At 61.1% G+C, this 56,721-nt stretch carries 55 protein-coding genes (1 of these 55 only partly in view); 42 read left to right on the plus strand and 13 right to left on the minus strand.

Features of this window, described 5'->3' with window-relative positions; all coding sequences use genetic code 11:
* Positions 1–12 precede the first annotated feature (12 nt).
* Complete coding sequence (locus ACQ4V8_RS01540) at positions 13–600, plus strand: O-methyltransferase (protein WP_010400461.1); 588 nt, start codon at positions 13–15, stop codon at positions 598–600.
* 4 nt (positions 601–604) lie between these two features.
* On the opposite strand, the gene ACQ4V8_RS01545 is transcribed toward ACQ4V8_RS01540, so the two are convergent.
* Positions 605–1,114, minus strand: a complete 510-nt coding sequence (locus ACQ4V8_RS01545) for a GAF domain-containing protein (protein ID WP_436570785.1) — start codon at positions 1,112–1,114, stop codon at positions 605–607.
* Positions 1,115–1,181: 67 nt separating this feature from the next.
* Positions 1,182–2,072, minus strand: a complete 891-nt coding sequence (locus ACQ4V8_RS01550) for a LysR family transcriptional regulator (protein ID WP_436570786.1) — start codon at positions 2,070–2,072, stop codon at positions 1,182–1,184.
* A gap of 85 nt (positions 2,073–2,157) precedes the next feature.
* On the opposite strand from ACQ4V8_RS01550, the gene ACQ4V8_RS01555 reads away from it, so the two are divergent.
* The 8 genes from ACQ4V8_RS01555 (at position 2,158) to ACQ4V8_RS01590 (ending at position 10,912) form a co-directional block, all read left to right on the plus strand.
* Positions 2,158–3,150: an aldo/keto reductase gene (locus ACQ4V8_RS01555; protein ID WP_010400458.1), complete on the plus strand. Its 993-nt coding sequence runs from the start codon at positions 2,158–2,160 to the stop codon at positions 3,148–3,150.
* Positions 3,151–3,280: 130 nt separating this feature from the next.
* Complete coding sequence (locus tag ACQ4V8_RS01560) at positions 3,281–4,126, plus strand: CheR family methyltransferase (RefSeq protein ID WP_050855944.1); 846 nt, start codon at positions 3,281–3,283, stop codon at positions 4,124–4,126.
* 1 nt (position 4,127) lies between these two features.
* Entirely contained in the window at positions 4,128–4,736 is a 609-nt protein-coding gene (locus ACQ4V8_RS01565; protein WP_010400453.1) for a chemotaxis protein CheB, read from the plus strand.
* A 105-nt stretch (positions 4,737–4,841) separates the two neighbouring features.
* Positions 4,842–5,966, plus strand: a complete 1,125-nt coding sequence (locus tag ACQ4V8_RS01570; RefSeq protein ID WP_043462512.1) for a hybrid sensor histidine kinase/response regulator — start codon at positions 4,842–4,844, stop codon at positions 5,964–5,966.
* Entirely contained in the window at positions 5,963–9,352 is a 3,390-nt protein-coding gene (locus ACQ4V8_RS01575; RefSeq protein WP_436570787.1) for a hybrid sensor histidine kinase/response regulator, read from the plus strand. Before ACQ4V8_RS01570 ends, ACQ4V8_RS01575 begins: the two co-directional genes overlap by 4 nt.
* A 48-nt stretch (positions 9,353–9,400) precedes the next feature.
* Positions 9,401–9,799, plus strand: a complete 399-nt coding sequence (locus ACQ4V8_RS01580; RefSeq protein WP_010400445.1) for an MAPEG family protein — start codon at positions 9,401–9,403, stop codon at positions 9,797–9,799.
* A gap of 352 nt (positions 9,800–10,151) precedes the next feature.
* Entirely contained in the window at positions 10,152–10,544 is a 393-nt protein-coding gene (locus tag ACQ4V8_RS01585) for a KGG domain-containing protein (RefSeq protein ID WP_043462510.1), read from the plus strand.
* Between the two features lie 107 nt (positions 10,545–10,651).
* Positions 10,652–10,912, plus strand: coding sequence for a hypothetical protein (locus tag ACQ4V8_RS01590; RefSeq protein ID WP_010400440.1), 261 nt, complete (start codon positions 10,652–10,654; stop codon positions 10,910–10,912).
* A gap of 9 nt (positions 10,913–10,921) precedes the next feature.
* On the opposite strand, the gene ACQ4V8_RS01595 is transcribed toward ACQ4V8_RS01590, so the two are convergent.
* Together ACQ4V8_RS01595 and ACQ4V8_RS01600 are read right to left on the minus strand one after the other, a co-directional pair.
* Entirely contained in the window at positions 10,922–11,527 is a 606-nt protein-coding gene (locus ACQ4V8_RS01595) for a DUF2239 family protein (RefSeq protein WP_070346457.1), read from the minus strand.
* Between the two features lie 88 nt (positions 11,528–11,615).
* Positions 11,616–12,113 (minus strand): pyridoxamine 5'-phosphate oxidase family protein, encoded by a 498-nt coding sequence (locus tag ACQ4V8_RS01600; RefSeq protein ID WP_010400436.1) that lies wholly within the window; start codon positions 12,111–12,113, stop codon positions 11,616–11,618.
* Between the two features lie 263 nt (positions 12,114–12,376).
* On the opposite strand from ACQ4V8_RS01600, the gene ACQ4V8_RS01605 reads away from it, so the two are divergent.
* The 5 genes from ACQ4V8_RS01605 to ACQ4V8_RS01625 are packed head-to-tail and all read left to right on the plus strand — an operon-like array spanning position 12,377 to position 16,882.
* The gene (locus tag ACQ4V8_RS01605; RefSeq protein ID WP_010400434.1) at positions 12,377–13,030 is read left to right on the plus strand and encodes a PepSY-associated TM helix domain-containing protein; all 654 of its coding nucleotides are present in this window, start codon (positions 12,377–12,379) and stop codon (positions 13,028–13,030) included.
* Between the two features lie 54 nt (positions 13,031–13,084).
* On the plus strand, positions 13,085–13,600 hold the full coding sequence (locus ACQ4V8_RS01610) for a DUF2271 domain-containing protein (protein ID WP_436570788.1): 516 nt from the start codon (positions 13,085–13,087) through the stop codon (positions 13,598–13,600).
* Between the two features lie 12 nt (positions 13,601–13,612).
* Positions 13,613–14,437 carry a DUF4198 domain-containing protein gene (locus ACQ4V8_RS01615; RefSeq protein ID WP_436570789.1) on the plus strand — a complete coding sequence of 275 codons (825 nt, stop codon included), beginning with the start codon at positions 13,613–13,615 and terminating at the stop codon, positions 14,435–14,437.
* Positions 14,438–14,463: 26 nt separating this feature from the next.
* On the plus strand, positions 14,464–15,504 hold the full coding sequence (locus ACQ4V8_RS01620) for an FAD:protein FMN transferase (RefSeq protein ID WP_010400429.1): 1,041 nt from the start codon (positions 14,464–14,466) through the stop codon (positions 15,502–15,504).
* A gap of 13 nt (positions 15,505–15,517) precedes the next feature.
* Positions 15,518–16,882, plus strand: coding sequence for a sulfite reductase subunit alpha (locus ACQ4V8_RS01625; protein ID WP_010400427.1), 1,365 nt, complete (start codon positions 15,518–15,520; stop codon positions 16,880–16,882).
* Between the two features lie 57 nt (positions 16,883–16,939).
* Here ACQ4V8_RS01625 and ACQ4V8_RS01630 read toward each other — a convergent pair whose 3' ends face one another.
* The 6 genes from ACQ4V8_RS01630 to ACQ4V8_RS01655 all read right to left on the minus strand — a co-directional run bounded on the left by ACQ4V8_RS01630 (position 16,940) and on the right by ACQ4V8_RS01655 (position 21,477).
* Positions 16,940–18,172 (minus strand): DUF2325 domain-containing protein, encoded by a 1,233-nt coding sequence (locus tag ACQ4V8_RS01630; RefSeq protein ID WP_436570790.1) that lies wholly within the window; start codon positions 18,170–18,172, stop codon positions 16,940–16,942.
* 30 nt (positions 18,173–18,202) lie between these two features.
* Positions 18,203–18,529 (minus strand): hypothetical protein, encoded by a 327-nt coding sequence (locus ACQ4V8_RS01635; RefSeq protein WP_070346461.1) that lies wholly within the window; start codon positions 18,527–18,529, stop codon positions 18,203–18,205.
* An 86-nt stretch (positions 18,530–18,615) separates the two neighbouring features.
* Positions 18,616–18,813, minus strand: coding sequence for a hemin uptake protein HemP (gene hemP / locus ACQ4V8_RS01640; protein ID WP_010400423.1), 198 nt, complete (start codon positions 18,811–18,813; stop codon positions 18,616–18,618).
* A gap of 256 nt (positions 18,814–19,069) precedes the next feature.
* On the minus strand, positions 19,070–19,876 hold the full coding sequence (locus ACQ4V8_RS01645) for a Crp/Fnr family transcriptional regulator (RefSeq protein WP_436570867.1): 807 nt from the start codon (positions 19,874–19,876) through the stop codon (positions 19,070–19,072).
* Between the two features lie 329 nt (positions 19,877–20,205).
* Positions 20,206–20,850: a response regulator gene (locus tag ACQ4V8_RS01650; RefSeq protein WP_010400418.1), complete on the minus strand. Its 645-nt coding sequence runs from the start codon at positions 20,848–20,850 to the stop codon at positions 20,206–20,208.
* Between the two features lie 159 nt (positions 20,851–21,009).
* Positions 21,010–21,477, minus strand: coding sequence for a universal stress protein (locus ACQ4V8_RS01655; RefSeq protein ID WP_010400416.1), 468 nt, complete (start codon positions 21,475–21,477; stop codon positions 21,010–21,012).
* A 467-nt stretch (positions 21,478–21,944) separates the two neighbouring features.
* On the opposite strand from ACQ4V8_RS01655, the gene ACQ4V8_RS01660 reads away from it, so the two are divergent.
* Together ACQ4V8_RS01660 and ACQ4V8_RS01665 are read left to right on the plus strand one after the other, a co-directional pair.
* On the plus strand, positions 21,945–22,802 hold the full coding sequence (locus tag ACQ4V8_RS01660; protein ID WP_070346462.1) for a protein phosphatase CheZ: 858 nt from the start codon (positions 21,945–21,947) through the stop codon (positions 22,800–22,802).
* Positions 22,802–24,679 carry a chemotaxis protein CheA gene (locus ACQ4V8_RS01665; protein ID WP_436570791.1) on the plus strand — a complete coding sequence of 626 codons (1,878 nt, stop codon included), beginning with the start codon at positions 22,802–22,804 and terminating at the stop codon, positions 24,677–24,679. Before ACQ4V8_RS01660 ends, ACQ4V8_RS01665 begins: the two co-directional genes overlap by 1 nt.
* Before the next feature lie 184 nt (positions 24,680–24,863).
* Here ACQ4V8_RS01665 and ACQ4V8_RS01670 read toward each other — a convergent pair whose 3' ends face one another.
* Complete coding sequence (locus ACQ4V8_RS01670; protein ID WP_436570792.1) at positions 24,864–26,003, minus strand: S41 family peptidase; 1,140 nt, start codon at positions 26,001–26,003, stop codon at positions 24,864–24,866.
* Positions 26,004–26,340: 337 nt separating this feature from the next.
* Between ACQ4V8_RS01670 and leuC the strand changes: the two genes are divergently transcribed.
* The 16 genes from leuC to ACQ4V8_RS01750 all read left to right on the plus strand — a co-directional run bounded on the left by leuC (position 26,341) and on the right by ACQ4V8_RS01750 (position 44,644).
* On the plus strand, positions 26,341–27,744 hold the full coding sequence (gene leuC / locus ACQ4V8_RS01675) for a 3-isopropylmalate dehydratase large subunit (protein WP_029496575.1): 1,404 nt from the start codon (positions 26,341–26,343) through the stop codon (positions 27,742–27,744).
* 68 nt (positions 27,745–27,812) lie between these two features.
* On the plus strand, positions 27,813–27,935 hold the full coding sequence (locus ACQ4V8_RS01680) for an entericidin A/B family lipoprotein (RefSeq protein ID WP_010400408.1): 123 nt from the start codon (positions 27,813–27,815) through the stop codon (positions 27,933–27,935).
* A gap of 51 nt (positions 27,936–27,986) precedes the next feature.
* Complete coding sequence (leuD, locus tag ACQ4V8_RS01685; protein ID WP_010400405.1) at positions 27,987–28,634, plus strand: 3-isopropylmalate dehydratase small subunit; 648 nt, start codon at positions 27,987–27,989, stop codon at positions 28,632–28,634.
* A 12-nt stretch (positions 28,635–28,646) separates the two neighbouring features.
* A complete protein-coding gene (gene leuB / locus ACQ4V8_RS01690; RefSeq protein ID WP_010400403.1) occupies positions 28,647–29,717 on the plus strand; it encodes a 3-isopropylmalate dehydrogenase in 1,071 nt (356 codons plus the stop codon).
* Between the two features lie 45 nt (positions 29,718–29,762).
* Entirely contained in the window at positions 29,763–30,890 is a 1,128-nt protein-coding gene (gene asd, locus ACQ4V8_RS01695; RefSeq protein WP_010400401.1) for an aspartate-semialdehyde dehydrogenase, read from the plus strand.
* 244 nt (positions 30,891–31,134) lie between these two features.
* Complete coding sequence (locus ACQ4V8_RS01700; protein ID WP_436570793.1) at positions 31,135–33,654, plus strand: motility hub landmark protein FimV; 2,520 nt, start codon at positions 31,135–31,137, stop codon at positions 33,652–33,654.
* 146 nt (positions 33,655–33,800) lie between these two features.
* Entirely contained in the window at positions 33,801–34,631 is an 831-nt protein-coding gene (truA, locus tag ACQ4V8_RS01705) for a tRNA pseudouridine(38-40) synthase TruA (protein WP_070346466.1), read from the plus strand.
* Positions 34,632–34,661: 30 nt separating this feature from the next.
* Positions 34,662–35,345: a phosphoribosylanthranilate isomerase gene (locus tag ACQ4V8_RS01710; protein WP_436570794.1), complete on the plus strand. Its 684-nt coding sequence runs from the start codon at positions 34,662–34,664 to the stop codon at positions 35,343–35,345.
* Positions 35,338–36,588, plus strand: a complete 1,251-nt coding sequence (trpB, locus tag ACQ4V8_RS01715; RefSeq protein ID WP_010400392.1) for a tryptophan synthase subunit beta — start codon at positions 35,338–35,340, stop codon at positions 36,586–36,588. Before ACQ4V8_RS01710 ends, trpB begins: the two co-directional genes overlap by 8 nt.
* Positions 36,589–36,704: 116 nt before the next feature.
* Positions 36,705–37,502 (plus strand): tryptophan synthase subunit alpha, encoded by a 798-nt coding sequence (gene trpA / locus ACQ4V8_RS01720; protein ID WP_070346467.1) that lies wholly within the window; start codon positions 36,705–36,707, stop codon positions 37,500–37,502.
* A gap of 197 nt (positions 37,503–37,699) precedes the next feature.
* Positions 37,700–38,572 (plus strand): acetyl-CoA carboxylase, carboxyltransferase subunit beta, encoded by an 873-nt coding sequence (gene accD / locus ACQ4V8_RS01725; RefSeq protein ID WP_010400390.1) that lies wholly within the window; start codon positions 37,700–37,702, stop codon positions 38,570–38,572.
* 154 nt (positions 38,573–38,726) lie between these two features.
* On the plus strand, positions 38,727–40,025 hold the full coding sequence (folC, locus tag ACQ4V8_RS01730; RefSeq protein ID WP_010400041.1) for a bifunctional tetrahydrofolate synthase/dihydrofolate synthase: 1,299 nt from the start codon (positions 38,727–38,729) through the stop codon (positions 40,023–40,025).
* 24 nt (positions 40,026–40,049) lie between these two features.
* Positions 40,050–41,087, plus strand: a complete 1,038-nt coding sequence (locus tag ACQ4V8_RS01735; RefSeq protein WP_436570795.1) for an SPOR domain-containing protein — start codon at positions 40,050–40,052, stop codon at positions 41,085–41,087.
* A 16-nt stretch (positions 41,088–41,103) separates the two neighbouring features.
* Positions 41,104–41,592: a CvpA family protein gene (locus tag ACQ4V8_RS01740; RefSeq protein ID WP_010400035.1), complete on the plus strand. Its 489-nt coding sequence runs from the start codon at positions 41,104–41,106 to the stop codon at positions 41,590–41,592.
* A gap of 39 nt (positions 41,593–41,631) precedes the next feature.
* Positions 41,632–43,155, plus strand: a complete 1,524-nt coding sequence (purF, locus tag ACQ4V8_RS01745) for an amidophosphoribosyltransferase (RefSeq protein WP_029496571.1) — start codon at positions 41,632–41,634, stop codon at positions 43,153–43,155.
* 247 nt (positions 43,156–43,402) lie between these two features.
* A complete protein-coding gene (locus ACQ4V8_RS01750; RefSeq protein WP_070346470.1) occupies positions 43,403–44,644 on the plus strand; it encodes a cystathionine gamma-synthase family protein in 1,242 nt (413 codons plus the stop codon).
* A gap of 226 nt (positions 44,645–44,870) precedes the next feature.
* On the opposite strand, the gene lexA is transcribed toward ACQ4V8_RS01750, so the two are convergent.
* Positions 44,871–45,518, minus strand: coding sequence for a transcriptional repressor LexA (gene lexA, locus ACQ4V8_RS01755; RefSeq protein ID WP_010400029.1), 648 nt, complete (start codon positions 45,516–45,518; stop codon positions 44,871–44,873).
* Between the two features lie 276 nt (positions 45,519–45,794).
* On the opposite strand from lexA, the gene rpsF reads away from it, so the two are divergent.
* The 7 genes from rpsF to ACQ4V8_RS01790 all read left to right on the plus strand — a co-directional run bounded on the left by rpsF (position 45,795) and on the right by ACQ4V8_RS01790 (position 50,591).
* The gene (rpsF, locus tag ACQ4V8_RS01760) at positions 45,795–46,181 is read left to right on the plus strand and encodes a 30S ribosomal protein S6 (RefSeq protein WP_010400028.1); all 387 of its coding nucleotides are present in this window, start codon (positions 45,795–45,797) and stop codon (positions 46,179–46,181) included.
* Between the two features lie 20 nt (positions 46,182–46,201).
* Positions 46,202–46,510 carry a primosomal replication protein N gene (gene priB / locus ACQ4V8_RS01765; RefSeq protein WP_029496570.1) on the plus strand — a complete coding sequence of 103 codons (309 nt, stop codon included), beginning with the start codon at positions 46,202–46,204 and terminating at the stop codon, positions 46,508–46,510.
* A gap of 15 nt (positions 46,511–46,525) precedes the next feature.
* A complete protein-coding gene (rpsR, locus tag ACQ4V8_RS01770) occupies positions 46,526–46,816 on the plus strand; it encodes a 30S ribosomal protein S18 (protein WP_010400024.1) in 291 nt (96 codons plus the stop codon).
* 27 nt (positions 46,817–46,843) lie between these two features.
* Complete coding sequence (gene rplI, locus ACQ4V8_RS01775) at positions 46,844–47,299, plus strand: 50S ribosomal protein L9 (protein WP_010400021.1); 456 nt, start codon at positions 46,844–46,846, stop codon at positions 47,297–47,299.
* A 134-nt stretch (positions 47,300–47,433) separates the two neighbouring features.
* Positions 47,434–48,819 carry a replicative DNA helicase gene (locus ACQ4V8_RS01780; protein ID WP_010400018.1) on the plus strand — a complete coding sequence of 462 codons (1,386 nt, stop codon included), beginning with the start codon at positions 47,434–47,436 and terminating at the stop codon, positions 48,817–48,819.
* Positions 48,820–48,911: 92 nt separating this feature from the next.
* Positions 48,912–49,538, plus strand: a complete 627-nt coding sequence (locus tag ACQ4V8_RS01785) for a DUF47 domain-containing protein (RefSeq protein WP_010400015.1) — start codon at positions 48,912–48,914, stop codon at positions 49,536–49,538.
* 42 nt (positions 49,539–49,580) lie between these two features.
* Positions 49,581–50,591, plus strand: a complete 1,011-nt coding sequence (locus ACQ4V8_RS01790; RefSeq protein ID WP_010400013.1) for an inorganic phosphate transporter — start codon at positions 49,581–49,583, stop codon at positions 50,589–50,591.
* A gap of 45 nt (positions 50,592–50,636) precedes the next feature.
* Here ACQ4V8_RS01790 and ACQ4V8_RS01795 read toward each other — a convergent pair whose 3' ends face one another.
* Positions 50,637–51,533, minus strand: coding sequence for an MBL fold metallo-hydrolase (locus tag ACQ4V8_RS01795; RefSeq protein WP_010400011.1), 897 nt, complete (start codon positions 51,531–51,533; stop codon positions 50,637–50,639).
* Positions 51,534–51,720: 187 nt separating this feature from the next.
* Between ACQ4V8_RS01795 and ACQ4V8_RS01800 the strand changes: the two genes are divergently transcribed.
* The 3 genes from ACQ4V8_RS01800 to ACQ4V8_RS01810 all read left to right on the plus strand — a co-directional run.
* Entirely contained in the window at positions 51,721–53,343 is a 1,623-nt protein-coding gene (locus ACQ4V8_RS01800; RefSeq protein ID WP_010400009.1) for a GAF and HD-GYP domain-containing protein, read from the plus strand.
* Complete coding sequence (locus ACQ4V8_RS01805; protein ID WP_436570796.1) at positions 53,340–55,613, plus strand: CHASE2 domain-containing protein; 2,274 nt, start codon at positions 53,340–53,342, stop codon at positions 55,611–55,613. Before ACQ4V8_RS01800 ends, ACQ4V8_RS01805 begins: the two co-directional genes overlap by 4 nt.
* Before the next feature lie 209 nt (positions 55,614–55,822).
* Positions 55,823–56,721: the 5' portion of a ShlB/FhaC/HecB family hemolysin secretion/activation protein gene (locus tag ACQ4V8_RS01810; RefSeq protein ID WP_070346471.1), read on the plus strand. The gene runs 712 nt beyond the window's last position; 899 of the gene's 1,611 nt are visible here — the first part of the coding sequence; it begins with the start codon at positions 55,823–55,825; the stop codon falls past the right edge of the window.

A 56,721-nucleotide genomic window follows, 5' to 3' on the forward strand; every position in this document is an offset into this window, starting at 1 on the left:
TAAGGAGGCAGCATGCCTAGCATCGACACTTTGTTGAGCGAGCTCGAAGCATTCGGTAGCAGCAACGATGCACTGCACACGCAGCGCGCCAGCCGCATGCTCAATATTACGCGCGACACGGGCCAATTGCTGGCCGTGCTGGTGCACGCGCGCGGTGCGCGCCGGGTGCTGGAGATCGGCACCTCGAACGGCTATTCCACCCTGTGGCTGGCGCGCGCGGCGCAGGCGCTCGGTGGCAGCGTGGTGACGGTGGAACAAGCCCAGGACAAGTTCGACATGGCGCATGCCAACTTTGCGCGCGCGCAATTGCAGGGCGTGATATGCCAGCTGCTGGCGGACGCGGGCGACGTGCTGCGCGATGCGGCGCACGGCGCCTACGATTTCATCTTTCTCGATTCCGCGCGCCAGCAGTATGCGCAATGGTGGCCGCAATTGGACCGCGCGCTGGCGCCCGGCGGCGTGCTGGTGGTCGACAACGCCGCTTCGCACTACGCGGACATGGCCGCTTTCCTTGACGCCATCCGCGCCGACAGCCGCTACACGACCTGCCTGGCCACTGTCGGCAAGGGCGAATTCATCGCCGTCAAGTCCGGCAACTGAGTCATTACTCGGCGACGATAGCCGCTTCCAGCACGCGCACCAGCGATTCGACGCCTTGTGCGTCGACTTCATCGAAGCGGCCCGTCAGGGGGCTGTCGAGGTCGAACACGCCGATGATATTGCCTTGCGCAAACACGGGTACCACCAGTTCCGAGCGTGAATTGACGTCGCAGGCGATGTGGCCGGGAAATGCATGGACATCTTGCACCACGATGGACTTGCCCTCGACGACGGTGGTGCCGCATACGCCGCGGCCCTTCTTGATGCGGATGCAGGCGGGCTTGCCCTGGAATGGCCCCAGCACCAGCTCCTCGCCCTTGAGGAAATAAAAGCCGGCCCAGTTCAAGCCCGGCATGGTGTTGAAGACCAGCGCGCTGAAGTTGGCCGTATTGGCGATGAAGTCGCTCTCGCCCGACAGCAAACCTTGCAACTGCGAGCGCAGGTCTGCGTACATGGCTTGCTTGGCGGCGGGGGTGTCGGTGTCGTAGGCGGTGTCGCTGGTGGTGAATGTCATGGTCGTGGTGGCGCGCAAAATGGTGAAGGCGTGATGGTAGCGCGTTTGGCGCCTCTGTGTGCAGCCCTCACCTATGCAGATGTTCTTGCGCCAGCTGGCGCAGCAGGGGCAGGGCCGCATGGTCGTGCCCATCGCGCCAGGCCAGGCCGATGCCGACCGCCAATGCTTCTCCCTCCGCCAATTGCCGGTAAGCCACGCCAGCGAGGCGCAGCGCGCGGAAGGAGTCGGCCAGCAGGGCCATGCCCTTGCCGGCGGCCACCTCGCTGAGCAGCACATGATGGTCCAGCGCCTCGCGCAAGAAAGTGGGGACGAAGCCGTGGCGCTGAAATACCTGCTGGCAATGGTCGAAAAAGGCTGGCTGGCGTGCTCGTTCGAACCAAAAAATCGGTTCTGTTGCGATGTCAGCGAGGCCCAGCTTGCGCTTTTTCGCCAGCCTGTGGCTAGCGGGCAGGGCCAGCATCATGGGCTGGCGCGCTAGCGGCTGGACGGCCAGCTCGAAGGTGGCGCTGGGCAGGGCCAGCAGGGCCGCATCGAGCTGGCCCTTGCGCACGGCTGTGACCAGGCGCGGCGAGGGCGCAGCCGTCAGTTCCAGGCGCAGCGTGCCTAATTGACTGCTCAATGCTGCCAGCAGGGGCTGGAACAGGCCCGCTTCCACCGAACTGGTCAGGCCCAGGCGCAGGCGCACGGGAGCGCTGTCTTGCCGTAGGGACGCTTGCGCCACCTCTAGCAAGTCGAGGATGTGCAGCGCCTGCGGCAGCAGGGTGCGGCCCGCCTGCGTCAGGGCCACGCCCTGGGTGTCGCGCTCGAACAATCGTGCGCCCAGCCGCTCTTCGAGCAGCCTGATGGCGCGCGACAGGGGCGGCTGCGTCATGTGCAATTGTTCCGCCGCCTGGCGAAAGTTCAGGCAGCGGGCGACGCCGCAAAACAGGCTCAACGCATGGGTGTCCAGGGCTCTCATACCAGAAAGGTATCACGAAATTGCACATTCCCTTGTCGGCCTGCGCGGTCCAGACTTGCCGCCTTGACACTTGAAGGAGATCAACATGCAACTGCCACAACGACGCATCGGCCACAGCGGCTTGAACAGTTCGGCACTGGGCCTGGGCTGTATGGGCATGTCGGAATTTTATGGCGCCACGGACGAGGCGCAATCGTTGGCCACCCTGGACGCGGCCCTGGCCGCTGGCGTGACCCTGTTCGACACGGCCGACGCCTACGGCTTTGGCCACAACGAGCAATTGCTGGGACGTTTCTTGAGCAAGCACCGCGGACAAGCCCTGGTCGCCACCAAGTGCGGCCTGGTGCGCGTAGCGGGCAGCTATGCGCGTCGCGTCGATAATGGCCCCGCTTACATCCGCCAGGCCTGCGATGCGTCGCTGGCGCGCCTGGGCGTCGATGCCATCGACTTGTTTTATCTGCACCGCTTGAACCTCGATACCCCGCTGGAAGCGTCGATGCAGGCGCTGGCACAACTGCTACAAGAGGGCAAGATCCGCGCCGTGGGCCTGTGCGAAGTGAGCGCCGCGACCTTGCGGCGCGCGGCGGCGCTGTGCCCGGTGGCGGCCGTGCAGAGCGAATACTCGCTGTGGACGCGCGAGCCGGAGCAGGGCGTGCTGGCCGCCTGTCGCGAAGTGGGCGCCAGTTTCTTTGCCTATAGCCCGCTGGGGCGCGGTTTCCTGACGGGCACCATAGCCGACCCGGCCAGCCTCGACGCCGGGGACTTCCGCCAGTTCAATCCGCGTTTCGCCGCCGGGAACCTGGCGCACAACCAGGCCATCGTTGCGCAAGTTCAGCAGTTGGCGCGCAGCAAGCGGTGTACGCCGGCCCAGCTGGCGCTGGCCTGGCTGCTGGCCCAGGGCGACGACATCATCCCGATTCCTGGCACCAGGCGCATCGCCTACCTGCACGACAACCTCGGTGCGCTGGCCGTGCAGCTGGACGCGGCGGAACTGGCGGCGATGAGCGCCGCCTTTCCTTTGGGCATGGCAGCGGGCGCGCGCTATACGGCGGAAGGGATGAAGGGCGTGGATGCCTGAGGAAAAGTGCGCCGAGTGTACGCTAACGTACATATGCGACACTTTAGCTGCGCGATAATCGTCGACGATCTGCCAGTATTTTGGCTAGTCCCAGGCACCCGGCCAGTGCAGCGGGGCCGGGGCATGCAGCATGTATAGAGGAGAGGATTTCGGATTGCTGGACGATGATATTTTCGATATCGAAATGAAGTTATTGCTTGAGGCAATATTGCTGAGGTATCAGCATGATTTCCGCGATTATTCCGTGGCGTCCTTGCGCCGGCGCATGCTCCAGGCCATGGAGCGTTTCGGCTGCACCAGCCTGTCGCAGCTGCAGGACCGCATCTTGCGCACACCGGCCATGTTCGCGCAACTATTGCAGTTTTTTACGGTCCAAGTGAGCGAGATGTTCCGTGACCCCGCCTATTTTCGCGCCGTGCGCGAAAAAGTCGTGCCCGTCTTGCACACGTATCCCTCCATCAAGATATGGGTGGCCGGTTGCAGCAGCGGCGAAGAGGTGTGGTCGCTGGCCATTTTGCTGGAAGAGGAAGGGTTGCTCGAGCGCAGCATGATTTATGCTACCGACATTAATGTCGAGGCGCTGGCTGCGGCCGAAGCGGGCATCTATTCGGTCGAGCGCATCGCCCAGTTCAGCGAAAATTATCAACGCGCCGGTGGCAAGCGTTCGCTGTCCGACTATTACACGGCCGCCTACAAGGGCGCCATCTTTGACCGGCGCCTGCGGCGCCAGTTCGTCTTCGCCGACCATAGCCTGGCGACGGACAGCGTGTTTTCGGAGGTACACATGGTTTCCTGTCGTAACGTCATGATTTACTTCAATAAAGACTTGCAAGACCGCTGTCTGGGCCTGTTCCACGAAGCGCTGGTACACCGGGGCTTCCTGGGCCTCGGCATGAAGGAAAGCCTGCATTTCAGCCGCCATGGGCGCAGCTTCAACGAGCTGAGCGCGGTAGAGCGCATCTTTCAGCGAGCCTGATATGTTGCCGACCTGTGAGGTAGCGCCACCGCCCGCCGGCCTGCGCCTGATCGCCATCGGCGCCTCGGCAGGCGGCGTGGAAGCGCTGGGTATCTTGCTGAGCGCCATGCCGGCCATCTGCGGCGCAGCCGTGGTGGTGCTGCTGCACCTGGCGCCTGGCCAGTCCAGCCGCTTGCCGCAGCTGTATGCGGCGCGCTGCGCGCTGCCTTTGCGCGTAGCGCAGGACAAGGAAGCGCTGCAAGGCGGCACGGTCTACTTCGCCCCGCCCGATTACCACCTGCAAATCGAACCCGATGGCTGTTTTTCCCTGTCGCAGGAAGCGCCCGTGCATTTTTCGCGCCCCTCTATCGATGTCTTGCTGGAAACAGCCGCCTACGCCTACCGGCGCAGCATGCTGGCCATCATCTTGACGGGCGCTTCGGCCGATGGCGCGGCGGGACTGGCGCGCGTGCGCCAGCTGGGCGGCAGCGCCTGGGTGCAGGACCCGCAACGGGCCGTTTGTGGCTTCATGCCGGCCGCTGCGCTGAAGCGCGCGGGCGCCGACCGGGTGCTCGATTTGCCGCAAATGGCTGCCAGCCTGGCCTTGCTTGGCGATGCCGAACACAAGTGAATGGGAGTGAGGTAGTACGTGTAATATAGGTGAATACTGAAACACTATTTATGTCTTTATTGAAATACGATGGCAGCCTGCCGTTGCGATGCTGAAGATGACTCCGTGACCGCACCTATCCATATCCTCGTCGTTGACGACATCGCGCAAAACCTGGTCGCCGCCGAAGCCGTGTTGGCACGGCCCGGCATTGTTATCCTGAAAGCAAGCTCGGGCGCGCAAGCGCTGGAGCTACTCTTGTCGCATGAGGTGGCACTGGCCCTGATCGATGTGCAAATGCCGCAGATGGACGGTTTTGAATTGGCCGAACTGATACGCGGCAGCGAGCGCACGCGCAGCATCCCCTTGATTTTTCTCACGGCTGCGTCGCGTGAGGCGAGCTACAGTTTCCGCGGCTACGAGGCCGGTGCCGTCGATTTTCTCTACAAGCCTATCGACGTGAAAGCCTTGCAAAGCAAGGTGGCGGTGCTGGTGCAGCTCTACCAGCAAAAGCGCGAATTGTCAGCCCAGCTTGATGAACTCAAGCATGCGCTGCACCTCAATCAGTTATTTACGGCCGTGCTGGGCCACGACTTGCGCACGCCCTTGTCGGTGGTGATGAATGGCGCCATGCTGTTGCCGATGATGAGCGAGCACCCGAAGGTGATCGTGACGGCGCAGCGTATTGAAAGCAGCGCCAAGCGCATGGCGCGCATGGTCGACCAACTGCTGGACCTGGCGCGCATCCGTTCCGGTACGATGGAGTTGCGCAGCAGCACGCACGACTACGCGGCGCTGGCGCGCTCCATCGTCGAAGAATTCGAGACGGCCGGCCAGGCCCCGCTTGTCGAAATGAGCAGTGTTGGCGAGTTGCACGGGCAATGCGATGCGGGCTTGCTATCGCAAGTGATCTCGAATCTCTTATGCAATGCCATCACGCATGGCGAGGCGGGTACGCCGGTGCAGCTGTTCCTCGACGGGCGCGCCGCCGACAGCATTGAGTTGCGCATTGTCAATCGCGGCGTCATCCCCGCCGCTTTGCTGCCGACCCTGTTCGAGCCGTTCCAGCAGGCGGGCGAAAAGCGCAGGTCGGGGCAGGGCTTGGGACTGGGCCTGTACACAGTCAATATGTTCGTCAAGGCCCACGGCGGCACGGTCGAACTCAGTTCGACGGCCACACAGGGCACGTTGGCGACGCTGCGCATGCCGCGCCATTGTCAGGTGCGCGTGCAAGCGGGCGTGGCTGCATGAGCGCGCCAGCCTGGCCGCGCGGTGGCGGCAACATGGGCACGCTGGTGCGCCAGCATGACTGGTCCGCCAGCAGCCTGGGCGCGCTCGATGGCTGGCCCGCCCATCTGCGTACCAGCGTTGACATCGTGCTCAATTCACCGATGGCGATGGTGCTGATGTGGGGGCCGCAGCACGTGATGATTTACAACGACGACTACATCCAGATCGCCGGGGCGCGCCATCCGGCGGCGCTGGGTGGCACAGTACCCGCCGTCTGGCCCGAAATCTGGGACTGGAACGCGCGCATCCTCGAGGCGGGAATGCGCGGCGAGACGCAGGTGCACCGCGAATGCTGCCTGCCGCTGTTGCGCGAAGGGCAGCGCGCGGATGTCTATTTCGACCTGTTTTACACGCCCGTGCATGGCGTCGGCGGCCAGGTCGACGGCGTGCTGTGCACGGCGCTGGAATTGACGGCGCGCATGGAAGAGGGGCGCCAGTTGAAGCTGGCCACGGCCGAGCTGGGCGAACTCAACACTACCTTGCAGATGGAGAGCGAGGCAGTGCGCGCGGCCAACCGCCGCTTGGGCGAAGAACGGGCGTTGTTGCGCGCCCTGTTCCAGCAGGCGCCCAGCTTCATGGCCTTGCTGCGCGGACCGCAGCATGTGTTCGAACTGGCCAATGAACATTATTTACGCCTGGTGGGACGCCGCGAACTGGAACTGCTGGGCAAAACCGTCGAATCGGCCTTGCCCGAATTCAAGGCGCAGGGCTTCATCGCGCTGCTGGACCAGGTCTACCGTACGGGCGAGTCCTACGAAGGGCGCCAGGTGAAGGTGGATTTGCAGATGGCGCACGGCCAGTCGGGACCGCGCTATATCGACTTCGTGTATCAGCCCATCAAGAATGACGAGGGCGTGGTCACTTGCATCCTCGTCGAGGGCCTTGACGTCACCGAGCGCATGGAAGGCGAGGAGCGGCTGCGCCTGGCCCAGCAGGCGGGCGGTATCGGCAGCTTTGAATGGTTCCCCGAGACGGGCGCGATGCTGGTGTCGCCCATGTTCCGTCGCCTGTGGGGCATTGCCGACGACGTGGAGGTCACGCAGCAGTTGCTGGTGAGCCTGGTGGACGAGCGGGACTTGCAGAAGGTGGGGCCGAGCAAGCTTGATCTGGTGCAAAATCCCCTTGAGTATGTGGAGTACCGCATCCGCCGCCCTACCGACGGCGCGGTGCGCTGGATCGCGCGCCAGGGCGAAGTGGTGGCCGGCCGCGTGCCGGGCCAGCGACGCTATGTGGGCGTGTCGTTCGATGTGACGGAACGACGCCGGATCGAGGATGAGCTCAACGCTAGCCAGGAGCGCATGGCGGCCATTTTCGGTCAGGCTTCGGTGGGCTTGTCCGAGCTGGGCCTCGATGGCCGTTTCCAGCGCGTCAACGGTGCCCTGTGCCGCATGTTGGGCCGCTCGGCCGAAGAGCTGCTGAGCCTAAACATGAAGGACATCATGCATCCGGCGGACGTGACTGGCAACAGCGTGCTGTTCCAGCGTCTGGTGGAAACGGGAGCCTCGTTCTCGCTGGAAAAGCGCTACCTGAAGCCCGATGGTTCACAAGTGTGGGTGTCTAGCAATGTCAGTCGTTTGCTCGACGAGCAGGGACAGACGCGCTCCTTGATTGCCGTCAAGATTGATATTACGGAGCGGCGCCGCGTGGAAAAAGCGCTACATGAATTGAACGAAACGCTGGAACACCGTGTCGAACAGGAAGTCAATGAGCGTGCCAAGGCGGAAGATGCCTTGCGCCAGGCGCAAAAGATGGAAGCCGTGGGCCAGCTGACAGGTGGCATCGCGCACGACTTCAACAACGTGCTGCAAATCATCTCCGGCAATTTGCATTTGCTGCATCATTTGACGGGCACGGATGGCGTGATGCGCCAGCGTCTGGAGACGGCGCTTGCCGCCGTCGAGCGGGGCGCCAAACTGTCGTCGCATCTGCTGGCGTTTGCGCGGCGTCAACCGTTGAACCCCGTGGTGGCCGACCTGGCGCGTGTGGTGCGCAACATGGATGCGCTGCTGCGGCGCGCCCTGGGCGAAGCGATCGACATCGTGCTGGTGGGCGGCGGAGGGCTATGGAATACGCTGGTTGACCGCAGCCAGATCGAGAACGTGATCCTTAATCTGGCCATCAATGCGCGCGATGCCATGGATGGCGTGGGCAAGCTGACCATCGAGCTGGGCAATGTTGTGCTCGACGAGCAGTATGTGCACAAACTGCTCGACGTGCCGCCCGGGCAATATGTGATGCTGTCGGTGACGGACACTGGCCGCGGCATGAGTGGCCCCGTGCTGCAGCGTGCGTTCGAGCCGTTTTTTACCACCAAGCCGGAAGGTGCGGGCACGGGCCTGGGCCTGTCGATGGCATATGGCTTCGTCACGCAAAGCCGCGGCCATATCCGCATTTATAGTGAACCAGGCGTAGGCACGGGAGTCAAAATCTATTTGCCGCGTTCCCTGATGGCCGAAGCGGACGAGGAAGTGGAATTGAGCGGCGTCGTCGCGGGCGGCACGGAAACCGTGCTGGTGGTGGAAGACGACGTGGGTGTGCGCACCACCGTAGTCGACATGTTGGGTGCGCTAGGCTATACCGTACTCAAGGCCGAAGATGGCGAAAGCGCGCTGGCCGTGCTGCAAGGCGACGCGCAGATCGACTTGCTGTTTACCGACGTGATCATGCCTGGCCCTGTCAGCAGCACGGAAATGGCACGCCAGGCGCGTGAGTTGCAGCCTGACATTGCCGTCCTGTTTACCTCGGGCTATGCGCAAGACATCATCGTGCATGAGGGCAGGCTCGACGTGGGAGTGGAATTGCTCAGCAAGCCGTATCGGCGCGAAGAACTGGCGCGCAAATTGCGCCATGTGCTGGCCAATTGCCAGCAGCAAATGCGCGCGCGCCAATGTGAGCGGTCCGGCATGGCGCTGCGCGGCAGCATGACTGCCAGCGTTCTGGAGGGCGGTACGCCAGGGCTGGACTTGACCGGCCATGCTTTGCTAGCGCAGGGTGAGATGCCGACATCGATGAAAATTCTCGTGGTGGAAGATAATCTCGATTCGCAGTTGATGGTGTGCGAACTGGTGGGCATGCTGGGCCACACGGTCAGTGGTGTTTCCGATGGCGAGACGGCGTGGGAATTGCTTAAAGAGCAAGAGTTTGATATCTTGTTCACCGATGTCAGCCTTCCCGGCATGTCCGGCATCGCGCTGGCACGCATGGTGTTGCGCGAGAAACCGGGTATGCGCATCATCTTTTCCACCGGCTATGGCAAGGAGTCGATGGACGAACTGGGGTTTTCCGCCAGTGTTTTGCGCAAGCCGTATGATTTGACGGAATTACAAGCAGCACTCGACCAACCCTGACGGGCACGCGCCGGTACGGCCTGCCTATCTCACTTTGCAAAGACACATATGACTCCTGAATTGACCATGCTGGGCTTCACTTTGGTACTGGCGCTGGTGCAAATCCTGCTGCCGGCGCTGTTTCGTACGCGCGAAACAGGCACTGCGTACAACATGAGCGCACGCGATGGTGACGGGCCGCCCGTGGGCAAGATCACGGGTCGCTTGCAGCGGGCCAAGGCGAACCTGTTTGAAACCTTGCCCCTGTACGCTATTGCCGTGCTGATCGCCCATGTGACGGCGCAAGAAAGCGTACTGACCCTGTACGGCGCGGCCCTGTACCTGGCCGCCCGCGTGCTCTACCTGCCGCTATACGCCTTGGGCGTTCCCGTCGTGCGCACGCTGGTGTGGTGCGTGTCGATTGTCGGCTTGCTGATGCTGTTCTGGGCCATCCTGTTCGCTTCCTGAGGTCCTATGGCAGATCCTCTGCCAAGTCCTACGCTGCATGACGCCTGTCATGTGGCGCCTGTCCAATGGCGGTGCGGCTGACGCACATGCGCCGCCACCTCTCGTTTTGGCGCTGCCCATTGCCCACTGCCCGCTGCCCGCTGCCCCCTAACTGCTGAGTGTCTGGTACTTTTGGTAAAAAACTGAAAGTAATTATGCCACCGGGGGCGGGACTCATCCTACATACGCTCTTGCCATCGTCCTATTACTTGCGGCCCATGCACGCACTAAGATGAGTGTTCCCTTGCCGTGCGAGGGGGAAGAATTGCATCGTTTGCACTGTTTTCTGATTCCATCGATCAAGGAGATCATCATGGCCACATCAAGCGACAATAAACAGCAAGGTAGTAAAACCAGCAGTGCCCGCAGTACCAGCAGCACCGGCAACACTGGCAACAAGCAAAGCGATACCAGCAAGCGTGGATTCGCTTCCATGGACCCTACCCAGCAGCGCGAAATCGCCAGCGAAGGCGGACGTGCCGCACATGAAAAGGGCACGGCGCATGAATTCACGTCGGAAGAAGCACGCCGCGCGGGTAGCCAGAGCCACAAAAACGATGCCAGCCGGCAAAGTGCCTCCAGCTCCAGCTCCAGCGGTGCGCGTGACAATGCCAACCTGAAGCAGGAGGGCAACCGTGACAGTGGCAGCAAGCAAAGCGGTACAGCCGGTTCGGGAACGGGTTCGCCCGGCTCGCGTAATAAGTAGGCACACGCTTTAGCAAGGCAGGCCTGGCCGGCGGCAATCGCGCATTGCCGCCGGCCAACGCACAGTCAATGTTCGATCAACGCGCACTCACGAGCGGAGGGCAGACAATGAGCAGCTTCACCATGCCGCAGCGCGGCAATAGCCAGGGCGGTACGTCGTTTACGCCGGGCGGCAAGCAAAGCACGGCCGAGTCGGCCGAAAGCTTCGTGCTGGTCGATAGCGAGCAAGGCCTCGATATCGGCGACGATGTGTTTTCCATCGGTGAAGTTCGGCGTGCCGACCGCTTGCCGACTCTGCCCGGCGCCGCCGGGCAGAGTCGGCACAGCGCCGATGATGGGCCTGACACCACGGGCAGCACGGGCGTCTGAGCGACTCGCCTAACGTTCTTCGCTCTCGGACCATCCGCGCTGTGCCAAGTGCAAGACGTGCTCGCGCACGTCGGCGGGCCATTCCTGCACACACGCGAGGAATGCCGGCTGCTTGCCGGCGAACAGGGCGCGGCTGGCTTCCTCGAAGCCGCGCGCATCGCCCGCCAGCGCGCTCATGAATTTATAAGCCGCTTCGCGCGCCTGGCGTTGCTCATCGTGCGCCTTGTTGCCGCGCTGCGCGTGTTCCACCAGTTTGCGCAAGGCTACGGAGGCACCGCCCGGCTGGGTCGCCAGCCATTCCCAGTGACGCGGCAGCAGGGTAATTTCGCGCGCCACCACGCCCAGCTTCGGGCGGCCAGCCGTGCGCGCGGGCGGTGGTGCCGCTGGCTCATCGATGGTCGGCGCCGCTTCGCGTGGCAGCCGCTGCAGCACGTCGGCCAGGCTGCCGTGCAGGTTCAAGTCCATCTGGCTGCCGCTGTCGTCATCGAAGACCAGGATTTGTGCGCTGGGATCGCGCGTCACCAATTGCTTCAGAGTTTGCGCCACCGTATGCAGTGTGCCAGCGGCAACTTTGTGTGGGCCTGCAAAGGCCGTAACGTGGGGGGATGCGTGCATGTCTTGCCCTGTAAGAGTCAGTGTGCAGAAGATTTTACCCGGGTTAAATTAAAAGTCAATAAAGCCCGGGTAAAATGTGGCAGCCCTGCTACAGGTCGACCCGGCCGTGTTCACCCACGTCTTTTGGCGGCTCGCCCGTGATGGCAGCCTTGGCCATTGCATAAAATTGCATCATCTTGCTGGCACTGCTGTCCCAATACTCGGCCGACTCGATGGTCACCTTGATCAGCGACAGCTTCGGATCGTCGAGCCCGCCCGGGAACCAGGCTTGCACCAGCGGGTTCCACAATTGCTCCGCCTTGGCGCGGTCTTTCAGCAGCTGCGCATGGCCACAGATGGACACATACAGGCTGTCGCCCGTGTCGGCAAAGCTCACATTGACTTGCGGATTGTTGCGCAGGTCGCGCGTGTAGGCCGCCTCGTTCGAAACAAAGAACCAGATATTGCCGTCTTGATCCACCTGCTGCTGCGTCAAAGGCCGGCTGGTGAGGTTGCGCATGTCGTCGCTGGTGCACAGCATGCCGAATTTGATGTCCTTGATCTTGGCCGCGATGCTGGCCAGTTGTTCGTTGGAATACGCTTGCATGGCTTGCTCCCTTGATGATGATGTTGAATAACAGCATAGGCCGATACCGCTTGTGGCTCTGTACGGCAGCTTACATAGCGGGCTCGCTTTGTTGCAGCGCTGTTACAAAACGCTGGGTTGGAGGGTGAGCCTATGTATTGACTTAATAAATGATAATCATTATCATTTGTTTGATGTGATGGATATGAACTTTGATTGAAGGATGGGAATGAAGCATATTGACTTGCCGCGCCGCCTGGCGCGCTCCTTGCCGGGGGGGCTCGGTGGGTAAGGCGGGCGCCGCAGACAAGGCGAAGAGCAATGCCAGTCGCGCCGTCTGGCTCAAGCACTTACATCAATGGCACTGGATCAGTTCGGCACTTTGCCTGCTGGGCATGTTTCTGTTCGCCATCACCGGCATCACCCTGAACCACGCCAGCCAGATTGAAGCTAAGCCCTCGATCACGCGGCAAAAGGCGCAACTGCCGGCCACGTTGCTCACCGAACTAGCCGCGTATGCGGCCCAGCATGATGGTGCCAATGCGCCCATGCCCGCCGTCGCCGAAACCTGGTTGCAACAGCAATGGTCGCTGAACGCGGGCGGGCGTGCCGCCGAATGGAGCGTCGAAGAAGTCTACCTGCCATTGTCGAAGGCGGGCGGCGACGCCTGGGTGCGCATCGGCCTGGAAGACGGCGCTGCCGAATACGAATTGACGGACCGGGGCTGGGTGTCTTGGCTCAACGATGTGCACAAGGGCCGCAACACGGGCGTGGCCTGGAACTGGTTCATCGATATTTTTGCCGGCCTGTGCATCGTGTTTTGCCTGACGGGTGTATTGATTTTAAAGTTCCACGCGGTCAACCGGCCATTTACCTGGCCGATGGTAGGCCTCGGTATTTTGATCCCTTGCGCGATCGCCTTGCTGTTTATTCATTAATTTCCAATTAATTATTTATTGATTGTTTTTACTTTTCCTTTTTACAGGCACACCATGAAATTACGCTACTCCCTGGCGCTTGGCCTTCCCCTCATCGGTACTTCGGCGATGGCGGCCGACCTGGCCCTCAAGATTGAAATCCCGCAACTGAACGCGGCGGAGTATCACCGTCCCTACGTGGCGGCATGGCTGGAAACGGCCGATCAAAAGGTCGTCGGCAACCTGGCGGTGCTGTATGACATGAAAAAGAAGGACAAGGCAGGAGAAAAATGGCTGAAGGACATGCGCCAATGGTGGCGCAAGAGCGGTCGCGACCTGAGCATGCCGATTGACGGCGTCAGCGGTGCCACGCGTGCGCCGGGCGAATATACCTTCAATTTCCCTGGTGCCAAGGCTTTGCTCGACAAGCTGCCGGCCGGTGAATACCAGGTGGTGGTGGAAGCGGCGCGCGAAGCGGGTGGGCGCGAAGTGGTACGCGTGCCGTTCCAGTGGCCGCCGAAATCGGCCCAGTCCGTGCCAGTCAAGGGCAAGGAAGAACTCGGCAATATCGTCGTCCAACTCAAACCTTAAGGCGCATCCATCATGTTCAATAAACTGAATAAACCGCTGCTCGCGCTGGCCTTGGCCGGCCTGACCATGAATGCCCACGCCCACCGCGGCTGGATGGTGCCATCGAGCACGATGGTAGAAAGCAAGGACGCCTGGGTGACGGTGGACGCGGCCATCTCCGATGGCTTGTTCGAGATTGACCATCAGCCGCTGCGCCTGGACGCGCTGCAAGTGATCGGCCCCGATGGCGCGAAAGTGACGCCGGCGAACACCGTCACGGGCCGCTTGCGCAGCGTGTTTGATGTGAAGATGGAAAAGCCCGGCACCTACAGGGCGGCCATCGTGTCGCAAAACGTGATGGCCAACTACAAGCAAAATGGCGAGCAGAAGCGTTTCCGCGGCAACGAGGAAACGTTCAAGAAAGACATGCCGGCCGACGCGCAAGAGGTGAAAGTCACGCGCACGGCCAGCCGTCTGGAAACGTTCTTCAGCAATGCCGAAACCAGCATGGAAGTATTCAAGCCGACGGGCGTAGGACTGGAATTCGTGCCTGTCACCCATCCGAACGATTTGCGTGCCGGCGAGAAAGCCACGTGGCGCTTCCTGGTCGACGGCAAGCCGGCGGCCAACCAGGCGTTCAGCCTGGTACCCGGTGGCGTACGCTACCGTGGCGTGCTGGGCGAAATCCGCCAGAGCACCGATGCCAAGGGCGAGATCACGTTCACGCTGCCAGCGGCAGGCATGTATTACTTGAGCAGCACCTGGCCAGCGGTGGCACCGGCCGTGGCCGGGCAGTCGCCAGCCATGCCTGAGCGCCGTTCGACCTACGCGGCCACCTTGGAAGTGCTGCCGCAGTAAGCGGCGGCAGCTTTACGAGAGCATCGATGCGACGGGTCTTGCTGCCTCAGCATATTTCCGATCAGGTCGCGCCGCCCGGCGCCGCGATCCGGGATCTGCGCGGGCTGTCCATGGGCACCAGCTGGTCGGTCCGCCTGCTTGAGTGTGCCATGCCGGGGCGTGCCGGCAGCGTCGACCTGCAACTGGGCTTGCAGCAGCAGTTGGACCTTGTCGTCGCGCAAATGAGCCATTGGAACGAGGCGTCCGACCTGGGACGCTTCAACCTTGCCGAGCCCGGTAGCTGGCACAGCCTGCCCGCTGCTTTTTGCGAGGTGCTGGGCTTTGCCATGCATGTGTCGCAAGCATCCGGCGGCGCGTACGACCCTTGCGCCGGCGCCCTCGTCAACCTATGGGGCTTTGGTCCCCGCAAGCGCTACGATCAGCCCGACTTCATGCTGCCGAAAGGCGACACCGTGGCGCTGCTGCTGTCGCAGCGTCAGCGGCAACGCCTGGAGCTGGACTTGCCGGCCCGCCGTGCGCGCCAGCCCGGTGGCTTGCAACTCGATTTGTCTGCCGTGGCCAAGGGCTATGGCGTGGACCGCCTGGCGCGCTACCTCGATAGCCAGGGCATCGAGCATTATCTGGTCGAGGTGGGGGGAGAGCTGCGCGGCGCCGGTTGCAAGCCCGATGGCCAGCCATGGTGGGTGATGCTGGAACAGGTCGATGGCGCCGCCGATAGTGCCGTTAATGCACAGCATCCGTCGGAAATGTTGCTGGCGCTGCACGGCTTGTCCGTCGCCACTTCGGGCGACTACCGGCGTTTCTTTCAGGATGGCACAGCGCGTTTTTCCCATACGATCGATCCGCGCAGCGGCATGCCGATCGCCAATCAACTCGCTTCCGTCACCGTTGTGCACGCCGAATGCATGGCGGCCGATGCCTGGTCGACGGCCTTGACGGTGCTCGGCCCCGAGGCCGGCATGGCGCTGGCCGAAGAGCAGGGCCTGGCCGCGCGTTTCTTGCAGCGCGATGGTCTTGCCTACCACGAAACGCTGAGTAGCCAGATGCTGGCCATGCTCGACGAATGAACGATTACTTGCCATGATTTTTACACACGATACGGCACGGCTGACCTTGCTGGCCGCCCTGTCCCTCAGTTATGCGGGCGTGTGCCTGGCGCCCTGGCTGCGCGCGCGCACCAAGCGGCGTGCCGTTGTTGCCGCCCAGGCGGCGCTGGCGAACAGCTCTGCCTGGCTGGTGGTGTATGCCAGCCAGACGGGCAATGCCGAGGAGTTGGCCACGCAAACTGCGCGCAGCCTGCAACTGGCGGGCATTTGCGTGCGCCTGTGCGCGCTGGCCGAACTCACGGCCGCTGATCTGCAACAAGCGGAGCGGGCCCTGTTTGTGGTCAGTACCTATGGCGAGGGCGACGCGCCCGACAATGCGGCCGCCTTCATGGGCAGGTTGATGACGGGTGAGCTTGCGCTACCGCAATTACACTATTGCCTGCTGGCCCTGGGCGACCGCAGCTATGGCCAGTTTTGTGGCTTCGGCCGCGCGCTCGATGCCTGGCTGGCGGCGCAGGGCGCTTCGCGCCTGTTCGAGCGCATCGAGGTTGACCGCAGCGCCAGCGCTAGCATTGAACAGTGGTTCCAGCATCTGAGCCACCTGGCCGGTACCAGCGATGCACCCGACTGGAGCGCGCCGGCCTTTGGCGACTGGCGTCTGACGCAGCGGCGCCAGCTCAATCCGGGTAGCGCGGGCGGTGCCATTTATCACGTGGAACTGGTGCCAGTGGCGGGCAGTCTGCCGCACTGGCAGTCGGGCGACCTGGTGCAGGTGGCCGCGCCGGCCGATGCAAGCCAGCCGCGCGAGTATTCGATAGCCTCCATCCCGCGCGACGGCGGCGTGCACTTGCTGGTGCGCCAGCATGCCCATCCCGATGGCAGCCTGGGTCTGGCCTCGGGCTGGCTGACGGCGCAGGCGGCTGTCGGCGACGTGGTTCAGCTGCGCTTGCGCCAGCATCGACGTTTCCGTCTGGAAGACAATGCCCAGCGGCCATTAATCTTGATTGGTAACGGTAGCGGTATCGCCGGCTTGCGCGGCCACCTGAAAAGCCGTGTGCTGGCAGGGCAACGGCGCAATTGGCTGATCTTTGGCGAGCGCAACGCGGCCCACGATTTCCATTACCGCGAAGAAATTGAAGGCTGGCATGCCAGTGGCGACTTGCCGCGCCTGGACCTGGCTTTTTCGCGCGACCAGGCGCAGCGCACCTACGTGCAAGATCGCCTGCGTGGCAATGCCGACGAAGTCAGGCTGTGGCTGCAACAGGGCGCGGCCATCTACATTTGTGGCAGCCTGGCCGGCATGGCGGGCGGCGTCGACGAGGCTTTGCAAGAGATGCTGGGCCGGCCCGCGCTCGACGCGCTGGCGGCCGCTGGGCGCTATCGACGCGACGTGTATTGATTGCTGCCCCGCCGAGTTGACACAAGCGGGCGCTATCGTCGCGCCGCCCGCCGTATTTTAGTGCTCTGCGTCCAGCGCGGCCGGTTGTATTTCCCCGCTCATTTCCTGCAAGCCGCGCGCCAGGCTGGAGATGCTTGGGTTGTCGATGAAGACACAGCGCTTGCCCGTGCGCTTGCAATAATCTTTCACGCGCCAGTAGGCGCTGTGGCTGATGCAGCCGGTCTGGCAAATCACCAGGTCGGCCGCCGCCAGGCTTGAATCGAGCAAGTTGGCATTGTCTTCCAGGCCGCCATCGTGGTGGGCAAACTGTGCGCCCACCCGCTCGATCAGGGCGCGGTAAGTGGCCACATTGCCGCTGCGACCGCCCACGCACAAGACGCTTTGATCAAGCAGGCGGATCGGCATTTTCAGCTTGCCGCCGGTCGGCACTTCCAGCTTCGGTGCCGGTGCCGGCGGCGACATGGCGGTGCCTGGACGTGCTTGGACTTGCTTCAATTCCGCGATTTGCTGGCGCAAGTCTTTTTCACGCTCATCCATTTGGGCCAGGCGCTCGACCAGGCGTGTGCGCGATTCCAGCGCCGGGACGGCAGCCTGCAATTGTGCCAGCTCACAGCGCAAGGCGTCGAGCACGCTATCCTTGCCGATCGATTCGGCCCGCGTGCGCAGCAGCACGGCTTCCTGGCGTTCCAGTTCGCCCGTTTTTTCCATCAGCATGGCCTGGCTGCGCTGTTGCAGCTTGGCCAGTTCGTGCGCCAGGCGTGCATTTTCTTCCTGCAATGCGGTAAATTTTCCCATGTCGGCGCGCACGCAGGCACCGGCCTGGTGCTGGATCATGTGCAAGTCGCGGCACATTTGCTCTTCCAGTTCGGCGTCGCAGCGCGGATGCGTCAGGCCGGCCCAGAAAGCGCCCGACACGTCGCCGTTGGCGACGGCCGTGCGCCACAGTTGCGCTACCTGCCCGGTGCTCTTGGCGCTGCGAAAGCGCAGGATCACAGGCGCGTAGCGGCGTTCGAGTTCCTTTTGCAGAGCTTCGGACAGGCGGTTGCGCGCGCCACATTCCGTCACGGCCCCCACGTGCACTTCGTAGTCGTCGGCCAGTACGCGCCCGCCCGTCATCTTGCCCACCAGCTTGCGCAAGTAGCCTAGCGGCAAGCCCACGCCGACCAGCGGGCAATGGCAGGTGTGTGACAGTTCCCACAGCCGGCGGCGGCGCGAAGCGAGCGCCGCCGTTTCGGCCTCGCCGTTGGAACAATTGCTGATGACGGGCAGGGACTTTTCGTGCTCACACATGGCGATATCCTATTGGGCGGTGGAGGGGGATTATTGCGGCAGGGACGAGGCCGGGCCTTTGGCGCTCAGCAAGCGTGCCAGGCGCTCAAGCATGGTGTCCTTCGGCGGCGCAGGTCGCTGTTGCACCACCAAGGTGGCCCATTGTTGCGACAACTGCTGGCAGGTCGCTTGCAGCACAGGACTCAGGCTGGGCGAACAGGACAACACTTGCAGATGGCGTTCGATGACAGCGGCCAGTTGCTCGCAGGGATTGCCTGCATGGTAGTGCGACATCAGGTGCAGCACGGCCGAGAGCAGCAATTCAGGCTGTTGGCCCTGCGGGGATGGAAATATCGGGGAAGGTCGCTCGTTCGCCATGAAACACTCCTGTGCGGGTGGTATGGCTGGCTGCGCGCACGCGACGCGACTGGCTGGCGAGTATGGTGACTGGCTGTCGTGCTGTTTCAGGCAGTCAGGATCAGCTTATTTAATTGGGTGACGCGCAGGCGATAGATTTTGCCGCTGTGCTCAATTTCCACTTCGCGGCCTTGTTGCAGCAGCGCTTCGCTGGTGATGCGGCGCGCCGGTTGCGCCATACTGACGGGAGGACGGGCGTGGGCGGTAGCTGCATCCTGGATCAAGGCTGGTTTTGAGCGTTGCATATTGGGCTTTCTTTGTCTCAGTTGAGAATGATTCGTATTTGCATTATTCTCGAATGTGGCCCGAAAAGCAAGGCTTATTTGTGCGCAATCCGCGCTTTTTTACGCCCGCATGACAGCGTGGATGAGGAAGGCGGCTGGACAAAGGCGGCCGCAGGCGCGGCATGCGAGGAGAGCGGCAGCAAAAAAGACTTGGCCAAGGCGGTGCGCGCCTTGTCCAAGTCAAGCCTGTGCCAAGCTTGAAGGAGTGGGGACTTACTTAGATGGTGGCCAGCAATTGCGCCGAGGCGGTAGCGGCAGCCGTGTTGTCGGCCTTCAGCTTGGCCGCTGCCAACTGTTTCGCGCGCGAGCGTGAGGGCGGCAGGCGGCGCAGGGTTTTCAGCGCCTCCGGGTACTTCAAGCCGATGGTGCGCTGATCGACCGAGATCAGGCCGATTTCATTGAAGGCCGACAGGGTGCGGCTGACCGTTTCCAGGGTCAGGCCCAGGTAGCTGCCGATTTCATGGCGCGTCATGCGCAGGTTGAATAGTTTGCTTGAATAGCCCATTTGCGCAAAACGCTCGGCCAGCGAGACGAGGAAGCGCGCCACGCGGGCCTCCGCGCTGAGGGCGCCCAGCATGCCGATCATGGCTTGCTCGCGCACCAGTTCGCGGCTCATCACGCCATACATGACGTTTTCCAGTTCCAGGTGGACTCTGCCTAGCGCCGTCAGTTTCTTGAACGGCAGCAGTATCAGGTCGCAGTCGGACAAGGCCACCGCTTCGGACGAATAATGGCGCGAGTGGATGCCATCGACGCCGAGCATGTCCCCCTTCATGGGAAAGCTGAGTACCTGCTCATTGCCGAATTCGTCGATGAGCACGGTTTTCAGGAAGCCCGAATTGACGATGTAGAGGGTATCGAAGGCCTGGCCTATGGTGTGCACGCGCTGGCCCGTCTTGAATTGCACGTGCTGGAACAGCAGCTCATCGGCGGCGACGGTGCAGGCGCTGGAGATATGCAGCAGGTCGCATACTTCCTTCAGGTTCGACCATAGCCGCCCCTGGCGCTGGCGCCCCGCTTCCATCGGCGAGGAGGGGGACAGCGATGGAGAGGCAGCGCGGGTTTCAGGCGTTTGCGTGGACGGCATGTTCATCTCCTGGTGACAGGTAGTTCAGAGTTGAATGACAGGGTGCACAGGGCGGCGGGCAGGCAAGGGCGACGCGCATCCAGGCTGGTAAATCTCAATTCGCGGAAGACTTGCTGGGTGATGAAATAACTTTCCAGCAACTTGGCGACTGGTTTCAGTATGCCAACAAGCGTCCCGAATTCATATCAGCAGAGGCTGAATATGGCAGTAGGAGCTATGGTAGTTGATGTAGGATTGTTCCTACGCGATGGTGCGCCTGGACATGCTCAGCTCTTGAAGGGCGACAGCAGGCGGTGCGCCACCGCATACTGGACCATTTCTGACAGCGAACTCATGCTCATCTTTTGCATGATGCGCGTCTTGTGGGTGCTCACCGTCTTCACGCTCAGATGCAGGTTATTGGCGATTTCGGTGATCGACTTACCCGCCACGAGCAGGGAAAAGACTTCGAATTCGCGGTCTGAGAGCTGTTTGTGCAGCAAGCTTTCGTTCGGCATCATGATGTTGAGCACGAGCTGCTCGGCTACCTCGGCGCTGATGTAGGGACGTCCCGACGCCACCTTGTGTATCGCGCCCACCAACTGGGTGCCCGCGCTTTCTTTGGTCAGATAGCCTTGTGCGCCAGCGCGGATGGCGCGCACCGCATACTGCTCTTCCTCGTGCATGGTGAGGATCAGGATGGCCAGCTTGGGTGCCTCGCTGCGGATTTGCCGGATCAGGTCGACGCCGCTGCGGCCGGGCATCGACAGGTCGAGTAGCAGCAGGTCGAAGCCGCCCTGGCGCACGTGATTGAGTACGTCAAAGCCGTCGATGGCTTCACCCACGATGTCGATGTCGGGTGCGCCATCAAGAATGCGCTTCAATCCTTCCCGCATGATGGTATGGTCATCAGCAATCACGATACGTATCATAGGCGGGCAATCTGGAGGCAAGTAGTGTGCTTCGGCCGTTTTGTGGCGGCCGGTCGAATGTTGAGAAACGAGAAACATTGTTATTTTAACCGAATGGCCGCAAGTTTGTCTTCTTACCCGCTAGGCCGGCTGCGCCCCCCTCTGTGGCGATGCGAACTGCTATTGCGGTGGCGGTTCCTTGATCAGCCTATGCACCAGCACCGGCAATGTCGAGTGCGACAGCACCTTGTTGGTCACGCTGCCGAGCAGCAATTGCCCCCAGCCGCTGCGGCCATGCGAACCCATGAAGATCAGGTCGCAGTGCTGCGATTGCGCCGCTTCGACGATTTTCATGGCCGGGCTGTCGGAAAAAGCGGTCAGGCCCGTCGCTTCCAGGCCCCGCTTGGCAGCGGCGTCGAGGATGGGCTGCCAGTGCTCTGTGCCGGCCTTGCGCATGGCGATCCGATATTCTTCTTCGCTGGGATAGCTCGGTGGAATGATCTCGATGTACACCGGATACTGGTATTCGGGCGCCACGTACAGGGCAACGATGTCGGCGTTCATCTGTTCGGCAAAGGCAACGCCGGCGCAAGCGGTCAAGTTGGAGACGGTGGAGCCGTCCGTGGCGATCAGAATTTTCTTATACATGGCAGGTCCTTTGGCAGTGACTCAGCGCGCGTAACGCCCCTCATTGTAGACGCGGCGGCAGTATGGTATTCATATAGGGACTTGATAATTATCAATACTGTTGCACCTTTAGTATAGACAACATTGGTAGAGGGATTGTGTTTTAATTGCAACTATAGTCGTGGAGTACTGTTGTGCAAGCACCCTTGAGTAAGATTTCTTGTCTGGCGCGTGGTCTTGTGCGCACGCCAATGGTAGTATTTCAAAATACAACAGCAGGAACACTTATTTCCTGGGAGAAAAGCTCTTGTGGGCCGGCTTTGCACCAGGAAGCGCGTTTTGAGATTTACCAACAGGGTGGCGCCCTGCTACACTCGCACCATCGCAGCGGTATTGCCTCAAATCATCTTAATCGAGAAATTGTGGGTATCAGTCTGTAAAACGCACAGTTCAGGCGGAATTTTGACAATTTATGGAGAAGCAGGGATATGACCAACGCCGCTGATGATTTCGATGCATTATTCGATGAAGTATCTGCGCAAAGTGCGGCAGCTCCCCAGCCCGCACCCGCTGCAGCGCCCGCAGCCGTGAGCGCGGACGACGACTTTGACGCGCTGTTCGACTCGGTGTCGGCCAGCGCCAGCGTGCCGGCAGCCGCAGCGGAAGCGCCAGTCGCCGCCGCGCCGGAAGCGCCAGCCGCATCTCCCGCAGGCGTGCCCGGCGAAGCGGCCGTTGCGGTCGACCAGTCCGACAAGCCGATGTTTGAACGCCTGGGCGGCATCGTGCGCCTGCTGCACGATTCGCTGCGCGAACTGGGCTACGACAAGGCGTTGACGGAAGCGTCGTCGCAGATCGTCGACGCCCAGGACCGCCTCGAGTATGTCGCCACACTGACGGAACAGGCCGCCAACAAGGTCTTGAATACGCTAGACGAGGGCATGCCGGCGCAAGATGTGTTGTCGAAGAAAGCCAAGGACATGGACAGCCGCTGGACGGCGCTGTTCGATGGCAAGCTGAGCCTGGAAGAATTCAAGGCCCTGGCCGGCGATTCCCGTCAGTTCGCGCAAGCCGTTGCCGAGGCGACGGAAGCGGAAAAAGCGCGCTTGCTGGAAATCATGATGGCGCAGGACTTCCAGGACATCACGGGCCAGCTGATCAAGAAAGTGGTCAACATCACCAAGACGGTGGAGCACGAGCTTGCCCAGCTGCTGCGCGACAATGCACCGGCCGAAGTGCGCGAAAAACTGGCGCAAAAGCCGGTGCCGCTGATGCAGGGCCCGTCCGTTCCTTCGGTGGCGCTGGACCAGGATAATGTAGACGACCTTCTTGCCGATTTGGGATTCTAATGGACGATATGCTCAAGGATTTCGTCGTTGAGGCGATGGATCTTGCGGTGAATGTTGAAGAGCACTTATTGTGTCTTGAGCGTGATCCCGACAACAAAGAAACACTGAATGCCGTGTTTCGCTCCTTCCACACCATCAAGGGTGGTGCCGGCTTCATGGGCCTACCCGCGCTGGTGGCTGCCTGCCATCTGACGGAAAACCTGTTCGACGCCTTGCGCACGGGCGCCGCACCGGTGACGCCGATCGCCATCGAGGCGGCATTGCAAGCGTCCGGTTTCGTGGCCGACCAGCTGACGGAACTGGCCAACGGTAGCGCGCCGGAAAGCTTGCCGGCCATGCCGGAAGAGCTGGAGCACATCCTGACGAACGCCATCGAAGGCAAGGGCATGGACGCCGCTGCGCCTGCTGCTGCGGTGGCTGTGGAAGTGGCCGCGTCCGTTGCCGCAGTCGTCGTCGCTGCGCCGGTTGCCGCTGTTGCCACTGCCAGCGCCGATGGCCTGGACTGGGAAGGTATGTATAACGCCGTCGTGCCGGCGGGCAGCCAGCTTGCTGGCACACCGGCGCCTGTCGCCGCTGCGCCTGTCGCTGCGGCCGCCGCGCCTGCTGCTACTGCTGCCGCCAAGCCGGCAGGCAAAGCCTGGGATGGCGCGGAACGTCGCGAAGAACGTCCGGAAGTGCGCCATGCCGCGCCCGTCAAGGAAGACAGTATCCGCGTCGACGCCGTCAAACTAGACGCCCTGCTGGAAGTGGCCGGCGAATCGGTACAGGCTGCGAACCAGGCCGCAGTGCTGCTCGAACGCTTGTTGCAATTCAAATTCGAAGGGCAAGCTGCTACCCTGATGGCGACCCTGGCGGAAACGCTGGAACGCGCTTCGCGCTACTCGACCGAGTTGCAGCGGGCCACGCTTGCCACGCGCATGCAACCGGTGGGCCGTCTGTTCCAGAAATTTCCGCGTCTGGTGCGCGAACTGGCAAAAGACTTGGGCAAGGATGTCGAGCTGACCATTGAGGGTGCGGAGACGGAAGTCGACCGCGTGGTAGTTGACAGCCTGTACGATCCGCTCGTGCACATGTTGCGCAATTCGCTAGACCATGGCGTCGAGTCGCCGGAAGCGCGTCTGGCCGCCGGCAAGCCCGCCAAATCGTATATTTCACTGAAGGCTTGGCAGGAAGCGAACAGCGTCATGATCGTGCTGCAGGATGATGGCAAGGGCATGGACCCGGTCTTCCTGCGCAGCAAGGCACAGCAAAAAGGCTTGATCAGCGAAAGCGCGCAATTGAGCAACGACGAATGCTTCCAGCTGGTGTTCCTGCCGGGCTTCTCGACCAAGGAAGTCGCCTCCAGCGTTTCCGGTCGCGGTGTCGGCATGGACGTGGTCAAGACAGCCGTGGAGAAAAATCGCGGCGCCATCCATATCGAATCGACGCTGGGCAAGGGCACCAAGTTTGCCATCCGCCTGCCGATCGAGCTGTCCATCGTGCCGACCATGCTGGTGTCGACGTCGGGTGCCGCGCTGGCGCTGCCGATGGCGGTGGTGCAACGCGTCGTCGAATTGCCGGAAACCTTCATGGAAGTGGGTGGCGCGCCGGTACTGAAAGACCAGGGTCGTCCATTGCCCGTGCGCTCGCTGGCCGGCTCCCTGGGCTATGAAGCGTGCAGCGAACGCGTGGGCATTGTTGTTGCTGCGCCACAGCCTTATATTCTGGCCGTGGCAGCCGTCGATGGCACGGCCGACCTGGTGATCAAGCCGATGACGGCCATCACCGTGGAAGGCATTACCGGCACCGCCCGCTCTGCCGAAGGCGAGCTGGTACTGGTAGTAGGCCTGTCGTTCCTGATGGATGGTTGCAGGGGTAGTGTGCGCATGGCCGCATGATGGCACCTGACAAAACCTGCTGCGCGTCGGTATAGGCAGCCTGCGATGCTCACCGTACCAGAGTACGGTGGCGCTTCTTAGTCAGCCTTGCATTCCGCTCGCTACGGTTTTCTCAGCTGCCTTTAGTATCGTTGTATTCATTCGAAAGCCCGCTATGCATAGCGGGTTTTTTTTCATGGTGCAATCACATGCTGTCCGGGCGCAGGGTGCCGCCTTCCAGCCAGCGTTGCACGCGCACGATTTCCTGGGCGCGTTCCGCTTCGTCCTTCGGTGGCGGCAGGTAGATGTCGGGCATGATGCCGTTCAGGTCGACCTGTACCTGCGGCAAGCGGGCCGAGCGCGAGGTCGCGTACATGAGCTGGCGTAGCCCTGAGGGCAAGGCATGCAGGCGCACGTTCGAATAATCGAGCGCACCGTAGCTGCTGCGGCCGATCAACTTGACATGAAAACTCTGCCGTACCGCCAGCAGGAATTGTTCGCAGGAGCTCCCGCAATCGCGGTCGACCAGTACCGCGACGCGGGCCGGCTGCGTCTTCTTTTTGGGCAAACTTCCATAGCTGACAGGCCCATCGGTTCGCTGTGTTACAAACTGGCCTGATTCGACGCTGCGCATCCGGGCGACGGCATGCTCACTGTCTGTCGTGCACGAGGCATCACCGGGGGCGTACAGCGCGCAGATACCTTCCTGTCCGGCAATATTGGCTGGCGTGGCCAGCCATTCGCCGCCCACGCTGACGATCTCGCCTGAGCTGATCCATGGCAGCAGCGGCGCATAAGTGCTATCACTGCCGCCATCATTGCGCCTGACATCAATGATCCAGTGGGGGTGGGTGGCAAGATCGTGACGCCTGCTTGCCAGTAAATCAGCGATTGCCTTGCCGTACTGAGGAAAAAAACTGGGCAGTGTCAGTAAGGCGGTCCGAGGTGACAGCAGTTGCAGCGATGGCGCTCTTTTATCAACCGTATTTGCAGTGGGCGTGGAGGGCGGCGCTGGTTTGCTGTGCTTCAATGCTGCGCTGGGCACGATCTGCAGATGGCCTGTGCGCCACTTACTCAGATAATCGGCCAGGATGACATTACAAGCAGATGCATCGCTAGTGTTTTCCGCGGCCTCGCTTGCGCGGCTCAGCGCCAGGTCGAAATACGCCGCTCCCTTTTGCGCCAGGTGCTGGCGCGCCCCCGTGTCATTTTCCAGCAGGAAGGGCGCAATGTCGTGCAAGTCCTGCAGGCAGCTTGCTCCCGGCGTGGCCGCCGCCGCATCGGCGCTGGCCAAGGGCGGCGCGGCCAGGGTCAGGGCGGCCAGCGCCAACAAGTTCAGTTTCATTGAGGTCCTTGGGTGTGGTGGCGCGCATGCGCCGGTGTTTATTGTCAAAATACAATACACATAATATCAAGAAAAAATGGCACTCTGATTGCGCCGTGACACGTTCGGCGGCCCGCCTGCGGATAAGCGCGGTCTGCCGCCAATGTGCTGATATCGGCAATTTCCAGCTCATATCTAACGGCGTAGCCAAACTTTGTATCGCCAACACCACGCTTTTACCTGTTTCGGTTCTGTGTTGCGCAATGTATGGCATAATCCCCGTGGATCACCGTATGACTTAGCATGACTTGGTATCACTTGATCACTTACTACAGGCTGTGGCAACGCTGCATAAATCATGATGAAGACGCTTTACGACAAACTCTGGGAATCCCACGTTGTTCGGGCCGAAGATGATGGCACGACAATTTTGTACATCGACCGGCACCTGCTGCACGAAGTCACCAGCCCGCAAGCCTTCGATGGCCTCAGCGTGGCAGGCCGCCAGCCGTGGCGCATTTCCGCCAACCTGGCCGTGGCCGACCATAACGTGCCGACCACCAGCCGCATCGACGGCATTGCCGATCCGGTCTCGCGTCTGCAGGTGGAAACGCTGGACAAGAATGCCAAGCACTATGGCCTGACCTACTTCAACATGAATGACAAGCGCCAGGGGATCGTGCATGTGATCGGCCCTGAACAGGGTGCGACCTTGCCCGGCATGACGGTTGTTTGCGGCGATTCGCACACGTCCACGCACGGCGCCTTCGGCGCGCTGGCGCACGGCATCGGCACGTCGGAAGTGGAGCACGTGCTGGCCACGCAAACCTTGCTGCAAAAGAAATCCAAGTCCATGCTGGTGCAGGTTGACGGCGCCTTGCCGGCCGGCGTGACGGCCAAGGATATCGTGCTGGCCATCATCGGCAAGATCGGCACGGCCGGCGGTACCGGCTACTGCATCGAATTTGGCGGCGCGGCCATCCGTGCGCTGTCGATGGAAGGGCGCATGACGGTGTGCAATATGGCTATCGAGGCGGGCGCGCGCGCCGGCATCATCGGTGTCGATGACACCACCATCAATTACGTCAAGGGCCGTCCGTTTTCGCCGGCCGGTCCGCACTGGGAGCGCGCCGTGGCCTACTGGCGCACCCTGCATTCGGACCCCGGCGCCCGCTTCGACCTGGTCGTCACGCTCAACGCGCAAGACATCGTGCCGCAAGTGACCTGGGGCACATCGCCCGAGATGGTGGTCGGTATCGATGGCCGCGTGCCCGATCCTGACCAGGAAAAAGACAGCGTCAAGCGCGACGCGATGGAAAAGGCGCTGCTCTACATGGCCCTGAAACCGAATACCGCCATCGAAGACATCCGTATCGACAAGGTCTTCATCGGTTCTTGCACCAATTCGCGCATCGAAGACTTGCGCGCGGCCGCTGCCGTGGTGCGCGGCAAGCACCGCGCCTCGAACGTCACCCTGGCGCTGGTGGTGCCCGGTTCCGGTCTCGTCAAGGACCAGGCCGAGCGTGAAGGCCTGGACCGTATCTTCAAGGATGCCGGCTTCGAGTGGCGCGAGCCCGGTTGCTCGATGTGCCTGGCCATGAATGCGGACCGTCTGGAGCCGGGCGAGCGTTGCGCCTCGACTTCGAACCGCAACTTCGAGGGTCGGCAGGGGCAGGGCGGCCGGACCCATCTGGTGTCGCCAGCGATGGCGGCAGCGGCGGGCATCGCCGGCCACTTTGTCGACGTGCGGGCTTTGCGATGATGGCGGGGACGGGTGCCGCTGGCGTACACTAGCATTGCCCGTTCCATACTTACTATCAAGAAATCATCATGAAAAAACTCTTCGCCCTCCTCATCGCCACCGTCATCCTGTCTGGCTGCAACACCGTCTCCGGCATCGGCCGCGATGTGCAGAAAGTCGGCCAGGTCGTCACTGGCGCCGGCGGAAAATAAACCGTGACGTGCCGGCGCCCTGCGCCGCGCGTCTTAACGAGTAGACATAGCATGGATAAATTTACGCTTTACGAAGGCCTGGTAGCGCCGCTGGACCGCGCCAACGTCGACACCGACGCGATTATTCCGAAGCAATTCCTGAAATCGATCCACCGCAGTGGTTTCGGCCCCAACCTGTTCGATGAATGGCGCTACCTCGACCATGGCGAACCGGGCCAGGACAATAGTCGGCGCCCGCTGAACCCTGAGTTCGTGCTCAACGAGCAACGCTACCAGGGCGCTTCGATTTTGCTGACGCGCAAGAACTTCGGCTGCGGCTCCTCGCGCGAACACGCGCCGTGGGCGCTCGACCAGTATGGTTTTCGCGCCATTATCGCGCCCTCGTTTGCCGACATCTTCTTCAATAATTGTTACAAGAACGGCTTGCTGCCCATCGTGCTGTCGGAAAGCCAGGTCGAGCATCTGTTCCATGAAGTCAAGGCATTCCCCGGTTACAAGCTGGTGGTGGACCTGGAACAGCAATGCGTGCGCACCGGCAATGGTAGTGTCTCGTATCCGTTCGAGATCGATGCCTTCCGCAAATACTGCCTGATGAATGGGCTCGACGATATCGGCCTGACTCTGCGCCATGCCGACGATATCCGTGCCTTCGAAGAACGCCACCTCGCCACGCAACCGTGGCTCGCCAACGTCATCTGATCGATAAAAAATATGAAAATTGCAATCTTACCCGGCGACGGCATCGGTCCTGAAATTGTCGCGCAAGCCGTCAAGGTCTTGCATGTGCTGGGCGAATCGTTCGAACTCGAAACAGCGCCCGTGGGCGGCGCCGGCTATGCTGCGCATGGCCACCCCTTGCCGGAAGGCACGCTGGCCCTGGCAAAAGCGGCCGATGCCGTGCTGTTCGGTGCCGTTGGCGATTATCAGTACGACAATCTGGAGCGCCAGTTCCGTCCCGAGCAAGCGATTTTGGGCTTGCGCAAGAACTTGGGCCTGTTCGCCAACCTGCGTCCGGCCATTTTGTACCCGGAACTGGCGGGCGCCTCGACACTGAAGCCGGAAGTGGTGTCCGGCCTGGATATTTTGATCATCCGTGAATTGACGGGCGACATTTATTTCGGCCAGCCGCGTGGCGTGCGCGAGTGCCCGGACGGTCCGTTCAAGGGCCAGCGCGAAGGTTTTGACACCATGCGCTATGCGGAAGGCGAAATCCGCCGCATCGCCCACGTGGCTTTCCAGGCGGCGCAAAAGCGCGACAAGCGCCTGACCAGCGTGGACAAGGCGAACGTGCTCGAAACGTTCCAGTTCTGGAAAGACATCGTCATCGACGTGCACAAGCAATATCCTGACGTTGCGCTCGATCATATGTATGTCGATAACGCGGCCATGCAGCTGGTGCGGGCGCCGAAGAAATTCGACGTCATGGTGACGGGCAATATGTTCGGCGACATCTTGTCGGACGCGGCCGCCATGTTGACGGGCTCGATCGGCATGCTGCCGTCCGCTTCGCTCGACGCCAACAACAAGGGCTTGTACGAGCCTTCGCACGGTTCGGCGCCCGACATCGCGGGCAAGGGCATCGCCAATCCGCTGGCGACGATCCTGTCGGCGGCGATGATGTTGCGCTATTCGCTGAACCGCGAAGAGCAGGCGCTGCGCGTCGAGGCTGCGGTGAAGAAGGTGTTGGCGCAAGGTCTGCGCACGGCCGACATCCATGAAGCGGGCACGACTTTGGTCGGTACCGAGGCCATGGGTGATGCAGTTGTAAAAGCACTGGGATAAAATAGTCTAATGACGGCAGTCGCCGTCTCATCTTGAGGAATGGTAATGAAATTAGTTGGCTTGGTAGGTTGGCGCGGTATGGTCGGTTCGGTCCTGATGCAGCGCATGCAGGAAGAGGGCGATTTCGCCCATATCGAACCGGTGTTTTTCACGACCTCGAACACGGGCGGCGCGGCGCCGGCCATGGCGAAGAATGAAACCATCCTCAAGGATGCCAGCAATATCGCCGAACTGTCCAAGTGCGACATCATCATTTCCTGCCAGGGTGGCGACTACACGAGCGCGGTCTTCCCGCAGTTGCGCGCAGCGGGCTGGAATGGCTACTGGATCGATGCGGCCTCGACCTTGCGCATGGAAAAAGACGCCGTCATCGTACTCGATCCCGTCAACCTGCACGTCATCAAGGATGCGTTGGGCAAGGGCGTGAAGAACTACATCGGCGGCAATTGCACCGTGTCGTGCATGATGATGGGCCTGGGCGGCCTGTTCCAGCACGATTTGATCGACTGGATGACGTCGATGACGTACCAGGCGGCATCGGGCGGCGGCGCGCAGCACATGCGCGAGTTGCTGACGCAATTTGGCACCATCAACAGCGCCGTCAAGGCGCTGCTGGACAACCCCGCTTCCGCCATCCTGGAAATCGACCGCCAGGTGCTGGCCACCCAGCATGGCTATTCCTCAGATGAAATCAAGCAATTCGGCGCGCCACTGGCCGGCAACCTGATCCCGTGGATCGACAAGGACCTGGGCAACGGTCAGTCCAAGGAAGAGTGGAAGGCGGGCGCGGAAACGAACAAGATTCTTGGTCGCGGCAGCGACTTTGGCACCAAGGAAATTGCTGTCGATGGCCTGTGCGTGCGCATCGGCGCCATGCGCTGTCATTCGCAAGCGCTGACCATCAAGCTGAAGAAAGACGTGCCGCTCGATGAAATCAACGACATCATCGCCAGCAACAATCAATGGGTCAAGCTGGTGCCGAACACGCGCGAAGCGTCCGTGCGCGACTTGTCGCCTGCCGCCGTCACCGGTAGTTTGACGATACCCGTCGGCCGCGTGCGCAAGATGAGCATGGGCGGCGAATATCTGTCGGCCTTCACCGTGGGCGATCAATTGCTGTGGGGCGCGGCCGAGCCACTGCGCCGCATGCTGCGCATCTTGCTCGATGCGTAATGGACACTAATTGTTGATCAAGATCAAGCCGGGACTGTTTCCCCGGCTTTTTTTTCGTCCTGAGCCCCTCAAGGCGCAACCATGCGGAGCTTGCATAGCACTGGGCATGATGATATGTTGATACTTCTGGAAAAGTAACAGTTTTCCCACGTCAACTAAGATACCACCAACTATGCCTGTACACACTCGTCCCCGGGTCGCCTCCCTTGTCATTCAAACACTGAGCAGCGCTGTCGCCTGTGCGGTGTTATTGTCACCGGCGGCATCCGCAGCCGAGCTGGGCAAGATTACGGTGCTGTCCGCCGCTGGACAGCCGCTACGCGCCGAAGTCGAATTATCGGCCGTCAAGGCAGGCGAGGCAGCTGGCCTGCTGGCCAGGCTGGCGCCGCCGGACGCCTACCGGCAGGCCAACGTGGAATTCAATCCCGCTCTAAATGCGCTGACGTTTGCCGTGGAAAACCGCAACGGCAAGGCCTTCATCCGCATCAGTTCGGCGCAAGCGGTGGCCGAACCCATGGTCGATTTGCTGCTGGAACTGAGCAGCAAGAGCGGGCGCCAGGTACGTGAATATGCATTCGTGCTCGATACACCCGAAGTGCGCCAAACGCGCGGTGCGCAAGTGGCCGCGCCAGTAGCTGCGGGCAAGAGCAAGCCGGCGGAGGCGACTGCACCGAAAAAGGCGGCAGGCGAATACAAGGTCAAGGCGGGCGATACCCTGAGCCGCATCGCCAGCGAAATGAAACCATCGGGCGTCTCGCTCGACATGATGCTCGTCGCCCTGTACCGCGCCAATCCCGATGCCTTCAAGGGCGACAACATGAACCGCATGCAGGCCGGGCGCATCCTGGCCGTGCCAGATGCGCACGCCGTGCGTGCCACCGATGCGGTCGCAGCAAAAGCCGTCGTGACGGCGCACGCCATCGATTTTGAAGCCTATCGCAACAAGCTGGCAGGCCAGGTGTCGCAAAGCAAGCCGGGCAAGGCTGCGCAGCCGACGCAAAGCACGGCTGGCAAGATCGGGCCTACCCGCGTGCAGGAAAAGCCGACGGCCGTCAGCGAGTCGCAAGACAAGCTGAAACTGTCGAAAGCGGAGCCGGCGGCCAAGTCGGCCGGCAAGAGCGCCGTCGCCAGCGAGGAAGACAAGATCGCCAAGGCGAAACAGGTCGATGAAGCGGCCGCGCGCGTCAAGGAGCTGGAAAAGAACGTCAGCGACCTGGAAAAGTTGATGGCGGTCAAAAGTAAGGCCATGGCCGACAAGAGCGCTCCCGCTCCCGCCAAGCCGGCCGAGGTCGCGGCCAGCGCAGTTGCCAGTTCAGCGGCCAGTGCCGTTGCCAGCGCGCCGACCGAGGCGCAGCCGGCCGCACCTCAGCCGGCCGCACCTGAGCCGGCCGCACCGAAAGTGAAACCGGTGCCGCTGGTTAAGAAACCTTCGCCGCTGGAGCCCACCTTGGCCGACAAGATCAGCGACCATCTGGGTGCCGTCGGCATCGGCCTGGCTGCCTTGCTGGCGGCCGTGGCGGCGCTGGTGATCGCGCGCCGCCGCAAGGAAACGCCACTCTCGCGCGACAATATCGCCCCGGTGTTCGCGCCGGAAGCGCCTGTGGCGCCGCCAGTGGGCCTGGTGCCGGAAGGCCAGCAATCCGCGGTCGATAGCCAGCTGGACGGTACGCCAGCCGCCGTTGCCGGCGTGGCTGCCGCAGCGGGTGCCAGTATGCTTGAAGGCAATGAAACTGACCCTGTCGCCGAAGCCGACGTGTATATCGCTTATGGCCGTGATGGCCAGGCGGAAGATATCCTCAAGGAAGCCTTGCGCAGCCATCCCGAGCGTCATGCGGCTCGCCTGAAGTTGCTGGAAATCTATTCTGCCCGCAATGATGTGCGCGCGTTTGAAGACCAGGCTGGTGAGCTCTACAGCCTGACTCGGGGGCAGGGTGAAGAGTGGGCGCAAGCAGCTGCGCTGGGCTTGGCGCTCGACCCGGTCAACCCCCTGTATGGCGATACGCAAGACGATGCCGTTGTCAGCCTGAGCCAGGGCGGCGGTGACGTGCGTGACCAGAGCATCGACTTGTCCGACGATCGGGCTTCGCCCACACCGCTAGCCGACCTGGCGCCGGCCGCGCCGCCTGCCTCCGTGAGCCCCCGCGATGCACGCGACCCCCTCGACTTCGACCTCGACAGTCTCGATTTCGAACCGGTCTCCACCAGCGATCCGATCGCCATGCCGGGACCGGATCGCAAGTCGCCGGCCGCCACGCAGAGCGCACAGGATATGCACGAAGCGCACGATGACGCCAGCATGGATTTCGGCCTCGACCTGGAGCCGCCAGCGGGCCCCGTCAATGGCGTGGGCGCCGGCATGACGCCCTTGCCCGACCCGCTGACGGACGTGGACTTGGCGCATTTCGACCTCGACGAGCCGGTGGCACCCGCAGCGGCGCCGGTGGCGGCCGCCGCGCCTTCCATCGACAGCCTGTTTGACGATGCGCAAGCGCCAGCGAGCTTGCCGGAAGCCATACCGCCGGCGCAAGAATTCGATTTGTCCGGCATCGACCTGGACCTCCACGATGGCAAGACGGCCAGCGTGGGCGTGGATGATCCCTTGTCGGCCATCCACATGGAAATGGATACCAAGCTTGACCTGGCGATCGCCTACCAGGAAATCGGCGACAAGGAAGGCGCGCGCGAGTTGATCGATGAAGTCATCAAGGGCGGCAGCGAAGAGCAGGTCGCGAAGGCCAATACCATGCGTGCGCTGCTGAGCTAAGCACCTGATACGACGTCCATGGCTGCGTGGCACGGTCCGGCCGTGCTATTCGTACTGTCTTCGACCGCGCGCCTTGCCCTGAACGTCGTCTCAGGCGCTTGTGTGGCCGGAATGCGGGGCCGCCTTTGCGCCGGTATAATGCTCTGATGCAAAATATTACGACAGCAACGCCATGCAAGCGTATCGTCCTCGGTCTGCAGTACGACGGCACGGCTTGGCATGGTTACCAGAAACAGGAAGACGGGCAAACGGTACAGGACCAGCTGGAAAACGCGCTCGAGCAGTTTGCCCGCGTGCGCTTGGCCACCACCTGCGCCGGGCGCACGGATACGGGCGTGCATGCGCTGGAGCAGGTTGTGCATTTCGATACGCAACTGAACCGCGATGTGCACTCGTGGGTGCGCGGCGTCAACGCCTTCCTGCCGAAATCCATCGCCGTGCGCTGGGCCAAGGAGCTCGCTGGCGATCCCACCGTTAACGATTTCTTCCACGCCCGCTTCAGCGCGCGCGCGCGCACCTACCATTATGTGTTGTATAACAATGCCACCCGTTCGCCGCTGGTGGAAGGGCGCGCCGGCTTTTTTTTCCGTCCGCTGGACGTAGCGTTGATGCGCCAGGCCGTGCAGCCGCTGCTGGGCTGGCATGATTTTACGGCCTTCCGCGCCGCGCAATGCCAAGCCAAGTCACCCGTCAAGCTGATGCACGACATCCGCATCGAGCGGCGTGGCGATTGCGTCATCTTCACCATCACGGCCAATGCCTTCCTGCACCACATGGTGCGCAACCTGGTCGGTTCCCTCGTGTATATCGGCACCGGGCGCGAAAAGCCGGAATGGCTCGGACATTTACTGGAAAGCAAGGACCGTCACGCGGCCGCGCCCACCTTCATGCCCGATGGCCTTTACCTGGCGCAGATCGATTACGACCCGAAATGGGCCTTGCCGCAAGACAGCAGCAGCGCCTTGCCCTGGTTCTGACGTTTTCATTCAATTGTTGTAAGGAATAACATGCCACGTACACGCATCAAGATCTGCGGCCTGACCCGCGCCGAAGACATCGAGGCTGTCGTGGCGGCAGGCGCCGACGCCATCGGTTTCGTGTTTTATCCGAAAAGCCCGCGTTATGTGACGCCGCAGCAGGCTGCCAGCCTGATCGCGGCCATGCCGCCGTACGTGACGACGGTGGGCCTGTTCGTCAATGCCAGCGTGGAAGAAGTGCTGGCAACCAAGGCCGTGGCCCCCTTGTCGCTGCTGCAATTTCATGGCGACGAGACGCCCGAACACAGCGCTGCGCTCGCTGGCGCCGTGCAAACGCCATTTACGCAAGTGTTCCGTGTCAAACCTGACGCCCGCTGCGAAGATTTGTTAGAATATGAAAAGCGCTATCGCGCCGCCAGTCCCTTGTTCTCGAGTCTCTTGCTCGATACTTATGTGGATGCCTATGGCGGTGCAGGAAAGGTATTTGATTGGTCTCTCATTCCAAAAGAACTCGCGCCTCGGGTCGTTTTAAGTGGTGGCTTGAGCGTACGAAACGCGACTGACGCAGTGGTGCGCGTGCGCCCTTACGCCGTCGACATCAGCAGTGGTGTCGAAGCGCTCAGGGGTATCAAAGACGCATCCAAAGTCCGCGCGTTCATCGCCGCGGTGCAGGATGCCGACACCATCATTGCCAGAGGAAACAACCATGAATGACCACACCACCGCTCCCGGCGCTGCCGCCGGCTTGTTCCACGCCACCGATTATCCTTTTCCTGACCCACGCGGCCACTTCGGCCCGTATGGCGGCGCGTTTGTTGCTGAAACGCTCACGCACGCGCTCGACGAGCTGAAAGCCGCTTACGCGCGCTACAGCACTGACCCGGAATTCCTCGAAGAGTTCCGTTATGAGCTCAAGCACTTCGTTGGCCGTCCGTCGCCCATCTACCATGCCAAGCGCTGGTCCGAGATGGCCGGTGGCGCACAAATCTATTTCAAGCGCGAGGACTTGAATCACACGGGCGCGCACAAGATCAACAATGTGATCGGCCAGGCTTTGCTGGCCAGGCGCATGGGCAAGCCGCGTATCATCGCCGAAACGGGTGCCGGTCAGCATGGCGTTGCCACGGCAACCATCTGCGCCCGCTTCGGCCTCGAATGCGTGGTCTATATGGGCAGCGAAGACATCAAGCGCCAGGCGCAGAATGTGTATCGCATGAAATTGCTGGGCGCCACCGTCGTGCCCGTCGAATCGGGCTCCAAGACCTTGAAAGACGCGCTCAATGAAGCCATGCGCGACTGGGTCACCAACATCGAAAACACCTTCTATATTATAGGCACCGTGGCCGGCCCCCATCCTTACCCGATGATGGTGCGCGACTTCCAGTCCGTGATCGGCGAGGAATGCCTGGTACAGATGCCGGAAATGACGGGCCGCCAGCCTGACTACGTACTCGCTTGCATCGGCGGCGGCTCGAACGCCATGGGCATCTTTTACCCGTATATCGACCAGAAGGATGTGCAACTGATCGGCGTGGAAGCGGGCGGTGAAGGCTTAAATACAGGCAAACATTCGGCCTCGCTGGCGTCCGGTTTCCCGGGCGTGCTGCATGGCAACCGCACCTATCTGTTGCAGGATGCGAATGGCCAGATCGCAGAGACGCATTCTGTCTCTGCTGGCCTGGACTATCCGGGCGTAGGGCCTGAACATGCATGGTTGAAAGACTTGGGCCGCGCGCAATACGTGTCCATCACGGACGACGAAGCCTTGCAAGCTTTCCATGACTGCTGCCATATCGAAGGCATCATTCCAGCGTTGGAATCGGCGCACGCGCTGGCGTATGCGGTCAAGCTGGCGGCCACTTTGCCGAAAGACAAGACCCTGCTGGCCAACCTGTCGGGCCGTGGCGACAAGGACATGCATACCGTGGCAGAACGCATGGGATTGAATTTTTCTTAACCCCAAAGCAAGAGCCGGGGGGCGGACGCTCAGGGACTCGGCGTCCCCGTCCGACCCCAGCATTTGCCCTTGGGTTTGAAAAATATTCCATCTATTTACCGTCAAGAAAGCTTCCCATGTCCCGTATCGCCGCTACCTTTGCCCAATTAAAATCGAATAACAAGACCGGCCTGGTCACCTTCATTACCGCCGGCGACCCCGGCCCTGACGTTACCGTGCCGCTGATGCACGCGCTCGTCGAGGGCGGTGCCGACATACTGGAACTGGGCGTGCCATTTTCCGACCCCATGGCCGAAGGCCCTGTCATCCAGCGTGCCTGCGAACGCGCCCTGGCATTCAACGTCGGCATTCACGACGTGTTTGGCTATGTGCGCCAGTTCCGCGAAACGAACCAGACAACGCCCGTGGTTCTGATGGGCTATGCCAATCCCGTCGAGCGCATCGGCAGCGCCGCGTTTATTCAGGCAGCGCAAGCGGCGGGCGTCGATGGCGCCATCGTCGTCGACTATCCGCCCGAGGAGTGCGAGCAATTTGCCAGCGCCATGCGCGCCGCTGACCTCGACCTGATTTTCCTGCTGGCGCCCACCTCGACCGAAGAGCGCATCGCGCAAGTGGCCAAGGTGGGCAGCGGCTTTAGCTACTATGTGTCGCTCAAGGGTGTCACGGGAGCGGGCAACATTGATACGCAACAGGTGGCAGAGCGCCTCGCCGCCATTCGCCAGCATGTAAAGTTGCCTATCGGCGTGGGTTTCGGCATCCGCGATGGCGCCACGGCCAAGGCCGTGGCCGAGGTGGCCGATGCCGTCGTGATTGGTAGCCGCATCATTCAAGAGATTGAAAACGCCCCGCCAGGGGGCGCCGTAGAGGCCGCGCGCAGCTTCACGGCCGGCATCCGCGCTGCACTTGATGCCTGAGTAAGCTTGCCGCTTACGCAAGATGCGTAAGCGGCAAAGTTCGACAGCCCGGCGATAAACGGCTACACTTCGGCCACTGAATGCCTGTCATTGTGCAATAGATAAAATTTTTGGTGCCGCCCTGCCGGGCCGTCGCCGCTTACCGTCTGCTGGGGGTGTCCATTGACGCTACCCCTACAAGGGCCCAAGGAGAAAATATGAGTTGGTTGGAAAAACTGCTGCCACCGCGCATACAGCGTTCTGATGCTGCCGCGCGCAAGACCATGCCGGAAGGCCTGTGGGTCAAGTGTCCTTCATGCGAAGCCGTGCTGTATCGTACGGACCTGGAATCGAACCTGCACGTGTGCCCGAAATGCGATCACCACATGCGCATCCGCGCGCGTGAACGTCTCGACAGCTTGCTCGACGCGGGCGGACGTTATGAAATCGGTCAGGAAATCCTGCCCGTCGATACCTTGAAATTCAAGGACAGCAAGAAATACCCGGACCGCCTGAAGTCCGCCATGGAAGCGACCGGTGAAACCGATGCGATGGTCGTCATGGGCGGCGCCATCATGAGCCTGCCAGTGGTCGTGGCGTGCTTTGAATTTGAATTCATGGGCGGCTCCATGGGCTCCGTCGTGGGCGAGCGCTTTGTGCGCGGCGCGCAGATTGCGCTGGAGCAGAAAGTGCCATTCATTTGCATCACCGCCACCGGTGGTGCGCGCATGCAGGAAGGCTTGCTATCGTTGATGCAAATGGCAAAAACGACGGCCATGCTGACCAAGCTGTCGGAAAAGAAATTGCCATTCATCAGCGTGTTGACCGACCCGACCATGGGCGGCGTGTCGGCCTCGTTCGCCTTCATGGGCGACGTCGTCATTGCCGAGCCGAAAGCGCTGATCGGCTTTGCCGGCCCGCGCGTGATTGAAAACACCGTGCGTGAAAAACTGCCGGAAGGCTTCCAGCGCGCCGAGTTCCTCGTCACCAAGGGTGCCGTCGACATGATCGTTGACCGCCGCAAGATGCGCGAAGAAATCGCCCGCTTGCTGGCTTTGTTGCAAAACCAGGCTGTGGAAGTGCTGGCTTAATTTGATTTACCCCAAAACCTGAACTGCCGGGGTCGGACCCGATGGGGAGATTCACTCCAGCGGAGTGAATCTCGATCCCGCAGGGACTGACATCGAGTTTTGTTCTGGGTTACCTGTCTTTCCCGCCTCGCGCACTCTAATCAAGAAGTCTCCCATGCAAATCCTCCCCACCACCTTGCCGGAATGGCTCGCCATGCTGGAAACCCGCCATTCGGAAACCCAGATCAACATGGGCCTGGACCGTGTGCAAGCCGTCAAGGCGCGCATGCAACTTGCTTTTACTTGCCCCGTGATCATGGTCGCCGGCACGAATGGCAAGGGTTCCACCTGCGCCATGCTGGAATCGGTACTGTTGCGCGCCGGCTACAAAGTGGGGCTGTACATCAAGCCGCATTTTCTCGACTTCAATGAGCGCGCGCGCGTGCTGGGCGAGATGGCCAGCGACGAACAGCTTGTCGCCAGCTTCAACGTCGTCGAAGCCGTGCGTGGCGATACAGCACTGACGTATTTCGAATTCACTACCTTGGCCATCTTGCACCTGCTGGCGCAAGCCCAGTTGGACGTAGCCATCCTGGAAGTGGGCCTGGGCGGGCGCCTCGATGCCGTCAACGTGATCGATGCCGACGTGGCCATCGTCACCAGCGTCGATATCGACCACACGGATTACCTCGGTGATACGCGCGAAGCGATCGGCTTTGAAAAAGCCGGCATCTTCCGCCCGGGCAAACCGGCCATCTGCAGCGATCCCGTGCCGCCGCAATCCTTGATCGACCATGCGCAAGCCATCGGTGCAGACCTGTGGCTGATGGGCCGCGATTTTAATTATTCGGGCGACAAGCAGCAGTGGAACTATGGCGGGCGCGAGCAGCGCCGCAATTCGCTCGCCTATCCAAGCTTGCGCGGCGCCAACCAGATCCTCAATGCGGCGGCCGTGCTGGCCGCGCTGGAAGCGCTGAGGCTGAAGTTGCCCGTGGGCGCGCAGGAAGTGCGCACCGGCCTGGTGACGGTGGAACTGCCGGGCCGCTTCCAGGTCTTGCCTGGCCGTCCCAGCGTGATCCTTGATGTCGCGCATAATCCGCACGCTGCCTCGGCGCTGAATCAGAACCTGGGCAATATGGGTTATCACCCGTACACCTATGCCGTGTTCGGCTCCATGCAGGACAAGGATATCGATGGCGTGCTCGCTGCGATGAGCGAACACGTTGACCACTGGTGCCTGACGGATCTGCCTTCGCCGCGTTCGGCCACGGCTTCCGAACTGGCCGCCAAGGTGCAGATCATGCTGGCAGATAAGCCCGACAGCAGCGAGCATACTGTGTCTATTTTTGCTGATCCGGCACAAGCTTATGCAAATGCGATGAGCCGGGTCGGTGAGAATGATAGAATTGTGGTCTTTGGCTCTTTCCTCACCGTCGCCGGCGTGATGAAGGCCCGAAAATCCTCACTTCACTGAAACGCACTCGACTGAAAATCACGCATGGGCTTGTTCTCGAAACTGTTTAAAAACAAGCAAGAATCCTCTGGCGAAGACAGCGGCTTTTATGTCCCTGGCGAAGCACAGTCGCCGACCCGCAAGCGCGCCGCCAACACTTCCGGTGGCCGCGCGGCGCGCCGTGGTGGCAAGGAAGCGCCGGACCCTGTCTTGCCAGAAAAAAAGCGGGCACGCCGCCGCTTGGTCGGGGCCATCGCCCTGGCCCTGGGTGTCGCTGTCGGCTTGCCGATGCTGCTCGATTCCGAGCCGAAAGCGCCTTTCAACGATATCGCCATCGACATTCCCTCGAAAGAAAAGGCTGCCGCGCCTGCGCCCGTGCCCGCCGTCACGACCCAGGCCGCAGCGCATGGCCTGGACCAGTCCGAGGAAATCGTCGACTCTCCGCTGCCGCCTGCGGCCAGGCCTGCGCCTGCGCCAGCTGCCGTGCTGGCCGCCGTTCAGCCCGCGCCGCTCAAAGCGGACTATGTCGAGCCGAAAGCCGAATCCAAGCCTGAATTTAAACTTGAACCCAAGCCTGAACCCAAGCCCGAACCCAAGCCCGAACCCAAGCCCGCCAAGGTGGAGCCGAAACCCGAGCCGAAGCATGAAGCCAGGGCGGAACCGAAGCATGAACCCAAGCCCGAACCCAAGCCCGAACCCAAGCATGAAGTAAAGGTGGAGCCCAAGCCCGAGCCCAAGCCTGCCAAGTCGGTGCAATCTGCCGATGATGCGGCGCGCGCCATGGCCATTTTGGAAGGCAAGCCACTCGACAAGGCGCAAGAGAAAGCACAAGACAAGACGCACGACGCCGTCGGCGGCAAGTTCGTGCTGCAGGTGGCGGCCCTGGCGACGCAGGACAAGGTCGATGAATTGCAGGACAAGCTGCGCGAAGCGGGCATCAAGTCTTACACGCAGAAAGTAGCTAGCCCGGCGGGCGAGCGCATCCGCGTGCGCGTGGGGCCGTTCGGCAACCGTGAAGACGCCGAAAAGACCCGCGCCAAGCTGCAAAAGCTGGGCCTGGGCGGCAGCTTGGTGCCGGCGTGATGTTGCAAGGCTGAAGGTGACGATCTTCGATTATTTGGTGCTGTTCGTCCTGGTCACTTCCGTGCTGATCAGTATGATGCGCGGCCTGGTCAAGGAAATACTGTCATTGGTCAGCTGGGTCGTCGCTTTCGTCGTTGCCAACGCGTATGGTGCCAGCCTGGCGAAATTGCTGCCCGAAGCGGTGCCGGGCGAAGTCATCCGTTTGTTGCTGGCCTTTGTGCTGCTGTTCATCGGTGTGCGCATTTTGATGGGCTTGCTGTCCATGACGGTCGACGCACTGGTCAAGGTGACGGGCTTGAGCCTGGCCGACCGCACGCTGGGCAGCCTGTTCGGCGTGGCGCGCGGCCTGATGATCGTGCTGACGGCCGTCATCTTGTGCGGCATGACGTCCATACCGCAGCAGCCGTTCTGGAAAAATGCGTCGCTCAGCCCGTTCGCCGAGCAGGGCGCGCGTGCCATCAAGCCTTATCTGCCTGCCGCTTACGCGCAGCATGTGAAATTTTGAATTTTTTTTAAAATCAGTAGCACAGTTTAGGAGCACACCATGTGTGGCATCGTCGGCGTCGTTTCCCATCAACCTGTCAATCAATTGCTCTATGATGCATTGTTGCTCTTGCAACATCGTGGTCAGGATGCGGCAGGGATTGCGACTAATCACAGCAGTATGTTTTCCATGCACAAAGCCAATGGCCTCGTGCGTGACGTCTTCCGTACGCGCAACATGCGTTCGCTGCAGGGCACGACGGGCATCGGCCATTGCCGCTACCCGACGGCCGGTTCGTCGAGCGAAGAGGAAGCACAGCCGTTTTATGTCAATGCACCATTCGGCATCACCCTGGCGCACAATGGCAACCTGACCAACTGGGAACAGTTGAAACAGGAAATGTTCAAGAACGACCGCCGCCACATCAATACCGATTCCGATTCCGAAGTGCTGCTCAATGTGCTGGCGCATGAAATCCAGGAAGCGACGACGGGTCTGAATCTGGACCCGGAAGCCATCTTCAAGGCCGTCACCGTGCTGAACCGTCGCGTCAAGGGTGGCTACGCTGCCGTGGCGCAAATTGCCGGTGTGGGCTTGCTGGCTTTCCGTGACCCGCACGGCATCCGTCCTTTGTGCCTGGGCATCAATGAAACGGAACTGGGGCCTGAATACCTGATCGCTTCCGAATCCGTCGCGCTGGAAGGCATGGGTTTCCGTTTCGTGCGCGACATCGGTCCCGGCGAAGCCGTCTTCATCGATGCCGACAAGAAATTGCACAGCGCCCAGTGCGCCGACAATGCCAGCCTCAATCCTTGCGTGTTCGAATTCGTCTACCTGGCCCGTCCCGACTCCGTCATCGACGGCGCCTCGGTGTACGCCACGCGCCTGAAAATGGGTGAGTACCTGGCTGAAAAGATCCGCGCCGAACTGCCTGACGTGCATATCGATGTGGTCATGCCGATTCCCGATTCCTCGCGTCCTGCCGCCATCCAGCTGGCCCTGGCGCTGAACATCGAGTATCGCGAAGGCTTCATCAAGAACCGCTACATCGGCCGTACCTTCATCATGCCGGGCCAGGCGGCGCGCAAGAAATCGGTGCGCCAGAAGCTCAACGCTATTCCTTCCGAATTCAAGGATAAAGTAGTGCTGCTGGTCGACGATTCCATCGTGCGTGGTACCACCAGCCGTGAAATCGTGCAGATGGCGCGCGAAGCGGGGGCGACAAAAGTCATCTTCGCCTCGGCCGCGCCACCGGTGCTTTACCCGAACGTGTACGGCATCGACATGCCGACGCGCGACGAATTGATCGCCTACGGCCGCACGACGGAAGAAGTCTGCCGCGAAATCACGGCCGACTACCTGGTGTACCAGGATATCGGCGCGCTCAAGCAGGCCATTGCCGACGTCAATCCGGCGCTCACGAACTTCGAGGCTTCGTGCTTCGATGGCGTGTATGTGACGGGCGATGTGTCGCAGGAATACCTGGACCGCCTGGAATACGCGCGCCATCATCCGAAAGCAGCAGCGCCTGAAGATACGCCCCGTCCCCAGCTGAACTTGAACCTGGCAACGACAGAAGCGTAATCGCCGCCTTGCCATTAGGGTTAGACCCGTCGGGTCTGACCCTAATGCCGTTAAGTTAGTGTTAGTGATGCTATTTTTAGCCCAAGAACAAGGACTGGGGTCGGACCCTGAGGGTCCGACCCCAGCTCTTTGCCTCTGGGTTTAGCGAATTTACTGGCGCTCATAAATCAGGCCAAAACTCTTAACTGAACGGCATTAGGGTCTGCCCCCAGCTTTTGTTTAGGGTTAATAGTTTCCAGCATCCACCATGACCACCAAAAAAAACTACGGCTTTACCACCACCATCTTGCATAGCGACCGCCGCAAGGGCATCGAGCACGGCTCGCTGCACAAGCCGATACACACCTCCGTGGCGTTTGGCTACGGCGACGCGCGCCAGCTCGCTGCCGTATTCCAGGGCAAGGAACCGGGCTTCCGCTACGGTCGCCAGGGCAACCCGACGGTTTCTGCGCTGGAAGAGAAGGTCAACAAGATGGAGGACGGCGTGGCGACCCTGTGCTTCGCCACCGGCATGGGCGCCATCGGCGCCGTGGTGCAGTCTTTGCTGCGCGCGGGCGACCATGTCGTCTCATCGGCTTTCTTGTTTGGCAACAGCAACAGCCTGTGGCAAACAGCGACGGGGCAGGGTATCGCCGTGTCCTTCGTCGACGCCACCGATGTGGCCAACGTGGTGGCCGCCATCACGCCGGCGACGCGCATCGTGTTTGTGGAAACCATCGCCAATCCGCGCACGCAGATTGCCGACCTGGCGAAAATCGGCGCCCTGTGCAAGGAGCGTGGCATTTTGTACATCGTCGACAACACCATGACGACGCCCTACCTGTTCCGCCCGAAAGCGGTGGGTGCCGGTCTGGTGGTCAATGCGCTCACGAAATCCATTGGCGGCCACGGCAATGCGCTGGGCGGTAGCTTGACGGACACGGGCGTGTTCGACTGGACGCAGTATCCGAACATCTTCGAGAACTATAAAAAGGCGGCGCCGGTGCAGTGGGGCATTGCGCAAATCCGCGCCAAGGCCTTGCGCGACTTCGGCGCATCGCTGGGACCGGAAGCGGCGCACCATCTTGCCGTCGGCGCGGAAACCATGGCCTTGCGCATGGAGCGCACCTGCTCGAACGCCCGCGCGCTGGCCGGCATGTTGCAAGCCGATCCGCGCGTGGCGGCAGTGCATTACCCAGGCTTGCCGTCGCATCCGCAGCACGCGCTGGCGACGCAGCTATTCCGCAGCTATGGTTCCCTGTTCAGTTTTGAATTGAAGGACGGGATCGATTGTTTCGATTTCCTCAATCGTTTGAATCTGGCCATTCCAGCGAGCAACCTGGGCGACACGCGCACCCTGGTCATTCCCGTCGCCCATACGATCTTTTACGAGATGGGGGCCGAGCGTCGCGCCAGCATGGGCATTGCCGAGTCGCTGATCCGCGTGTCGGTGGGTATCGAGGACGAGGCCGATTTGCTCGAGGATTTCCGTAGCGCGTTGGAGCAATGATGCCCAACCAAACCTGCTGCGGGTCGGTATAGGCGGCTTGTGATGCTCACCGGCTCGGCGCCCCGTACTGAGTACGGTTCTGCTTCTTTGCCACCTCCCCCTTCCGCTCGCCACGGTTTTGTCGGACATTGAAACTTGCGTGTCCGGCATGAGAGGGGCCGCAAGCTAAAAACTGGGGTCAGACCCGGCGGGTCTGACCCCGGCATGCACTTTTACATGCGGTGGCTTAATGCCAGCTGCGCATCAAGCCTACCGCCAAACCTTCCAGCGCAAACTCATCTTCCGGCGATACAGTGATGACCTTGAAGTCGGGATTTTCCGGCAGCAGTTCGATGACGGAGCCCGTCTTCTTGTAGCGTTTGACGGTGACTTCATCGCCGATGCGGGCGACGACGATCTGGCCGTTCTTGGCGCTATCGACTTTTTTCACTGCCAGCAGATCGCCATCCATGATGCCGGCGTCGCGCATGGACCAGCCGCGCACCTTCAGCAGAAAGTCGGGCTTGGCTGAAAACAGGGCCGGGTCGACGTTGTAGCTCGCTTCCAGGTTTTCCTGCGCCAGGATGGGCGAGCCGGCCGCCACGCGGCCGATCAGGGGCAGCGACATCAGTAGCGCTGCCTGCACTTTCGAGGACAGCGCCTCGGCGGCAGCACTCGCCGCTGCACCGATCAGGCGGATGCCGCGCGAGGTGCCGGGCGAAATCTCGATCGCGCCCTTGCGGGCCAGGGCTTGCAAATGCTCTTCGGCCGCATTGGCCGATTTGAAACCCAATTCATTGGCGATTTCGGCACGGGTAGGAGGGAAGCCCGTATTTTCAATCGCATCCTTGATCAGGTTCAGGATTTGTTCTTGTCGTGCAGTCAGCTTGATCATGAGCGGTGGGTGCATACTAAAATGCTGTCTATATGAACAGTCTGTATTTTTGTACAGTATCGTCCACTATGCAAGGGGATTTCCCTTATTTGCGCCAATTTCGTGTGAAATACTGGAATGCACGGTAAAAAGCCGCTGGCTGGCCGCGTGAATGGGCCGCTTGTTGAAGCAATCATTGAAACGTTTGCAAAAGCCGGTTATAATCTTCGGCTGACCTTCCCACACCCGTCTTGACGCCGGGGTGGGCGATTATCAATCCGACCTGAAGGAGTTTGCATGCGTCATTATGAAATAGTCTTTATCGTCCATCCGGACCAAAGCGAGCAAGTGCCCGCGATGATCGAACGCTACAAAGCCAGCGTAACCACCCGCGGCGGTTCGGTTCACCGCGTGGAAGATTGGGGCCGCCGTCAAATGGCTTACTCGATCCAAAAGCTGCCTAAAGCACACTACATCTGCCTGAACATCGAATGCGACAACGAGACCCTGGTCGAGTTGGAAACAGCATTCAAATTCAATGATGCCGTGTTGCGTCACCTGACCGTTAAAATGAAGAAAGCTGAAACAGCTCCTTCGCCGATGATGAAATCGGTACAACGCGAAGACGCGGCCAAAAGCCACCGCACCGAAGCACCAGCAGCCGCTCCAGCAGCAGCAGCCTAATTGTTGACCAGGATCGTGCGCTGAACCAGCTACAAGTCACTGCCATCATTGCCGAGCGCGAAATATTGCGCTATACCCCGGCAGGGTTGCCGATTGTGAATGCAGTATTGCAACACTCTTCGCAGCAGATGGAAGCAGGAATTGCCCGTTTGACCGAGTTTGATATTGCCGCGCTAGCCGCTGGTGAAATCTCAGGCCGGTTCAGTCAGGCAAGCTTGGGCGGGGTGTATCAGTTCACGGGTTTCCTGGCCAGAAAAAGCCGCAACAGCAAGAGTTTGGTGTTTCACATCATTGATTTTAGTGCAGTCACCCCGACTAGCGCATTTTAGATACAGGAGCCTGACATGGCATTCGGTAAAAAGTTCGACAAAAATAAGCTCAAGCTTAAAGAAAAACGCAAACAGCAAAATCCGTTGTTCAAACGCAAGAAGTTCTGCCGCTTCACCGCAGCTCACGTTGAGCAAGTCGACTACAAAGACGTCGACACGCTGAAAGACTTCGTCCAAGAAAACGGCAAGATCATGCCAGCACGCCTGACCGGTACCAAAGCGCACTACCAGCGCCAAGTTGACACCGCAATCAAGCGCGCTCGCTTCCTCGCGCTGCTGCCATACACCGATCTGCACCACGCTTAATCGGTCAGATATTCCTGGAGAAGAACTATGCAAATCATTCTGTTAGAAAAAGTTGTTAACGTCGGTAACCTCGGCGAAGTCGTCAAAGTCAAAGACGGTTACGCACGTAACTTCCTGATCCCGCAACGCCTGGCACGTCGTGCTACGGCAACCGCTGTGGCTGAATTCGAAGTCAAGCGCGCCGAACTGGAAAAAGCTGCTGCCGCCAAGTTGGCCGCATCGCAAGCCCAGGGCGAAAAACTGAGCGGCCTGACCGTTCAAGTTGCTCAAAAAGCTGGCGTCGATGGCCGTCTGTTCGGTTCCGTCACCAACTTCGACATCGCTGAAGCGCTGACCAAGCAAGGTTTTGCTGTTGAAAAAGCACAAATCCGCATGCCTACCGGCCCGCTGAAGACCGTTGGCGAGCACAACGTTTCGGTTGCTCTGCACACCGACGTCGTCGTCGAAGTCGTTATCGCTGTCGTTCCAGACGCAAACGCGTAATCGTTTGCGGGCCTGGCCCGCAAGTGTGACGCTCTATGAAAAGCCGGGTTCGCCCGGCTTTTTTATGGCCTTTTTTTCGCTCAATTTCAGCCCTTTATTTTTGCCAGCACGCCGAAGCGGGTATAATTCGCGCCATGAACGTCCCCTCTGATCCGCAACTGGATTCCCTCCGTATTCCGCCGCATTCGATCGAAGCAGAACAATCCGTTATCGGTGGTCTGCTGCGCGATAATGCAGCGTATGACCGCATCGCCGACTTCATGCATGCGGAGGATTTCTATCGCTATGACCATCGCATCATCTTCGAGCAAATCGTCAAGATGATTAACGCTTCCAAGCCAGCCGATGTCATTACTGTTTTTGAAACCCTGACCCAGCTCGGCAAGGCCGATGATGTGGGCGGACTCGCGTATCTGAACGCCATGGCGCAAAATACGCCATCGGCCGCGAACATCCGGCGTTACGCCGAGATCGTGCGCGACCGCGGCGTGCTGCGCAAACTTATCACCGTCGCCGACGATATTTCCGGCACGGCCTTCAGCCCGCAAGGCAAGGAAGTCAAGCAGATGCTTGACGAGGCCGAGTCGAAGATTTTCGCCATCGCCGAAGAGGGCGCGCGCGGCGCCCAGGGCTGGACCGCTATCCAGCCCCTGCTGACGCAGGTGGTCGAGCGTATCGACGAGCTCTATAGCCGCGACAACCAGAGTGAAATCACGGGCGTGCCCACCGGTTTCATCGACCTCGACCGCATGACATCAGGTCTGCAGCCGGGCGACCTGGTCATCGTGGCGGGCCGTCCATCGATGGGTAAAACGGCGTTTTCCGTCAATATCGGCGAAAACGTTGCCATTGACAGCGGCTTGCCCGTGGCCGTGTTCTCGATGGAGATGGGCGGCGCCCAGCTTGCCATGCGTATGCTAGGCTCCGTCGGGCAGCTGGACCAGCATCGTCTGCGCACGGGCCGCCTGAATGACGAAGACTGGCCGCGTCTGACGAATGCGATTCAAAAGATGAACGACGCCCAGTTGTACATCGATGAAACGCCGGCCTTGAATTCCATCGAACTGCGCGCCCGTTCGCGCCGTTTGTCGCGTCAATGCGGCAAGCTCGGTTTGATCATCGTCGATTACTTGCAGCTGATGTCGGCCAATACGCCGGGCGATAACCGCGCCTCGGAGATTTCCGAGATTTCACGCGGCTTGAAAGGCCTGGCGAAAGAACTCGGTTGCCCGGTGATTGCCCTGTCGCAGTTGAACCGCTCGCTGGAGCAACGCCCGAACAAGCGTCCTGTGATGTCGGACTTGCGCGAATCGGGCGCTATTGAGCAGGACGCCGACGTAATCCTGTTCATTTACCGTGACGAGGTGTATAACCCCGACTCGCCAGACAAGGGTACAGCCGAAATCATCATCGGTAAACAACGTAACGGTCCAATCGGCAGCATTCGTCTCACCTTCATGGGGCAGTACACCAAATTTGGCAATTACAGCGGTGGCCTGGCGCTTTACCAAGGCGACTAAGACCCCGCAGCACTGGCACCCCATCGCTGCCCCCTCTTGCGGGGCGGCTTTCTGTAGTAAATATCACGATTTAATGCTTAACGGAGAATCACATGTTTGGACGCTTGATGCCCACTGAGGGCAAGTTTTTTGAATTGTTTAACCAGCACGCGGAACTGTGCGTCAAGGGCGCCAAAGAAATGCTCGGCCTGATGACCAATTTCGACGACCTGGAAAACCGCGTGCATGCGATCGAAAGCATCGAGAAACAGGCCGACAAAGTCACTTACGCCACCGTGGAAATGCTGCACAAAACCTTCATCACGCCGATCGACCGTGACGACATCCATCAACTGATCACGCGCCAGGACGACATCCTCGACCTGCTGGAAGACGCGGCGCAAACCGTCTCGCTGTACGACTTGAAAGCTGTCACGCCGGAAGCCAAGCGCCTGGCCGAACTGGTCTTGGCCTGTACCGAAAAAGTGCGCGATGCCGTCGCCATGCTGCACAACATGGACAACTCGCGCAAGATCGTCGCCATCTGCGAAGAGATCGACCGTCTGGAATCGGACGCCGACCACGTGATGCGCGCTGCCATGTCCAAGTTGTTCCGCGACGAGCCGGACGTGCGCAACTTGATCAAGCTGAAAGCGATCTACGAAATTCTGGAAACCGTGACTGACCGTTGCGAAGATGTGTCCAATATTATCGAAGGCATCATCGTCGAAAACGCGTAAGCGTTGGGCATGTCCTGAACCAGAATCAGAAAAGAAATTACAATGACCATACAAATCAGCATCTACGTGCTAGGCCTGTTGATCGCCCTCGCGCTGCTGTTTGACTTCATGAACGGCTTCCACGATGCCGCCAACGCGATCGCCACGGTGGTCTCGACAGGCGTATTGAAACCGCAGACCGCCGTTGCCATGGCCGCCACGTTCAACTTCGTCGCCATCTTCGTGTTCCACCAACTGACCGTCGCTGCCACGGTGGGCAAAGGCACCATTGACCCGACAGTGATTGACCAGTACGTGGTCTTTGGCGCGCTGATGGGCGCCATCTTCTGGAATTTGTTTACCTGGTATTACGGTATTCCATCGTCTTCCTCGCACGCGCTGATCGGCGGCCTGGTGGGCGCCGCCGTCGCCAAGTCGGGTACGGGCGCGCTGGTCGCGGCCGGCCTGTGGAAAACAGTGGCCTTCATCGTGATCGCACCGGTGCTGGGCTTTGTGTTCGGCTCGATCATGATGCTGCTGGTATCCTGGATCTTCGTGCGATCGACGCCGCGCAAGGTCGACAAGTGGTTCCGCCGTCTGCAACTGGCATCAGCGGCGGCCTACAGCCTGGGCCACGGCGGCAATGATGCGCAAAAGACCATCGGCATCATCTGGATGCTGCTGATCGCCGCCGGCTACTCGAGCGTGAACGACCAGATGCCGCCGCTGTGGGTCATCATCTCGTGCTACACGGCCATCAGTTTCGGTACGCTGTTCGGCGGCTGGCGCATCGTCAAGACCATGGGCCAGAAGATCACCAAGCTCAAACCCGTCGGCGGCTTCTGCGCTGAAACGGGCGGCGCGATCACCCTGTTCGTTTCGACGGCGCTGGGTATTCCCGTGTCGACCACGCACACCATTACGGGCGCCATCGTCGGCGTCGGCTCGGCACAAAAAATGTCGGCTGTGCGCTGGGGTGTCGCGGGCAACATCGTCTGGGCCTGGATATTCACGATTCCTGCCTCCGCTTTCGTGGCGGCGGTTGCATGGTGGATAGGCCACCACATCATGTAATGAATAGCCATCGCCAGTAAAAAGGGAGCCTTGCGGCTCCCTTTTTTATACCCCGGCCAGTTCCACCGTGAGTCCTTCGCAGGCGAGGAACACTTGCAAGCCATCAAGACGGTGCACATAGCGGCCCATCACGTCGGCAAATACGGCTTCGAGTTGCTCATCGCTGCGGGTCGGCTCATGGTGGGTGCAGTACAGGCGCCGCGCGCCGCAGCGCAGAGCCAGCTCGAAGGCGGCGTCGAAGGTGCCGTGGCCCCAGCCTTGCTTGCCCGTGTACTCCTCGCGCGTGTATGAGCAGTCCATGATCAGCGCATCGACGCCGGCGACCGCCGCGTCGATGCCTGCCTGGCGCTGCACATTGCGCTGCGCGCAGGCGGCATGCTCGGCATGGCCGGGCGGATGCAGGTTGTAGAACGGTTCATGGTCGCCGCTGAAAAACAGCGAAGCGCCGCCGCAGTCGATGCGGTAGCCCAGGTTGACCACCGGATGGTTCATTTCCGCGCCGCGCACGCATGCACCTCCCACCTCGACGTTTTCGCCCGGTGCCAGGGTGCGGTACTCGATGCTGGCCGCCATGGCCGCTTCGCTGACGGGGAAATAGCTGTCTTGCAACTGTACTGCCATCACGTGCTCGATGCCCCTGCCGGCGACGGCATCGTAGGCGCCATGCAGGCGCATGCGGTTGCCAGCGACGAACAGGGGGCTAAACATGGGCAGGCCGTGGATGTGGTCCCAGTGGCTGTGCGTGATGAAGACGTGCGCGTCGACCGGCAGGCCCGCCGGCAGTTGCTGCGCCAGCGAGAAGATGCCGCTGCCGGCATCGAGAATGATCAGGCTGTCGTTGTCGGTGCGTACTTCGATGCATGTGGTGTTGCCGCCATAGCGCGCCGTGCGCGGGCCGGGGGAGGGGATGGAGCCGCGCACGCCCCTGAACGTGAATTTCATTCAGTACCTTGTTACGGTGTAATTGTTGTTGATTCTATTCTAATTGATGACGTTGGCGGCAACATTTATGCATGTTGCCATATGGAAAGTTATTTCGTTTTGTTGCAACTAAGTAATGTACAGTGCGGTGGGTGGCCGTTACACTGGCGCTTGCCGACTTACTTTTCCTTACCTGATTGCTATCAACATGCCGCAGTTGCACCCTGAGAAAATCGCCCACAGACTGGAGCAATTGACCGAACTCAGTGTCGCGCTCGGCCACGGCCTGGGCGGCGCGGGACATGATATCGGCGCGCTGTTGCAGCGCATCGTCATGCTGGCAAAAAGTATGAGTGGTGCCGATGGCGCCACTCTGTACCGGCCCATGCCAGACTGCCGCCAACTGGCTTTCGACATTAGCGTCAACGATAGCCTGGGCATCGCGCAGGGGGCCGACATGGGATTGCCGGGCGTGCCCCTGTTCGATGGCGCGGGCCAGCCCAACCTGACGTCGGTGGCCGCGTATGCCGCGAACATGCGCCGCAGTGTGAATATCGCCGATGTGTACCGCGACGAGTGCTTTAATTTTTCCGGCATGCGCGACTTTGACCGTCACCATGGCTACCACACGCAATCGATTCTGACGGTGCCCATGAGTGACCATGAGGGTGATTTGATCGGCGTGCTGCAACTGGTCAATGCCAAGGATGGGGGAACTGGCCAGGTGCGCGCTTTTTCTTCCACCGACCAGCGTTTCATCGAGGCCCTGGCTGCGCAGGCGGGCGTGGCGCTGACGAATCAATTGCTCATTTCGCAGCTGGAAGAGCTGCTCGAATCGCTCGTTACCCTGATCAATATCGGCATCGATGAAAAGTCGCCCTACACGGGGCGACATTGCCAATTCGTGCCCGAGTTGACGATGCTGCTGGCCGACGCCGTGCACGCGACCGAGAACGGACCGCTGGCCGATTTCCGGCTCAGCGACAACGAGCGCAAGCAGTTGTGGCTGGCCGGCCTGCTGCACGATTGCGGCAAGATCACCACGCCCGTGCACGTGGTCGACAAGGCCACCAAGCTGGAAACCATTTTTGACCGCATCGCGCTGATCGACACGCGCTACGAAGTGCTGCTGCGCGATGCCGAGATTGCCGCGTTGCGCCAGCAGGCGGCGCAGCCGCAGCAGGCCGAGGCCATCACCCGTGCGCTGGCGCTGGAACAGGCGAGCCTGCGCGAAGAGCGCGACTTCATCCGCAAGGTCAATATCGGCGGCGAAAGCATGGCGCCAGCCGACCAGGAAAGAGTGCGGCGGATCGCCAGGCGCCGCTGGCGTGCGGCCGACGGCGAACTGCGCGATTTTCTCGACGCCGACGAAACGGAAAACCTGACCATCCGCGCCGGCACCCTGACGGCGGCCGAGCGGGCCATCGTCAACAACCATATCAGCGTCTCGATCCGCATGCTCGAAGCGCTGCCGTGGCCCAAGCACCTGCAGAAGGTACCCGAATATGCCGGTGCCCACCACGAGCGCATGGATGGCAAGGGCTATCCGCGCGGACTGACCAAGGAGCAGATGTCGGTACCGGCGCGCCTGATGGCGATTGCCGACATTTTCGAGGCTTTGACAGCGCGCGACCGGCCATATAAAAAGGGCAAGCCACTCTCCGAATCCTTGCGCATCCTCGGTAATTTCAGCCTGAACGGGCATATCGATCCGGACCTGTTCGACGTTTTCATCCGCAGCAAGGTGTACCTGAGCTTCGCTGAAAAGCACCTGCATCCGAGCCAGATCGATGCCGTCGACGAGGCCGCCATTCCCGGCTATACACCGTGACGCGGGCCTGGCACAGCGTGCTGCTACAAGCCTTGCGCAAGCATGGCGCGCGCTTTTTGCTGGGGCTCTTCCTGAGCCTTGCCGCCGCTCTGCTGTGCCTGGCGGGTAACGACAATATCGCCCGGCTTGACGCCATGCTGGGCGACTGGCGCATGCGTGCCGAGACGCCGCAGCTGGAGCGCCGCATCGTCATCGTCGACATCGACGAGCAAAGCCTGACCCGCGTCGGTCGTTTTCCCTGGAGTCGCGATATTCAGGCGCACCTGGTGCGCCAGCTCACCGCGCATTACGCTGTGTCTGTGCTGGCGTTTGACATCTCGTTTCCCGAAACCGATACCAGTTCAGGCTACGCCGTGCTGCAAGGTCTGGCGCGCGGTGCACTGGCCGGCGTGGCCGGTTTGCCGGCGCAGCTGGAAAAACTGCGCCCGGCCATGGATTACGACGGCCTGTTAGCCAGTGCCATGCGCGGCCAGCCCGTGGTGCTGGGCTACGGCGTCTCGGAACGGCAAACCAAGGGCGTGCTGCCGGCACCCGCTTTCAGCGTGGCCGATTTGAATGGGCGCAGCGTCACGGCCTATGTGGCGCGCGGCTACGAAGCCAATATCGCACCGCTGCAGGCGGCCGCGCAAGGCGCCGGCATCTTCACGGCGCTGACCGATACTGACGGCGTGGTGCGTTCCTCGACCCTGCTGACGCGCATCGGCGACGGCTATTATCCTTCGCTATCGCTGGCCACCGTGGCCGTCTACCTGCAGGCGCGCGCCATCGCCCCCCGCTTTACGGGCACGGCAGATACCCTGTCGGCGCGCGAATTGACCAGCGGCGGACTCGAACATATCATGCTGTTTACGCCGCGCGGCGCGATGGCGATACCGGTGGGCGAAGCCCTGACCACCACGGTACAGTACCGGGGCAGGGGTGGCCCCGATGGCGGTGCCTTCCGCTATGTGTCGGCCTCCGACGTGCTGGCCGGGACGGTGCCGCCCGCGCTGCTGAAGGGCGCCATCGTGTTGGTGGGGACCACGGCACCTGGCTTGAACGATATCCGCGCCACGCCCGTGAATGCCGAGTATCCGGGAGTGGAGGTGCACGCCAACCTGATCAAGTCCATGCTCGATGGGCGCTTCAAGTCCCGGCCCGATTACGCACCGGCGTTCGAATTGCTGCAGATTGGTTTGTTTGGCTTGCTGCTGGCCGCTGCCCTGGCCGTGCTGCCGCCGGCCGGCGTGATGCTGGCCACTGTGGCGGGGCTGGCGGCCGCCATCGCCATCAACCTGTACCTGTATGGCGTGCATGACCTGGTGCTGGGCGGCGCCGTGCTGCTGATGCTGATCGTTGCGCTGTTCATCGCCAACCTGGCCTGGGGCTACTTTTTCGAGGTGCGCAAGGGACGCGCGCTGGTGGCGCGCTTCGGCGAATATGTGGCGCCCGAGCTGGTGGCAGAGATGGTCGACGATCCGCAGCGCTACACCATGGAGGGCGAGAACCGCGAATTGACGGTGCTGTTCGCCGACGTGCGCGGTTTTACGGCCATTTCCGAGCAACTGGCGCCGGCGGTGCTGCGCGAATACATCAACCTGTACCTGACAGCGATGTCGGAAGATATCCGCGATAGCCATGGCGGCACGCTGGACAAATACATCGGCGACGCCGTGATGGCGTTCTGGGGCGCGCCCGTCGCTTTTGCCGATCATGCCAGCCGGGCCGTGGCCAGCGCCTTGCTGATGCAGTGCAGCGCGGCGCGCCTCAATGGCGAATTTGCCGCACGCGGCTGGCCGGCGCTGCGCATCGGCATCGGCCTCAACACGGGGGCCATGCATGTGGGCGACATGGGCTCTCGCATCCGCCGCGCCTACACCGTGATGGGCGACAGCGTCAACCTGGCCGCGCGCCTGGAAGGCGCCAGCAAGTTGTATGGCGTGGGCATCGTCGTGGGCGACGCCACGCGCGCCGCCGCGCCGGACTTTATATACCGCGAACTTGATTGCATCCGCGTGTTGGGCAAGCAGGAAGCGGTGGCCATCTTCGAGCCGCGTTGCCTGCTGGCCGATGCCGACGCGGCAGAGCTGGCGCAACTGGAGCGCTGGCACGCGGTGCTGGCACGGCTGCGTGCGCGCGACTGGGGCGCAGCGGGCGTCTTGCTGGCACAGTTGCAGACGGACTTTCCCGACGATGGCCTGTATCTGCTGTACACGGCACGCCTGGCGCACTATCGCTGCATGCCGCCGCCAGCCGATTGGGATGGCGTGACCGTCTTGCATAGCAAGTAGGCCTGCCAGCGGGGCGAAAACGCAGGCAATGGCGCCATTTTTCAGCATTATTGGGCACTGTTTGCTGCGCTGCGAAAGAAATCAGGGAGAAATGTTAGAAATTTCTGACTGGAAACTAAAAGCCGTCTAAAATTTGCCTTCAATCCATTGCCGGACACGCTGGCGCCTGCAGGTCGCGTGCTTGTCCGGTTACACTAGAAATCCTTCACATGACATATCGTTTGCTGCACCTGCTTGCGGGTTCCGCGCTGCTGTTCGCCGTCGGCGCCGTCGGCGCCGCTGTTTCCATGGATGACGGCGCTCCTGTCGTGCAAGACGATGGCGTGCCGCGCTTCGAGATCCGCCGCTTCGACGTGCAGGGCAAGACGCTGCTCACGCAGGCTCAGGTGCAAGAGCTGCTGGCGCCGTATGTGGGAGCGCAGCGCGATTTTTCGCATATTGCCCGCGCCGTCGAGGCGCTGGAAATGGCGTACCGCGAGCGTGGCTACAGCGCCGTGCAGGTGCAACTGCCCGAGCAGGAACTGCAACGTGGCGTGGTGCGCCTGAACGTGCTGCATACGCCGCTGGGCAAGATTGCCATCAGCGGCAATGCCTACGTCGACCAGGCCAACGTGCGGCGCGCCTTGCCGCTCCTGCGTGCAGGCGAGACGCCGAACTTGCCGGCCTTGTCGCAAAGCCTGAAGCTGGCCAATGAAAACCCGGCGCGCAAGATCGAAGTGCGCTTGCAGGCTGACGAGTCGGCGGGCGCGATTGACGCTATCGTCACGGTGGCCGATGAAAAGCCCTGGAAAGCCATGCTCAACGTGGACAACACGGGCAGTGCGCAGACGGGCAAGACGCATGTGGGCGTGGTGCTGCAGCATGCCAACCTGTTCGGCCTCGATCATGTCGCCAGCTTGCAATACACGAGTAGCCTGGAAAAACCGGACAAGGTGGGCGTGTATGGTGCCGGCTACCATGTGCCGCTGTATGCGCTGGGTGACTCGATGGACTTTTTTGCCAGTTACTCGAACGTCGATTCGGGCCGCGTCTCGGCCGGCATCTTTGACCTGGCCGTCAACGGCCAAGGCAGCACGGCCGGCATCCGCTACAACCAGAACTTTGCCCG

The organism is Janthinobacterium paucivorans (assembly GCF_051380805.1).
Classification (GTDB): domain Bacteria; phylum Pseudomonadota; class Gammaproteobacteria; order Burkholderiales; family Burkholderiaceae_D; genus Janthinobacterium; species Janthinobacterium lividum_D.

Coding starts and splice junctions, on each gene's coding strand:
- ACQ4V8_RS01540 (WP_010400461.1), top strand. CDS start 13: ATGCCTAGCATCGACACTTTGTTGAGCGAGCTCGAAGCATTCGGTAGC.
- ACQ4V8_RS01545 (WP_436570785.1), bottom strand. CDS start 1,114: ATGACATTCACCACCAGCGACACCGCCTACGACACCGACACCCCCGCC.
- ACQ4V8_RS01550 (WP_436570786.1), bottom strand. CDS start 2,072: ATGAGAGCCCTGGACACCCATGCGTTGAGCCTGTTTTGCGGCGTCGCC.
- ACQ4V8_RS01555 (WP_010400458.1), top strand. CDS start 2,158: ATGCAACTGCCACAACGACGCATCGGCCACAGCGGCTTGAACAGTTCG.
- ACQ4V8_RS01560 (WP_050855944.1), top strand. CDS start 3,281: ATGTATAGAGGAGAGGATTTCGGATTGCTGGACGATGATATTTTCGAT.
- ACQ4V8_RS01565 (WP_010400453.1), top strand. CDS start 4,128: ATGTTGCCGACCTGTGAGGTAGCGCCACCGCCCGCCGGCCTGCGCCTG.
- ACQ4V8_RS01575 (WP_436570787.1), top strand. CDS start 5,963: ATGAGCGCGCCAGCCTGGCCGCGCGGTGGCGGCAACATGGGCACGCTG.
- ACQ4V8_RS01580 (WP_010400445.1), top strand. CDS start 9,401: ATGACTCCTGAATTGACCATGCTGGGCTTCACTTTGGTACTGGCGCTG.
- ACQ4V8_RS01585 (WP_043462510.1), top strand. CDS start 10,152: ATGGCCACATCAAGCGACAATAAACAGCAAGGTAGTAAAACCAGCAGT.
- ACQ4V8_RS01590 (WP_010400440.1), top strand. CDS start 10,652: ATGAGCAGCTTCACCATGCCGCAGCGCGGCAATAGCCAGGGCGGTACG.
- ACQ4V8_RS01595 (WP_070346457.1), bottom strand. CDS start 11,527: ATGCACGCATCCCCCCACGTTACGGCCTTTGCAGGCCCACACAAAGTT.
- ACQ4V8_RS01600 (WP_010400436.1), bottom strand. CDS start 12,113: ATGCAAGCGTATTCCAACGAACAACTGGCCAGCATCGCGGCCAAGATC.
- ACQ4V8_RS01610 (WP_436570788.1), top strand. CDS start 13,085: ATGAAATTACGCTACTCCCTGGCGCTTGGCCTTCCCCTCATCGGTACT.
- ACQ4V8_RS01615 (WP_436570789.1), top strand. CDS start 13,613: ATGTTCAATAAACTGAATAAACCGCTGCTCGCGCTGGCCTTGGCCGGC.
- ACQ4V8_RS01620 (WP_010400429.1), top strand. CDS start 14,464: ATGCGACGGGTCTTGCTGCCTCAGCATATTTCCGATCAGGTCGCGCCG.
- ACQ4V8_RS01625 (WP_010400427.1), top strand. CDS start 15,518: ATGATTTTTACACACGATACGGCACGGCTGACCTTGCTGGCCGCCCTG.
- ACQ4V8_RS01630 (WP_436570790.1), bottom strand. CDS start 18,172: ATGTGTGAGCACGAAAAGTCCCTGCCCGTCATCAGCAATTGTTCCAAC.
- ACQ4V8_RS01635 (WP_070346461.1), bottom strand. CDS start 18,529: ATGGCGAACGAGCGACCTTCCCCGATATTTCCATCCCCGCAGGGCCAA.
- hemP (WP_010400423.1), bottom strand. CDS start 18,813: ATGCAACGCTCAAAACCAGCCTTGATCCAGGATGCAGCTACCGCCCAC.
- ACQ4V8_RS01645 (WP_436570867.1), bottom strand. CDS start 19,876: ATGGAAGCGGGGCGCCAGCGCCAGGGGCGGCTATGGTCGAACCTGAAG.
- ACQ4V8_RS01650 (WP_010400418.1), bottom strand. CDS start 20,850: ATGATACGTATCGTGATTGCTGATGACCATACCATCATGCGGGAAGGA.
- ACQ4V8_RS01655 (WP_010400416.1), bottom strand. CDS start 21,477: ATGTATAAGAAAATTCTGATCGCCACGGACGGCTCCACCGTCTCCAAC.
- ACQ4V8_RS01660 (WP_070346462.1), top strand. CDS start 21,945: ATGACCAACGCCGCTGATGATTTCGATGCATTATTCGATGAAGTATCT.
- ACQ4V8_RS01665 (WP_436570791.1), top strand. CDS start 22,802: ATGGACGATATGCTCAAGGATTTCGTCGTTGAGGCGATGGATCTTGCG.
- ACQ4V8_RS01670 (WP_436570792.1), bottom strand. CDS start 26,003: ATGAAACTGAACTTGTTGGCGCTGGCCGCCCTGACCCTGGCCGCGCCG.
- leuC (WP_029496575.1), top strand. CDS start 26,341: ATGATGAAGACGCTTTACGACAAACTCTGGGAATCCCACGTTGTTCGG.
- ACQ4V8_RS01680 (WP_010400408.1), top strand. CDS start 27,813: ATGAAAAAACTCTTCGCCCTCCTCATCGCCACCGTCATCCTGTCTGGC.
- leuD (WP_010400405.1), top strand. CDS start 27,987: ATGGATAAATTTACGCTTTACGAAGGCCTGGTAGCGCCGCTGGACCGC.
- leuB (WP_010400403.1), top strand. CDS start 28,647: ATGAAAATTGCAATCTTACCCGGCGACGGCATCGGTCCTGAAATTGTC.
- asd (WP_010400401.1), top strand. CDS start 29,763: ATGAAATTAGTTGGCTTGGTAGGTTGGCGCGGTATGGTCGGTTCGGTC.
- truA (WP_070346466.1), top strand. CDS start 33,801: ATGCAAAATATTACGACAGCAACGCCATGCAAGCGTATCGTCCTCGGT.
- ACQ4V8_RS01710 (WP_436570794.1), top strand. CDS start 34,662: ATGCCACGTACACGCATCAAGATCTGCGGCCTGACCCGCGCCGAAGAC.
- trpB (WP_010400392.1), top strand. CDS start 35,338: ATGAATGACCACACCACCGCTCCCGGCGCTGCCGCCGGCTTGTTCCAC.
- trpA (WP_070346467.1), top strand. CDS start 36,705: ATGTCCCGTATCGCCGCTACCTTTGCCCAATTAAAATCGAATAACAAG.
- accD (WP_010400390.1), top strand. CDS start 37,700: ATGAGTTGGTTGGAAAAACTGCTGCCACCGCGCATACAGCGTTCTGAT.
- folC (WP_010400041.1), top strand. CDS start 38,727: ATGCAAATCCTCCCCACCACCTTGCCGGAATGGCTCGCCATGCTGGAA.
- ACQ4V8_RS01735 (WP_436570795.1), top strand. CDS start 40,050: ATGGGCTTGTTCTCGAAACTGTTTAAAAACAAGCAAGAATCCTCTGGC.
- purF (WP_029496571.1), top strand. CDS start 41,632: ATGTGTGGCATCGTCGGCGTCGTTTCCCATCAACCTGTCAATCAATTG.
- ACQ4V8_RS01750 (WP_070346470.1), top strand. CDS start 43,403: ATGACCACCAAAAAAAACTACGGCTTTACCACCACCATCTTGCATAGC.
- lexA (WP_010400029.1), bottom strand. CDS start 45,518: ATGATCAAGCTGACTGCACGACAAGAACAAATCCTGAACCTGATCAAG.
- rpsF (WP_010400028.1), top strand. CDS start 45,795: ATGCGTCATTATGAAATAGTCTTTATCGTCCATCCGGACCAAAGCGAG.
- rpsR (WP_010400024.1), top strand. CDS start 46,526: ATGGCATTCGGTAAAAAGTTCGACAAAAATAAGCTCAAGCTTAAAGAA.
- rplI (WP_010400021.1), top strand. CDS start 46,844: ATGCAAATCATTCTGTTAGAAAAAGTTGTTAACGTCGGTAACCTCGGC.
- ACQ4V8_RS01780 (WP_010400018.1), top strand. CDS start 47,434: ATGAACGTCCCCTCTGATCCGCAACTGGATTCCCTCCGTATTCCGCCG.
- ACQ4V8_RS01785 (WP_010400015.1), top strand. CDS start 48,912: ATGTTTGGACGCTTGATGCCCACTGAGGGCAAGTTTTTTGAATTGTTT.
- ACQ4V8_RS01790 (WP_010400013.1), top strand. CDS start 49,581: ATGACCATACAAATCAGCATCTACGTGCTAGGCCTGTTGATCGCCCTC.
- ACQ4V8_RS01795 (WP_010400011.1), bottom strand. CDS start 51,533: ATGAAATTCACGTTCAGGGGCGTGCGCGGCTCCATCCCCTCCCCCGGC.
- ACQ4V8_RS01800 (WP_010400009.1), top strand. CDS start 51,721: ATGCCGCAGTTGCACCCTGAGAAAATCGCCCACAGACTGGAGCAATTG.